Here is a 56,941-nt window from a genome sequence, read left to right as displayed (position 1 = left end):
TGAGCAGCCGGTGAAGGGTCAACGAAAACTCGGAGATCGCCTTGAGCGCCAGGTCGTTGGCCTTGTGCGCCAGCTTGAGGAGCGTGCCGAGCATGCAGTCGATGGCGTCCCGGTCGTTGCTGATCAGTTGCAGATGGCTGAGGCATTCTTCGGACTTGGCCAGGAGCGTTTCGGCTTCGACAAGAAATTCGGGGAACCGCTGCGCCCACTCTTTACGGTCGATCGGCATGCTTATCTCCGCAACGTCGTGTCGGATGAGCGAATGTCGTGTGTGCCGCCGATCATGCACCGTCGAGTGGCCGCACCCCGGTGCGCCCGGGCAGGGGCTGGGGACTTTGGGAGGGTGGTGAACCACTGACCTGCGATCGCACACAAAAGCCTGACTCCGTTCATGCAATGAGAATGGCGTCACATTAATGGCTATTGGATACTGCGAACATCAGGTTGGGCCTGATTGTTACTAGGGGATTCCCTTAGGCACGGGAACCTGGCGCGAAAATCGAGGTCGCGCCGGTGGGAGTTCAGCAGATGAAAACACGGGGCCAGTAAACCATGATGTTAATGTGACATCAATGCTTTGACGTGGCATTTTGCAGTCTTGCGGCCGGGGATCAAGATCCGGCCCGTGCAGCCGATAACCCCTTTTAGTGAATTCATCAGAACAAGCCCAGGAGTCATTGATGGCCGGCATTCTCGACACGGTAGACCAACGCACGCAACTGGTGGGTGAGAATCGCCTGGAAATTCTCATGTTTCGGCTGGCCGGGCGCCAACTGTTCGCGATCAACGTATTCAAGGTGCAGGAAGTCCTGCAACTGCCCAAGCTGACCCTGATGCCCCAGCGTCACCCGTTCGTCTGCGGCGTGGTCAACCTGCGCGGCCAGACTCTGCCGGTGATCGACCTGTCCCAGGCCATCGGCATGCGCCCGCTGGTGCCGGGCCCGAACAGCACCATCATCGTCACCGAATACAACCGTTCGGTGCAGGCGTTCCTGGTGGGCGGCGTGGACCGCATCGTCAACATGAACTGGGAAGCCATCCTGCCGCCGCCGACCAGCGCCGGCCGCCAGCATTACCTGACCGCGATCAGCAAGGTCGACGATCAACTGGTGGAAATCATCGACGTCGAAAAGGTGCTGGCCGAAATCGTGCCGTACAACGCCAAAGTGTCGCGGGACAAGCTTGACGATCCGGTGCTGGAGCGTGCCCGGGGCCGCGAAGTGCTGCTGGTGGACGACTCAAACGTCGCCCTGTCGCAGCTGCGCGACACCCTCGGCCAGCTGGGCGTGAAGATGCACATCGCCAGCGACGGCCTCAAGGCCCTGAACCTGCTCAAGTCCTGGGCCGACAGCGGCGCGAACATGACCGACAAACTGCTGATGGTCTTCACCGACGCGGAAATGCCGGAAATGGACGGCTACCGCCTGACCACCGAAATCCGCAACGACCCGCGCCTGCGTGGCCTGTATGTGGTGCTGCACACCTCGCTGTCCGGCAGCTTCAACGACTCGATGGTGAAGAAGGTGGGCTGCGACAACTTCCTCTCCAAGTTCCAGCCGGACAAGCTGGTCGACGTGGTGCGCCAACGGCTGATGCTCGACGAAGTGCCGGCCTGATCACGGGCGGGTTCTGCGTCGCCGCATTGGGGCTTTGATTCAACGGCCGGCTCGTATAGGGTGGCGTTCTTTACCCTCCAGGGAGTTGGCCATGCTGCGTCTGAGCGCGCTTTACCGTTACCCGTTGAAATCCGGCAAGGCCGAGGTCCTGCAAGGGATCGGCCTGGACAAGCTGGGGCTTGAAGGGGACCGACGCTGGATGCTGGTGGACGAGCCCAGCGGGCGTTTCCTCACCCAGCGCGCCGAAGCGAAGATGAGCCAGCTGTCGGCGCTGTGGAATCCCGCAGGCGGGCTGACCCTCAGCGCTGCGGGCCACGGGGCCATCGATGTCGCGGTGCCCGGCGACGCGGCCGAGCTGCGCGGCGTGACCATCTGGCGCGACACCCTGCGCGTGCCGGATGCCGGCGACGAGGCGGCCCGGTGGGTCAGCGACTTCATCGGCAAACCGACGCGGCTGGTGCAGGTGCCCCTGGATCGCGCCCGCATCACCCAGGCCGGTTACGGCAAGGATGATGACCAGGTGGCGTTCGCCGACGGCTTTCCGCTGTTGCTGATCGGTGAAGCGTCCTTGCAGCATTTGTCGCAAGAGGTCGGGCGTCCCCTGGAAATGCTGCGCTTTCGGCCCAACCTGGTGATCGAAGGCAGCGAGGCCTATGCCGAGGACGGCTGGAAGCGGATCCGCATCGGTGAGGTGGAGTTGCGCGTGGTCAAGTCCTGCTCCCGCTGCATTCTGACGACGATCGATCCCAAGACCGGCGAGCGCAGCGCCGACCGCGAACCGCTGGCGACCCTGCAGAAGACCCGCGCCCAGGCCGACGGCGCGATGTTCGGGCAGAACCTGGTGAACGACGGCAACGGCCGGCTGGAAGTCGGCATGCCGGTGGAGATCCTCGAGTAACCGGTTCCTGAACAAAAATGCCCGTGTCCTTGGACACGGGCATTTTTGTTTGTGGCGCGATCCGTCGGATCAGCCGCGGTATTCGCAGAGGTAAGCGGTGTCGACGGCCACTTTCAGCTGGAACTTGCTGTTGGCCGGTACATTGAACTGGCTGCCGGCGGCGAAGGTTTCCCACTCGTTGCTGTCCGGCAGCTTGACGGTCAGCGCACCCGACACCACGTGCATGATTTCGCGCTGGGCCGTGCCGAATTCGTACTCGCCCGGAGCCATGACGCCGATGGTCGCGGGGCCTTCAGCGGTGCCGAACGCGATCGATTTGACGGTGCCGTCGAAGTACTCGTTGACTTTGAACATGGGCGATTCCTCGAAAAGGGTCAAAAAGGGCCGGCCAGTATGCACAAGGCATCCGACGCCGTCATCTGTCTAAAGCGGCAGCACCAGCGGCAGCAAACGGGCGGTGTTGCGGGCGTCTTCCAGGGCCCGGTGCTGCTGGCCGCTGAACTGCAGGCCGGCCAGTTGCAGGGCGCCGTTGAGCCCCAGGGGCCGTTCCAGGCGCCGGGCCTTGGCGAAGCGCTGCTTGAGGTTCATGTGCGGCACCTGGCTCAGGGCGCTGTCGAGCTGCAGGCGCTGCCATTCCTGGAGCAGCTGCTTGCGGTCGTAGTCGCCCCAGCTGGCCCAGCCTTCCAGGCGCGTGCGGTGCTGGCCGAGCCAGCGTTCGAAGGCCGGCCAGACCTCGCTCAAGGTCTGCGCCGAATCGATGTTGGCCTGGGTGATGTGGGTGAGTTCGCGGCAGAACGGCGTCAGCAAGGGCCGGCGCAGCGGTTTGACGAAGCGCTGGAAGTGATCGCGCTCGCGGCCGGCGCGGTCGACCAGGGTGGCGCCGATCTCGATGATCTCCATTTCCGTAACCGGCCAGCCACCCTCGTCGGTGGTGGCTTCCAGATCAATGACCAGCCAATGGGGCATCGCAGGGTTCCTGATGTGTACGTTCCGATAGTTCAGAGCGTAGCCAAACCCTGCGGATGCGCCTGGCGACTCACTCGACCTGCAACAGAACCTGACGATTCTTCACCTGATCGCCGACCTTGACCTGCACCCGCTTGAGCACGCCGTCGATGCCGGCCTTGAGCGGGTGCTCCATTTTCATCGCCTCCAGCACCACCAGCAGTTGCCCCTTGCTGACCGGGCTGCCCTCGCTGACCAGCACGTCGACGATGGCGCCGTCCATGGGTGCCTTCAGCGTGCCGGAACCGACGCTGGTCTGACTGTCGATCACCGCATGAGTTCGATCCGCCAGGCACAGGCTGCCGGCGTCGGTGAACAGCCAGAGCCGCTCGTCCTCCAGGCGATAGGCATGGCGCTGGCGCAGGCCGTCGATCTGCAGCGTCACGTGGCGTTCGTCCTGTTCGACGAGTATCGCCTGGAGGCGGCGTCCGGGCGTCTCGACCTCAAACCGGCCGCCGGGGCCGGCCAGCAGTTGCACGTTCCAGGTCTGTTCCTCCAGGCCGAGCCGGTAGCCGACCGCCACGCCCGTGTTGTTGCGCCAGTCGGCCAGCGCCGGGCGATGCGCCTGGGCGCTGCGCCGATGGAACAGCACGGTGGCGATGGCCAGTTCCTCGGCGCCCGGCGTCTGCGGCCGCAGGCAGGGGTGATCGGTGAAATGCCGGGGGATGAACCCGGTGTCGAAACGGCCGTCGATGAACTGCGGGTGCTGCAGCAGGCCGGCCAGCAGGCGCTGGTTGCTGTGCACGCCGAGCAGCACACTGTCCTGCACCGCCCGCAGCAACTTGCGCCGCGCCTCTTCCCGCGTGGCGCCATGGGCGATCAGTTTGCCGAGCATCGGGTCGTAGAAGGGGCTGATGAGCCGGTTTTCCGTCAGGCCGTGATCGATGCGCGCACCGTGCCCCAGCGCCGGCTCCCAGGCCAGGACGCGTCCGGTCTGCGGCAGAAAGCCCTGTGCCGGGTCTTCGGCATACAGGCGCACCTCCATCGCATGGCCGTCGAGCCTGACCTGGTCCTGGGTCAGCGGCAGCGGCCGGCCCTCGGCGACCGCCAATTGCCAGGCCACCAGGTCTTGTCCGGTGATGAGTTCGGTCACCGGGTGCTCGACCTGCAACCGGGTGTTCATCTCCAGAAAGTAGAAGCGCCCCTGGGCGTCGAGCAGAAACTCCACGGTGCCGGCCCCCACGTAGTCGACGGCGCGTGCGGCCTTGATCGCCGCCGCGCCCATGGCTTCGCGCAGGGCCGGGGTCATCACCGGGCAAGGGGCTTCTTCGATGACCTTCTGATGGCGGCGCTGGACCGAGCAATCGCGTTCGCCCAGGTGGATCAGGTGGCCGTGGCGGTCACCGAACACTTGAAACTCGACGTGGCGCGGCTCCACCAGCGCCTGTTCCAGGATCAGCTCGTCGCTGCCGAAGGCGTTGAGCGCTTCGGAGCGGGCGGTGCGCAGTTGCGCGGGCAGCGCTTGCGCGTCCTCCACCAGGCGCATGCCGCGTCCGCCGCCGCCGGCGCTGGCCTTGATCATCAGCGGATAGCCGATGCGCTCGGCTTCGCGCAGCAGCGTGGCGTCGTCCTGTTCCGCGCCTTGGTAGCCGGCGACGCAGGGGACGCCGGCGGCGAGCATGGCGATTTTCGAGCGGCGCTTGCTGCCCATCAGTTCGATGGCGTCGGCGTCCGGGCCGATGAAGGTCAGGCCGGCCTGTTCGCAGGCCCGGGCGAAGTCGGCGTTCTCCGAAAGGAAGCCGTAGCCGGGATGCACCGCATCGGCGCCGCTGCGCCGGGCCGCGTCGAGGATCGCGGCGATGTTCAGGTAAGACTGCTGCACCGGCGCAGGACCGATGTGCACGGCCTGGTCGGCCATCTGCACATGCAGGGCGTCGGCGTCGGCGTCGCTGAACACCGCCACCGTGCGATAGCCGAGGGACTGGGCGGTGCGCTGGATCCGGCAGGCGATCTCGCCGCGGTTGGCGATCAGGATCTTGTGGAGGGCGGGCATGACGGTTTTCCCTGGAATGTCGCGTTGGAAGGGCGGGCCTCATCGCAAGCAGGCGCGCTCCCACATGGGTTTGCGGTGCAGGTCGGCACGGCGGGAGCGTGGTTCAAGTCGCCCACTTCGGCTTGCGCTTTTGCAGGAAGGCCAGCGTGCCTTCGGTGCCTTCGGCGCCGGTCACCGCCTCGCTGAACCATTGCGCCGCTTCGTCCAGCAGTTCGGCGCCAGGTTGCCCGGCGCTGGCCAGCAATAGTTTTTTGGTCATGGCGTTCGCTTCCGGAGCGCAGCACAGGACATGCTCGAGCACTTCATCCAGGCGCTCGGCCAGGGCTTGCGGATCCTGCTCGACGAAGTGCACCAGCCCCATGCGCCGGGCCTGGTGGCCGTCGAAGCGGGCGGCGGTCAGGGCCAGGCGCCGGGTTTCGGTGAGGCCGATGCGCTGCACCACGAACGGTGCGATCTGCGCCGGCAGCAGGCCGAGGCTGGTTTCCGGCAGGCCGAACTGGGCCTGATGGTCGGCCATGGCGATGTCGCTGACGCAAGCCAGGCCGAAACCGCCGCCCAGCACGGCGCCTTGCAGGACGGTGATCAGCACTTGCGGCACGTGCTGCGCCTCTTGCAGCAGGGCGCCGAACGCACGGTTCAGGTCGCGGTAGGCTTGGCCGCCTTGTGCGCGGGCGTTGGCCATGTCCTTGATGTCGCCGCCGGCGCAGAAATGGCCGCCGGCGCCGCTGAGCACGATCGCCCGCACGCTGCGGTCGTCCCGCACCGCCGCCAGTGCGGCGCGCAGTTCGGCGACCATCTGCAGGCTCATGGCATTGCGGCTGTCGGGGCGGTTGAGGGTGATGTGCAGCACGCCGTTGTGCGGCTCCAGCAGCAGCGTCGCGCAATCGGGCAGGGCGCTCATGGGCGTTTCCCCGGCAGGATGCCCATCAGCTTGCAGATGATCCCCAGCATGATCTCGTCGGCGCCGCCGCCGATCGACACCAGCCGCACGTCGCGGTAGGCGCGGGCCACCGGGTTGTCCCACATGTAGCCCATGCCGCCCCAGTACTGCAGGCAGCTGTCGCTGACCTCGCGCCCGAGGCGCCCGGCCTTGAGCTTGGCCATCGACGCCAGGCGGGTGACGTCCTGACCTTTCACGTACTGTTCGGTGGCCTGGTAGACCAGTGCCCGCAGGCATTCGATTTCGGTCTGCAGCTCAGCGAGGCGGAAGTGGATCACCTGGTTGTCGATCAGCGCGTTGCCGAAGGTCTTGCGTTCCTTGCAGTACTCGATGGTGCTGTCGACGCAATACTCCAGCCCCTTGATCATGTTCGCCGCGCCGAACAGGCGTTCTTCCTGGAACTGCAGCATCTGCATCATGAACCCGGCGCCTTCGTGGCCGATGCGGTTGCGCTGCGGCACGCGCACGTCGTCGAAGAACACCTGGGCGGTCTCCGAGCTGCGCATGCCGAGCTTGTCCAGGTGCGGGCTGAGGCTGATGCCGGGCGTGTCCATCGGCACCATGATCAGGGATTTGTTGACGTGGGGCTTGTCGTCCGAGGTGTTGGCCAGCAGGCAGATGAAATCGGCGCTCGGCGAGTTGGTGATCCACATCTTGCTGCCGTTGATCACGTAGTCGTCGCCGTCCTTGCGGGCGGTGGTCTTGAGCCCGGCGACGTCGGAGCCGGCGCCGACCTCCGAGACGCCGATGCAGCCCACCTGTTCGCCGCTGATGGCCGGGCGCAGGAACTGCTCGCGCAGCTCATCGGAGCCGAAGCGGGCCAGGGCCGGGGTGCACATGTCGGTCTGCACGCCGATGGACATCGGGATGCCGCCGCAATGGATGGTGCCGAACTCTTCGGCGGCGACGATCGAATAGCTGTAGTCCAGCCCCATGCCGCCGAACTTCTCCGGCTTGGAGATGCCCAGCAGGCCCAGCTCGCCGGCCTTGCGGAAGATCTCGTGGATCGGGAAGCGTCCGGCCCTTTCCCATTCCTCGACGTGGGGGTTGATCTCGTGTTCGACGAACTGGCGCACGGTGCGGCGCAGGGCTTCGTGTTCCGGGGTGAAGATCATTGTTGTTGTTCTCCTCAGGATCCGTTGGGGGTCAGAACCGGCTGACGCCGAAGCTGTTGGGCTGCAACGTGCGCAGATCGGCCTCGTGGCAGATGTCCAGCAGGTAGCCGAGCAGGATGCGGGTGTCGCGGGGGTCGATCAGGCCGTCGTCCCACAGGTTGGCGCTGCCGTAGAGGGCGGTGGACTGGCTGTCGAGTTTCTGCGCGGTGGCCTGTTCGAGCATGTCGAGCATTTTCGGGTCGGGCTCCAGACCGTCCTTGAGCTGCCGGGCTTCGGTGACGATGCGCAGCACCTTGCCGGCCTGGGCGCCGCCCATCACGGCGGTGCGGCTGTTGGGCCAGGCGAAGATGAAGCGCGGGTCGAGGCCGCGCCCGCACATCGCGTAGTTGCCGGCGCCGTAGGAGCCGCCGACGACCAGGGTCAGCTTCGGCACCCGCGCGTTGGCCACCGCCTGGATCAGCTTGGAACCGTGCTTGATCACCCCGCGCTGTTCCGACTCGGTGCCGACCATGAAGCCGGTGGTGTTGTGGAAGAACAGCAACGGCGTGCGGCTCTGGTCGCACAGTTGAATGAACTGCGCCGCCTTGCTTGCGCCGTCCGGGGTGATCGGGCCGTTGTTGCCGATGAAGCCGCAGGCCCGGCCCTGGATCTTCAGGTGGCCACAGACCGTTTGCGAGTCGAACTCGCCCTTGAATTCCAGGAAGCGCGATTCGTCGGCGATCCGCGCAATGATCTCGCGCACGTCATAGGGCTTCTTCGGGTCGTCCGGGATCAGCCCGAGCAGTTCGTCGATGGGGTAGAGCGGTTCCTTGTACGGCGGCGCGGGCCGCCACGGCAGGTGTTCGTTCCAGTTCAGCAGGCTGACGATCTCGCGCACCTGACGGATGCCGTCGGCGTCGTTTTCCGCCAGGTATTCGGCGGTGCCCGCCACCTGCGCGTGCATTTCGGCGCCGCCCAGTTCTTCGTCCGTGGCCACTTCGCCGGTGGCCGCCTTGAGCAGCGGAGGGCCGGCGAGAAACAGCTTGGCCTTGCCCCGCACCACCACCACGTAATCCGACAGCCCCGGCTGGTAGGCGCCGCCGGCGGTGGCCGAGCCGTGCACCACGGTGATCTGCGGCAGGCCCATGGCCGACATCCGCGCCTGGTTGGCGAAGCTGCGCGCGCCTTCGACGAAAATCTCCGCCGCATAGTTGAGGTTGGCGCCGCCGCTTTCGGCGAGGGTGATCACCGGCAGTTTGTTTTCCTGGGCGATCTGTTGCAGGCGCAGGGATTTCTTCAGGCCGGAAGGGGAGATGGTGCCGCCCTTGATCGCGCTGTTGTTGGCCACCACCAGCACCCGCACGCCGGACACCTGGCCGATCCCGGCGATCAGGCCGCCGCCGGCGGCGCTGCCGTCCTTGTCGTCATGCAGCTTGTAGCCGGCCAGGCTGGCCAGTTCGAGGAACGGCGAGCCGGGGTCGAGCAGCAGGTTGAGGCGTTCGCGGGGCAGCAACTGGCCGCGCTTGTCGAATTTCGGCTTGGCTTCGGCGGCCTTGTCCAGCAGGTTGCGTTCGAGCTGCTGCACGTGCTCGACGGCGGCCAGCATCGCGGCGCGGTTGCGGGCGAAGGCTTCGCTGTGGGGATCGAGAAGGGACTGAATGGACGGCATGGCTTATTCCTTGTCCTTGAGCACGTCGGGCAGGTAGGCGCGGTGGAAGCCGTTGAACGGTTCGCTGTGGCTTGCCTTGTGCAGCGGCCAGGCGCGGTTGCCGAGGCTGGCGGCGCCGTCGATGCGCACGGTGCTGCCGCTGATGAACGCGGCGGCCGGGCTCAACAGGAACACGATCGCTGCGCTGACCTCTGATTCGGTGCCGATGCGTTTGAGCGGCACGTGCTCGCGCAGGGTCGGGATCACGGCCTTGAACGCGCCTTCATAGGTGTCCATGCCGCTGGAGGCGATCCAGCCCGGCGCCACGGCGTTGACCCGCACGCCGGCGCAGCCCCATTCGAAGGCGGCAGTCTTGGTGAAGTTCTCCATGCCCGAGCGCGCAGCGCCCGAGTGACCCATGCCGGGCATGCCGCCCCACATGTCGGCGAGCATGTTGACGATGCTGCCGCCGTGCTTGCCCATCGACTGGTTGAACACTTCCCGGGCCATCAGGAAACCGCCGACCAGGTTGGTGCGCAGCACGGTCTCGAAGCCTTTCTGATTGATCGAGGCCAGCGGCGACGGGTACTGGCCGCCGGCGTTGTTGACCAGGCCGTGGATCGGCCCGTGCTCGCGGATGATTTCGCCGACCGTTGCCTTCACGGCTTCTTCGTCGCGGATGTCGCAGGCTTTCCAGTGTGCGCGGCCGCCGTCCTCGGTGATTTCGGCGGCGACCTTCTGCAGCTTCTCGGGCTTGCGGCCGATCAGCAGCACCGTGGCCCCGAGGGCGGCCAGCTCATGGGCCGTGCAGCGGCCGATGCCGCTGCCGCCGCCGGTGACGATGACCGTCTGGCCGTCGAACAGCCCGGCGTTGAATATCGATCGGTAAGCCATGGCGCCATCCTTTTATTCGAATTGTTCGGCGATGCTTCGCGGCACCGGGATCTGGATCTCCAGCAGTTGCTGGGCGAAGGCCTTGCCTTGCGGGTCGATCCGCAGGCTGGCCACACCGCCGCCGCCCAGGGCGTTCTCCAGCAGAAAGTTCAGGCTGTGGGTGCCAGGCAGGTACCAGCGTTCGACCCGCCCGTGGATCGGGTCGAGGACATGGCCCATCCAGTCCACCACCACCGCCGGGGTCAGCGCTTCGGCGATCCACGGCAGGTATTCGGGGCGGCGCGGCATCACGCCGATGTTGCTGTGGTCGCCCTTGTCGCCGGAGCGCGCCACGGCCAGTTTCACCAGCGGCACGCTGGCGTCGGCGCGGCCCTGGGGCTTGGGCGGTTCGTGGGGCACGGGCAGGTCGCCGCTGCTGAAGGTGTCCGGGGGTGGCAACGCGCAGGGATGGCGTTCGCCGGCGATGTCGACCTGCAGGGTGCAGGCGTCCTTGTCGATCAGGAACGAGAACAGCCGGATCAGCGGATACACCGTCGGCCGTCCGCCGACGATGCCGGTCAGCCCCGGCGCCATGCCGGTGGCGGCCTGGGCGATTTCCCGGGAGAACAGCACCAGCGCCTGCTTGTTCGGGTGGCGCACCGCGAGCTTGATCACCACTTCGCGGCTGTCGCGGCGCCGGCCGTGGGGGCCGTAGGTGGCTTCGCTGCCCAGCAATTCGACGTTGACTTCGCTGTAGGGGCCCCAGCCGCGCTGCTCCAGCATCTGCGCGGTCTTGCCGATGATCGCCTGGCTGACCCGCCGCGCCTTGTCCACCGCATCGAGGCCGGCGATCAGGCAACTGGCGGTGCAGCGGAAACCGTCCGGATACGTCGCGCTGACCTTGTACTTGCCGCTGGGCGGCAGGCCTTTGGCGCCGTGCACGCGGACGGCGTTCTTGCCTTGCTGCTGGAGTTTGACCTGGGTGAAGTCGCAGATCACATCGGGCAGCAGATAGGCCTGCGGATCGCCGATCTCGTACAGCATCTGCTCGCCCACGGTCAGCGGCGTCACCAGCCCGCCGGAGCCTTCGGGCTTGCTGACGGTGAACTGGCCGTCGGCGCCGACTTCGACGATCGGAAAGCCGATGTGCTCGTAGTCCGGCACCTCGCGCCAGTCGGTGAAGTTGCCGCCGGTGCACTGGGCGCCGCATTCGATGATGTGCCCGGCCAGGGCGGCCTGGGCCAGCCGGTCGTAGTCGTGCCACGACCAGCCGAAGCCGTGCACCAGCGCCGCGCTGACCACGGCGCTGTCGACCACCCGCCCGGTGATGACGATGTCGGCGCCCAGGCGCAGGGCCTCGACGATGCCCGGCGCGCCGAGGTAGGCGTTGGTCGAGACGCACAGGGGCGGCAGCGGGGCGCCGCTGAACATCTCGGTGATGCCTTGGGTGCCGAGCCCCTTGAACTGCGGTTGCAGGTCATCGCCCAGCAGCACGGCGATCTTCAGGTCCACGCCGGCCCGGTCGCAGGCGGCCTGCAGCGCGGCGGCGCACGCGGTGGGGTTGACCCCGCCGGCATTGCTGATGACGCGGATGCGCTGCTGCGCCAACTGCGGCAACAGCGGAGTGAGGATGTCGATGAAGTCGCCGGCGAAGCCGGCTTGGGGGTCTTTCAGGCGGGCGCCGGCCATGATGGACATGGTGATTTCGGCCAGGTAGTCGAACACCAGGTAGTCCAGGCGTCCGCCCTTGACCAGTTGCTCGGCGGCGGTCGAGGTGTCGCCCCAGAAGGCGCTGGCGCATCCGATGCGGATAGCGGTGGGCACGGTTGGCATCGTTGTCTCCGACTCAGGAACCTGCGACAGAAGTGCGTCGAGGCTACCAAGCAAGCGCTTGGTTTGTAAACAGTGGAATCATCTTCCGCCCAAGCGCTTGCTTGGGCGCGGCCGGCGGCTTAAATTGCCCGCGCAACCCTGCGTTTCCCGGCGCAGCAGACTGATCGACTGTAGGAGAGAACGGGTGGACGAGCAAAAAGCCCTGGGGGTCATGCGTGAACTGGTCGACGCAGGCCAGTTGACCGACCCGGACAGCGCCCGCGGCAAGCTGCTGCAAGTGGCGGCCCACCTGTTTCGCAACAAAGGCTACGAACGCACCACCGTGCGCGACCTGGCCGGTGCCGTGGGCATCCAGTCGGGCAGCATCTTCCATCACTTCAAGAGCAAGGACGAGATCCTGCGGGCGGTGATGGAAGAGACCATCCGCTACAACACCGCCCTGATGCGCGCCTCGCTGGCCGAGGCCGGCAACGTGCGCGAACGGGTGCTGGCGCTGATCCGCTGCGAACTCCAGTCCATCATGGGCGGCAGCGGCGAGGCCATGGCGGTGCTGGTCTATGAATGGCGTTCGCTGTCGGACGAAGGCCAGGCGCGGGTGCTGGCCCTGCGCGACATCTACGAGGCCCTCTGGCTGCAGGTGCTGGGCGAAGCCAAGGCGGCCGGGTTCATCCGCGGCGATGTGTTCGTGACCCGACGTTTTCTCACGGGGGCGTTGTCGTGGACCACTACCTGGTTCCGCGAAGGCGGCGGCCTGAGCCTGGATCAGTTGGCCGAAGAGGCCTTGATCCTGGTGCTCGAAGAGCGCTGAGCGCTTTCTATGGGGCCGGGAAACTGGCTAACTGGGCGAAAACGCCTAGTTTGAATGCAGGGAACGTTTCTTTTTCGGGGAGTGGGGTGATTTGAAGTCTTTGCCAGTTCGCAAGGCCGCCGGGTTTCTGCTCGCAGCGCTCGCGTGTTCGGTGCTGCCGGTTGAGGCGGCGCAATTGGTGCGGGTGGGCGCTGCGCACTTTCCGCCGTACACCATCCGCCCGGAGAACGGGGCCGACACCGGCCTGCTGCCGCAACTGGTCGAGGCGCTGAACCGCTTGCAGGGCGACTATCAGTTTGTCCTGGTGCCGACGTCGATTCCCCGGCGCTTCGGCGATTTCGAGCAAGGCCGGATCGACATGGCCATCTTCGAGAACCCCGAGTGGGGCTGGAAGGACATTCCCCACACCAGCGTCGACATGGGCCTGGAGGACGCCGAGATATTCGTCGCCCAGCAGGCGCCCGGGCGGCAGCAAAGCTACTTCGCCGACCTCGGCGGCAAGCGTTTGGCGCTGTACAGCGGCTACCACTACGAATTCGCCAACTTCAATGCCGACCCCAAGTACCTGGCGCAGAACTACAACGCCACGCTGACCTACTCCCACGACAGCAACCTGCTGATGGTGCTGCGCGGGCGCGCCGACATCGCGCTGGTCACCCGTTCCTACCTGAGCGATTACCTGCTGCGCAACGAGAAGGTGCGCGGCGAGCTGCTGGTGTCGCAGCGCATCGACCAGATCTACCACCACTACGCCATCCTGCGACCGGTGGCGCCGATCACCGGTGAGACCTTCGGCAAGCTGCTGCAAGGGCTGCGCGACAACGGGCAGATGCTGAAGATCTTCGATCCGTACAAGATCGCCGTGGTGCCGGTGCCTCACCCCTGACCCGCAGGTTTTTGCCTGCAGCCTAAATTTCCTGCCCCGGCTCACGTCCCATCGTTGAACTGTCGACGATTACCGTGAGCCCGACCCATGTCCAATCTGAATGATCTGGTTGCCTTGGCCTTGCCTTCGGGCAGCCAATTGATAGCCGATGCCACCGAAAGCCGTCTGAGCCTGAGCCTGGACGGACAACCCTTGATCCGCCTGCGCGTCGACATCGAGCTGCAGGGGCCGATCCGGATCGATGAGCGCTTTGCGCTGCCGCTGGGGCAAGCGTTGTGGGCGGCCTGCTATTGGCTGTTCGCCCGTGACCCGGCACGCCGGCAACTGGTCTGGCAACTGGAGCAGCCGCCGACCGAGGCCTTGCTCAGCGGCCTGCTGGTGGCCACCGAGACCGCCGGCGAATACCGCTGCGAACGCACGCTGTTCTGGCAATTGCCGCAGCCCTGGCTGGGGGCATCGATGACCGGCAGCTACCCGCAGCAGATGGTCATCAGCCAAGGCAAGCGCCATCCGCTTCGTCCGCCCAAGCCCCGCGGCGAGGTGTACCGGCGTTTCGATGCGCGCCTGGGCGCGTGGATTTCCTTGCGCACCGTGGAGATCGAACAGGATCTGGCGCGTTTCAACCGTTGGCAGAACAGCCCGCGGGTGGCCAGCTTCTGGCAGGAGGAGGGCACGCTCGAACAGCACCGCGAGTACCTGACCAAACTCGATGCCGATCCGCACACCCTGACCCTGATCGGTTGCTTCGACGATCAGCCGTTCGCCTATTTCGAGGCCTATTGGGCCAAGGAAGACCGGATCGCTCCTTTCTACGATGCGGACAACTACGACCGCGGCATCCACATGCTGGTCGGCGAGGAAAACCACCGCGGGCCGCACAAGGTGGCGAGCTGGCTGTCGGCGCTGGTGCATTACCTGTTCCTGGACGATCCGCGCACCCAGCGGGTGGTCGCCGAGCCGCGTGCCGACAACGCGAAGATGATCGGCCACATGCACAACCAGTGCTTCCACTGCGAAAAGGAATTCGATTTCCCGCACAAGCGCGCGGCGCTGATGATTCTGGGGCGTGAGCGGTTCTTCGACCGGTGTTCGTTGGCGTGAGGGGCGGGCCCGGGATTCCCGGGCCTGGTTTTGCCGCTGCCGCAGGTGAGCGAAATCCCTGCGCAAGCAACGGCTGGCGATGGCGTTTTCGGTGACGCCATCGCCGGCAGGCTGGCTCCCGCAGGGATCTTGATTGAAGGCAGATCGGCGGCCGGTGCAGCGATGCCTGGCCGCAGGCTTTCGCGGGCAGGCTTGTTCGGTCAGCCGCGGGCAGCCATGGCGGGACGGCTGCCCGACACTTTGCGACAGTGCACCAGGGCGTCGCGGATCATGAAGTTGACCAGGGTCGGCGATACGCCCAGTTCCTTGGCGATGTCCTTCTGCGGCACGCCGTGCAGGCGGTACATCTCGAAGGCGTAGCGGGTGCGGCTGGGCAGCTCGGTCAGCGCATCGGCAATGTTTTCGAGGGTCGAGAAGTTGATGTGCGAGGTTTCCGGCGAAGCGCCCTGGATGACCACGTTCAGTCCTTCCTCTTCGGGGCCGGCGTACTTCTGCTCCAGCGCTTGCTTGCGGTAGTGGTCGATGGCCAGGTTGCGCACGATCTGGAACAGATAACTCAATTGCGCCTTGATCGACGACGTGATCGGCGGCGCCGACTGCAGTCGGAAGAACGCATCCTGCACCACATCTTCGGCACGTGACCGGCAGCCGGTGATTCGGGCTGCAATCTTGACCAGGATCAGTCGGTTGTCGACGAAGGCCTGAAGTAGCGGTGAATCGCACCTGCTTGTGGATACTTGTTCCGTCATGGAAATCACCTTGCTGCCAATAGGTTAGTGGGACGCCTGGGGATGGGGCCGTCCTACACATCGAGCGACAAATTATGTTGAATGATAATGATTGTCAATTGAGAAAGAGAACTAATGATCCATGACGGTGCAAACCGAGAACTGCGACACACCGCCGCAGCGGTTGCCCCTCTCCCGGCCCCGTTGGGGGTTCCAGCCTGCCGACTAATTATTTCAAGACGTCATCCGTTCTCATTGGTGAATGGTTCCGGGCACGCAGCCCCGGCCACACAGCATTCCCATGCCTTGCGCGGTCGGCACAGACCGCGCCCTGCACGCCCTCGCCGGGCGTGACGCAGAACCCGATTCCACTAGCAAGCCGAATTCAGGCAGGAAACCTCATGACCGACGCGTTCGAACTCCCCAGCACCCTGGTCCAAGCCCTTCAGCGCCGGGCGGCCCTGACGCCGGACCGGCTGGCCTTGCGCTTTCTCGCCGAATCCCAGGAACAGGCCGTGGTGCTCAGCTATGCCGAACTCGACCGGCGTGCGCGCACGATCGCCGCGGCGCTGCAGGCCGAGGCCGGGTTCGGCGAGCGTGCGGTGCTGTTGTTTCCCAGCGGCCCGGATTACGTCGCGGCGTTCTTCGGCTGCCTGTATGCCGGCGTCATCGCCGTGCCGGCCTATCCGCCGGAGTCTGCCAAGCGCCATCACCAGGAACGCCTGCTGTCGATCATCGCCGACGCCGAGCCGCGCCTGCTGCTGACCAGCGCCGGCCTGCGCGACGCCTTGCAGCAGATCGAAGGCGCGCCGCCGCTGCTGTGCGTCGACACCCTCGACGACGCGCTGGCCGAACGCTGGGTCGAGCCGGCGTTGCCTGGCGACCACATCGCCTTCCTGCAATACACCTCCGGCTCCACCGCGCTGCCCAAGGGCGTGCAGGTCAGCCACGGCAACCTGGTGGCCAACGAATTGCTGATCCGCCACGGCTTCGGCATCGACGTGAACCCGGACGATGTGATCGTCAGCTGGCTGCCGCTGTACCACGACATGGGCCTGATCGGCGGCCTGCTGCAGCCGATCTTCAGCGGCGTGCCGTGCATCCTGATGTCGCCGGCGTATTTCCTCGGCCGTCCGCTGCGCTGGCTCGAAGCGATCAGCCAATACGGCGGCACCATCAGCGGCGGCCCGGACTTCGCCTACCGGCTGTGCAGCGAGCGGGTCAGCGAATCGGCGCTTGAGCGTCTCGACCTGAGCCGCTGGCGCGTGGCGTACTCCGGCTCCGAGCCGATCCGCCTCGACACCCTGGAGCGTTTTGCCGAGAAATTCACCGCCTGCGGCTTCAGCGAGGACAGCTTCATGGCGTCCTACGGCTTGGCCGAAGCGACCCTGTTCGTCGCCGGCACGCCGCGCGGCCAGGGCATTCCGGCCCTGCGCGTGGACGACGCGGCACTGGCGCAGAACCGCGCCGAAGCGGGAGAGGGCAGCCCGGTGATGAGCTGCGGCATCAGCCAGCCGCAGCACGCGGTGCTGATCGTCGATCCGGTCACCCTGCAAGAGCTGGCCGACAACACCGTCGGCGAAGTCTGGGCGGCCGGGCCGAGCATCGCCCACGGCTACTGGCGCAACCCCGAGGCCACCGCCAAGACCTTCGTCCAGCACGCCGGCCAGACCTGGCTGCGCACCGGCGACCTGGGCTTTTTCCGCGAGGGTGAGCTGTTCATCACCGGCCGCCTGAAAGACATGCTGATCGTGCGCGGCCACAACCTGTACCCGCAGGACATCGAGAAGACCGTCGAGAACGAAGTGGAAGTGGTGCGCAAGGGCCGCGTGGCGGCGTTCGCGGTCACCCGGAACGGCGAGGAGGGCATCGGCATCGCGGCGGAGATCAGCCGCAGCGTACAGAAAATCCTGCCGCCGGAGGCGCTGATCAAAGCGATCCGCCAGGCCGTGGCCGAGGCCTATCAGGAAGCGCCGAGCGTGGTGGTGCTGCTCAATCCGGGCGCATTGCCGAAGACCTCCAGCGGCAAGCTGCAACGCTCGGCGTGCCGTAACCGCTTGGCCGACGGCAGCCTCGACAGCTACGCGGTGTTCCCGTCCGCGACCGCAGAAGGTCAGGCACCGGTTGCCTCGGCCTCTGAACTTGAGGCGCGCATCGGCCAGATCTGGGCCGAACACTTGAATGTCAAACAGGTCAACGCCGACGACCATTTCTTCCTGCTCGGCGGCAACTCCATCGCCGCCGCCCAGGTGATCGCCAAGGTGCGCGAAGCGCTGGGCCTGGAGCTCAACCTGCGCCTGCTGTTCGAAGCCCCGACCCTGAGCGCGTTCGCCGTTGCCGTGGCGCAGCAGCAACAGGACGGCGGCAGCGCCCAGGGCGAAATCACCGCGTTGCCGCCTCACGAAGCGTTGCCGCAGTCCTTGGCGCAGAACCGTCTGTGGATCACCTGGCAACTCGACCCGCACAGCAGCGCCTACAACATTCCCGGCGGCCTGCGCCTGCGCGGCGAACTCGATGAGGACGCCCTGAGCGCCAGCTTCCAGCAACTGGTCGAGCGCCACGAATCCCTGCGCACCCGCTTCTTCGAGCGCGACGGCGTGGCCCTGCAGCAGGTGCTGCCTGCCGGCGGGTTCGAGCTGCAGCGGATCGACCTCAGCGACCTGCCGGGCGCCGAGCGCGAGGCCCGTGCGCAGCAGATCCGCGAAGACGAGGCGTGCACCCAGTTCGACCTGGAGAAGGGCCCGCTGCTGTGGGTGACCCTGATCCGCCTCGACGATGAAGACCACCTACTGCTGGTGACGCTGCACCACATCATCGCCGACGGCTGGTCGCTGAACGTGCTGATCGACGAGTTCTCGCGCCTGTACGCCGCCGCGTCCCAAGGCCAGCGGGCGGAGCTGGCGCCGCTGCCGACCCGCTACGCCGACTACGGCAGCTGGCAGCGCCAGTGGCTGGCCCAGGGCGAAGGCGAGCGGCAACTGGCCTACTGGAAAGCGCAGTTGGGAGACGAGCAACCGACCCTGGAGCTGGCCACCGACCACCCGCGCTCGGCCCGTCAGGCCGGCAGCGCCGCCCGCCATACCGTGCGGCTGAGCGTCAGCCTCAGCGAGGCGGTGCGCAACGCCGCACAGGCTCAGGCGGCGACACCGTTCATGCTGTTGCTGTCGGCGTTCCAGAGTCTGCTGCACCGCTACAGCGGCCAGCGCGACATCCGCATCGGCGTGCCCAACGCCAACCGTCCGCGCCTGGAGACCCAAGGCCTGATCGGCTTCTTCATCAACACCCAGGTGCTGCGCGCCGAAGTGGAGCCGCGCCTGCCGTTCAGCGAACTGCTGGCCCGCACCCGTGAGGCCGCGCTCGGCGCCCAGGGCCACCAGGACCTGCCGTTCGAGCAACTGCTCGAAGCCTTCCCCAAGGCCCGCGAGCAAGGCCTGTTCCAGGTCATGTTCAACCATCAGCAACGCGACCTGAGCGCACTCAAGCGCCTGCCGGGCCTGCTCGCCGAAGAGCTGCCGTGGCACAGCCGCGAGGCCAAGTTCGACCTGCAGCTGCACAGCGAGGAAGACCGCAACGGGCGTCTGACCCTGTCGTTCGACTACGCCGATGAACTGTTCGACCTCGCCACCGTCGAGCGCCTGGCGGAGCATTTCACCCGCCTGCTGGCCGATGCCTGCGAGCGCCCGCAAGCGGCCATCGGCGACCTGCAACTGCTGACGGCCCACGAACTGTCGCGCCAGGATGAGTGGAGCAGCGCGCCGTGCGCCGCCGCGCAGCAATGGCTGCCGGAGCTGCTCAACGAGCAGGTGCGGCAAACCCCGGAACGCACCGCGCTGGTGTGGGACGGCGGCAGTCTCGACCTCGCCGAGCTGCACGCCCGCGCCAACCGCCTGGCCCATTACCTGCGCGACAAGGGCGTCGGCCCGGACGTCTGCGTGGCCATCGCCGCCGAACGTTCGCCGCAACTGCTGATCGGCTTGCTTGCGATCATCAAGGCCGGCGGAGCCTACGTACCGCTGGATCCGGACTACCCCGCCGAACGCCTAGCCTACATGCTGGCCGACAGCGGCGTCGGGCTGCTGCTGACCCAGGCCGCGTTGCTCGACCGCCTGCCGGCCTGCGACGGCGTCAGCGTCATCGCCATGGACAGCCTGCACCTGGACACTTGGCCGAGCCAGGCGCCGGGCCTGCACCTGCACGGCGACAACCTTGCTTACGTGATCTACACCTCCGGCTCCACCGGCCAGCCCAAAGGCGTGGGCAACACCCATGCCGCCCTGGCCGAGCGTCTGCAATGGATGCAGGCCTCTTATCAGCTGAACGACAGCGATGTGCTGATGCAGAAGGCGCCGATCAGTTTCGACGTGTCGGTGTGGGAATGCTTCTGGCCGCTGATCACCGGCGCGCGCCTGCTGATCGCCGGCCCCGGCGAGCACCGCGATCCGCACCGCATCGCCGCACTGGTGCAGCAGTACGGCGTGACCACGCTGCACTTCGTGCCGCCGCTGCTGTCGCTGTTCATCGACGAACCCCTGAGCGCCGAATGCACCAGCCTGCGCCGGGTGTTCTCCGGCGGCGAAGCGCTGCCGGCGGAACTGCGCAACCGCGTGCTGGCGCAACTGCCGGCTGCGCAACTGCACAACCGCTACGGCCCGACCGAAACCGCCATCAACGTCACCCACTGGCAGTGCAGCGAGGCCGACGGCGAGCGTTCGCCGATCGGCCGCCCGCTGGGCAACGTGATCTGCCGGGTGCTCGACAGCGACCTCAACCCGGTGCCGGCCGGGGTGCCGGGTGAGCTGTGCATCAGCGGCATCGGCCTGGCCCGCGGTTACCTCGGGCGGCCGGCGCTGACCGCCGAACGTTTCGTGACCGATCCGGTGGGCGAGCCGGGCGCGCGCCTGTACCGCACCGGCGACCGGGCACGCTGGACGAACGACGGCGTGATCGAATACCTCGGCCGCCTCGATCAGCAGGTCAAACTGCGGGGCTTCCGGGTCGAGCCGCAAGAGATCGAAGCGCGCCTGCTGGCGCAGGACGGCGTCGCCCAGGCTGCCGTGCTGGTGCGCGACACCGCCGCCGGCCCGCAACTGATCGGCTACTTCACCGCCGGCGATGCCAGCGAGGACCAGGAGGCGCAAATCGCCCGCCTGAAAACCGCCCTCGCCGCCGAACTGCCGGAATACATGGTGCCGGCGCAACTGATGCGCCTGGACGAAATGCCGCTGAGCCCCAGCGGCAAGCTCGACCGCCGTGCCTTGCCCGAGCCGCAGTGGCAGGTGCGCGAGCACGTCGAACCGGTCAGCGAACTGGAACGCCAGATCGCCGCGATCTGGCGAGAGGTGCTGGGCCTGTCGCAGGTCGGCCTGCGCGACGATTTCTTCGCCCTCGGCGGTCATTCGCTGCTGGCCACCCAAATCATTTCCCGCACCCGCCAGGCCTGCGACGTCGAACTGCCGCTGCGGGCGCTGTTCGAGCACAGCGAGCTCGGCGGTTTCGCCGAGCAGATCCGCCTGATCCAGGCCAGCGGCCGCACCAACAAGCAGCCGCCGATCGAGAAGGTCGACCGCAGCCGGCCGGTGCCGCTGTCCTATTCGCAGCAGCGCATGTGGTTCCTCTGGCAGATGGAGCCGGACAGCCCGGCGTACAACGTCGGCGGCATGGCGCGCCTGCGCGGGGTGCTGGATGTCGGGCGCTTCGAAGCGGCGCTGCAAGCGCTGATCCTGCGTCACGAAACCCTGCGCACCACGTTCCCGAGCGTCGATGGCGTGGCCCGTCAGCAGGTGCATGCCGAAACCGGCCTGCGTATGGACTGGAAGGATTTCTCCAAGCACCCGGCCGAAGTCCGCGAGCAGAAAGTCCAGCAACTGGCCGATGAAGAGGCGCACCGGCCGTTCGACCTGGAAACCGGTCCGCTGCTGCGCGCCTGCCTGGTCAAGACCGCCGAGCAGGAGCACTACTTCGTCCTGACCCTGCACCACATCGTCACCGAAGGCTGGGCGATGGACATCTTCGCCCGGGAACTCAGCGCGCTGTACGAAGCGTTCGTCGACGACCGCGACTCGCCGCTGGAACCGCTGCCGGTGCAGTACCTCGACTACAGCGTCTGGCAGCGCCAGTGGCTGGAGTCCGGCGAACGCCAGCGTCAGCTCGACTACTGGACCGCGCAGTTGGGCCGCGAACACCCGCTGCTGGAACTGCCGGGCGACCGTCCGCGGCCGCCGGTGCAGAGCCACCGGGGCGAACTGTTCCGCTTCGACCTGAGCGATGACCTGGCCGCCCGCGTGCGCGCCTTCAACGCGCAGAACGGCCTGACCCTGTTCATGACCATGACCGCCGCGCTGGCCACCTTGCTCTACCGCTACAGCGGCCAGACCGACCTGCGTATCGGTGCACCGGTGGCCAACCGCATCCGCCCGGAAAGCGAAGGGCTGATCGGCGCATTCCTCAACACCCAGGTGCTGCGCTGCCAGCTCGACGGGCGGATGACGGTGGCCGAGCTGTTCGACCATGTGCGCCACACCGTGATCGAAGGCCAGTCCCATCAGGATCTGCCGTTCGACCATCTGGTGGAAGCGTTGCAGCCACCGCGCAGCGCCGCCTACAACCCGCTGTTCCAGGTGATGTGCAACGTGCAGCGCTGGGAATTCCAGCAGACCCGCACCCTGGCCGGCATGACCGTCGAGTACCTGGTCAACGACGCACGGGCGACCAAATTCGACCTCAACCTGGAAGTCACCGACCTCGACCACCGTCTGGGCTGCTGCCTCACCTACAGCACCGACCTGTTCGATGAGCCGACCATCGCCCGCATGGCCGGGCATTGGCGCAACCTGCTGGAGGCGCTGATCGCCGACCCGCAGCGGCCCCTCAGCGAACTGCCGCTGCTGGACGCGCCGGAGCGCCAGCGCCTGCTCGACAGCCTCGGCGTCGAGGCCGGCGAGCATCGTCTCGACCAGTGCATCCATCACCTGTTCGCCGAGCAGGCGCTGGCGCGCAAAGACGCGCCGGCCCTGACCTTCGCCGGGCAGACCCTGAGCTACGCCGAGCTCGACGCCCGCGCCAACCGCCTGGCCTGGGCGCTGCGCGAGCGCGGCGTCGGCCCGCAGGTGCGGGTCGGCCTGGCGCTTGAGCGGTCGCTGGAGATGGTCATTGGCCTGCTGGCGATCCTCAAGGCCGGCGGCGCCTATGTGCCGCTGGATCCGGAATACCCGCTCGACCGCCTGCATTACATGATCGAGGACAGCGGCGTCGGCCTGCTGCTCAGCGACCGGGCGATGTTCGCCGCCCTGGGCGAGCTGCCGCCGAACGTGGCGCGCTGGTGCCTGGAGGACGACAGCGCCGCGCTGGCCGGCCAGCCGTCCGGCGAGCTGCCGTTCATCAGCCTGCCGCAGCATCAGGCGTACCTGATCTACACCTCGGGCTCCACCGGCAAGCCGAAAGGCGTGGTGGTGTCCCACGGCGAGATCGCCATGCATTGCCAGGCCGTGATCGAACGCTTCGGCATGCGCCCGGACGATTGCGAGTTGCACTTCTATTCGATCAACTTCGACGCCGCCACCGAGCGTCTGCTGGTGCCGCTGCTCAGTGGCGCCCACGTGGTGCTGCGTGCCCAAGGGCAATGGGACGCCGAGGAAATCTGCGGCCTGATCCGCGCGCACCGCATCAGCATCCTCGGCTTCACCCCAAGCTACGGCAGCCAGTTGGCGCAGTGGCTGGCGACGCAAAGCCAGACTTTGCCGGTGCGGATGATCATCACCGGCGGCGAAGCGCTGACCGGCGAGCACCTGCAACGGATCCGCGCCGCGTTCAAGCCGAGCGTGTTCTTCAACGCCTACGGCCCCACCGAAACCGTGGTCATGCCGCTGGCGAGCCTGGCGCCGGAGATGCTGGAGGAGGGCGCCGGCAGCGTGCCGATCGGCAGCGTGATCGGCGACCGCGTCGCCTACATCCTCGACGCCGACCTGGCGCTGGTGCCGCAAGGCGCGACGGGCGAGCTGTACGTCGGCGGCGCCGGCCTGGCCGTGGGTTATCACGAGCGGGCGGGCATCACGTCCGAACGCTTCGTGGCGGATCCGTTCGCCGCCGACGGCGGGCGCATGTACCGCACCGGCGACCTGGTGCGCCAGGGCGCCGACGGTCTGGTGGAGTACATGGGCCGGATCGACCATCAGGTGAAGATCCGCGGCTTCCGCATCGAACTGGGGGAAATCGAAACCCGTCTGTTGGACCACGAGGCGATCCGCGAAGCCGTGGTGCTGGCGCTGGACGCGCCGAGCGGCAAGCAACTGCTCGGCTACCTCGTCACCGACGTGGCTGAACGGGACGAGACGCATCAGGCCGCGCTGCGCGAAGCGCTCAAGGCGCACCTCAAGGCACAACTGCCGGACTACATGGTACCGACCCACCTGATCCTGCTGGCCAGCATGCCGCTGACCGCCAACGGCAAGCTCGACCGCCGCGCCTTGCCGGCACCGGACCCTGCGCTCAACCGCCAGGACTACGTGGCGCCGAGCAACGAGCTGGAGCAGACCCTGGCGCAGATCTGGTGCGAGGTTCTGAACGTTGCGCAGGTCGGCCTCAACGACAACTTCTTCGAACTGGGTGGGGACTCGATCCTGTCGATCCAGGTGGTCAGCCGTGCGCGGCAGCAGGGCATCCATTTCAGCCCGCGCGACCTGTTCCAGCACCAGACGGTGCAGACCCTGGCCGCTGTGGCCAGCCGCAGCGAAACCGTGACCGCCGAGCAAGGGCTGGTGACGGGCGAATCGCGCCTGACGCCGATCCAGCATTGGTTCTTCGACACGGAAATCACCGAGCGCCAGCACTGGAACCAGGCGTTGCTGCTGGCACCTGCCACCGCGCTGGAACCCCATCGCCTGGAGCAGGCGCTGCTGGCGGTGATCGAACAGCACGACGCCCTGCGCCTGCGCTTCACCGAAGCCCATGGCGAATGGCAGGCGAACCATCAACCGCTGACCGAGGCTGCCGTGCTGTGGCAAGTGCGCGTGCCGTCCATGGACAAGTGCGCCTCGCTGTTCGCCGACGCCCAGCGCAGCCTCGACCTGGAACACGGGCCGCTGCTGCGTGCGGTGCTGGTCGATGGGCCGGAAGGCCAGCAGCGTCTGTTCATCGCCATCCACCACCTGGTGGTCGATGGGGTGTCATGGCGCGTGCTGCTCGACGACCTGCAGACCGTGTACCGCCAGCTCGATGCCGGGCAGTCGGTGAACCTGCCGGCCAAGACCAGCGCCTTCAAGGACTGGGCGGCGCGTCTGCAGGCCTACGCCGGCAGCGAATCCCTGCGTGAGGAACTGGGCTGGTGGCAAGCGCAACTGGCAGGTCCTGTGGCCGGGCTGCCGTGCGAGAACCCCGAGGGCGGGCGCCAGAACCGTCACGGGCAAACCGTCAATGTGCAACTGGATGCCGAGCGCACCCGGCAGTTGCTGCAACAGGCGCCGAGCGCCTACCGCACCCAGGTCAACGACCTGCTGCTGACCGCGCTGGCCCGCGTGCTGTGCCGCTGGAGCGACCAGCCGTCGGCGCTCGTCCAACTGGAAGGCCACGGCCGCGAAACCCTGTTCGACGACATCGACCTGACCCGCACCGTCGGCTGGTTCACCAGTGCTTACCCGTTGCGCCTGACCCCGCACGGCATCGAAGAGGCGGCCGGCCAGGGCGCGTCGATCAAGGCGATCAAAGAGCAATTGCGTGCGGTTCCGCACAAGGGCCTGGGCTATGGCGTGCTGCGCTACCTGGCCGACGGCACCAGCCGCGACAGCATGGCGGCGCTGCCGAACGCGCCGGTCACCTTCAACTACCTCGGCCAGCTCGACCAGACCCTGGGCAACGACGCGCTGTTCCGTCCGGTGGACGAACCGGTCGGCGCCGCCCACGATCCGCAGGCCCCGCTGCCGAACGAGCTGAGCGTCGACGGCCAGGTGTCCGGCGGCGAGTTGCAGATGCGCTGGACCTTCAGCGCCGAGCGCTACGATCCGCAGACCATCCAGGATCTGGCCGATGCTTACATCGGCGAGCTGCAGAGCCTGATCGGCCACTGCCTGCAAGACGGCGCGGGCGGCCTGACGCCGTCCGACTTCCCGCTGGCGCAGCTGACCCAGGCCCAGCTCGACGCGTTGCCGGTGCCGGCGGCGCAGATCGAAGACGTGTACCCGCTGACCCCGATGCAGGAGGGCATGCTGCTGCACACCCTGCTCGAACCGGGCACCGGCCTGTACTACATGCAGGACCGCTACCGCATCAACAGCGAGCTCGACCCCGAGCGCTTCGCCCAGGCGTGGCAAGCGGTGGCGGCCCGTCACGAAGCCTTGCGCGCGTCGTTCTGCTGGAACGTCGGCGAAGACATGCTGCAGGTGATCCACACCCCGGGCCGCACGCCGATCGAGTACCTGGACTGGAGCGCGGTCGCCGACGCCGAGCAGGAGCCGAAACTCCAGGCGCTGCTCAAGGCCGAGCGCGAGGCCGGGTTCGATCTGCTCAACCAGGCACCGTTCCACCTGCGCCTGATCAAGGTCGGCGCGGCGCGCTACTGGTTCATGATGAGCAACCACCACATCCTGATCGATGCCTGGTGCCGCTCGCTGCTGATGAACGATTTCTTCGAGATCTACACCGCCCTCGGTGAAGGCCGCGAGGCGCAACTGGCCGTGCCGCCGCGCTACCGCGACTACATCGGCTGGCTGCAGCGCCAGAGCCTGGCCGAAGCGCGCCAGTGGTGGCAGCAGAACCTGCAAGGGTTCGAGCGCACCACGCCGATCCCGAGCGACCGGCCGTTCCTGCGTGAGCACGCCGGCGAGAGCGGCGGCATGATCGTCGGCGACCGCTACACCCGTCTCGATGTGCAGGACGGCGCGCGTCTGCGCGAACTGGCCCAGGCCCATCAGCTGACCGTCAACACCTTCGCCCAGGCGGCGTGGGCGCTGGTGCTGCGCCGCCTGAGCGGCGACCGTGACGTGCTGTTCGGCGTCACCGTGGCCGGCCGCCCGGTGGAGATGCCGCAGATGCAGCGTACCGTGGGGCTGTTCATCAACAGCATCGCGCTGCGGGTGCAGATCCCGGCGGACGACCAGCGCTGCGGCGTGCGCCAGTGGCTCAATGGCCTGCTCGACAGCAATATGCAGCTGCGCGAGTACGAATACCTGCCGCTGGTGAACATCCAGGAGCAGAGCGAACTGCCCAAGGGCCAGCCGCTGTTCGACAGCCTGTTCGTGTTCGAGAACGCCCCGGTGGAGGTCTCGGTGCTGGATCGGGCGCAGAGCCTCAACGCCACCTCGGACTCGGGCCGCACCCACACCAACTTCCCGCTGACGGCGGTGTGCTACCCGGGCGACGACCTCGGCCTGCACCTGTCCTACGACCAGCGCTACTTCGACGAATTGACGGTCGAGCGCATGCTCGGCGAGTTCAAGCGCCTGCTGCTGGCGCTGGTGGACGGCTTCCATGGCGACATGGCCGACCTGCCGCTGCTGGGCGCCGACGAGCAGGACTTCCTGCTGCACGGCTGCAACCGGAGCGGCCACGACTATCCGCTGGAGACGAGCTACGTCGAACTGTTCGAAGCGCAGGTGGCGGCGCACCCACAGCGCATCGCCGCCAGTTGCCTCGACCAGCGCCAGAGCTACGCCGACCTGAACCTGCGCGCCAACCGTCTCGGCCACGCGCTGGTCGCGGCCGGGGTGCGGATGGATCAACCGGTGGCGCTGCTGGCCGAGCGTAGCCTCGACCTGCTGGGCATGATCATCGGCAGCTTCAAGGCCGGCGCCGGCTACCTGCCGCTGGATCCGGGCCTGCCGAGCCAGCGCCTGAGCCGCATCATCGAACTGAGCCGCACGCCGGTGCTGGTGTGCAGCGAGGCGTGCCGCGAACAGGCCCAAGCCTTGCTCGATGAGTCCGGCTGCGCCAACCGTCCGCGTCTGCTGGTGTGGGAAGAGGTTCAGGCCGGCGCGCAAGCGTCGTCCGACCCAGGCATCTACAGCGGCCCGGACAACCTGGCCTACGTGATCTACACATCGGGCTCCACCGGCCTGCCCAAAGGCGTGATGGTCGAGCAGCGCGGCATGCTCAACAACCAGTTGAGCAAGGTGCCGTACCTGAACCTGAGCGACGCCGACGTGATCGCCCAGACCGCCTCGCAGAGTTTCGACATTTCGGTCTGGCAGTTCCTCGCCGCGCCGCTGTTCGGCGCGCGGGTGGACATCGTGCCGAACACCATCGCCCACGATCCGCAAGGCTTGCTGGTGCACGTGCAGCAGCAGGGCATCACCGTGCTGGAAAGCGTGCCGTCGCTGATCCAGGGCATGCTTGCCTCGGACCGCCTGAGCCTGGACGGCCTGCGCTGGATGCTGCCGACCGGCGAGGCGATGCCGCCGGAGCTGGCGCACCAATGGCTGCTGCGTTACCCGGACATCGGTCTGGTGAACGCCTACGGTCCTGCGGAATGTTCGGACGACGTGGCGTTCTTCCGGGTCGACCTGGCCTCGACCCGCGGCAGTTACCTGCCGATCGGCACGCCGACCGACAATAACCTGCTGTACCTGCTCGACGGTGCGCTGGACCTGGTGCCGTTGGGTGCCGTGGGCGAGCTGTGCGTGGCGGGCACCGGGGTCGGCCGTGGTTACGTCAGCGATCCGCTGCGCACCGCACCGGTGTTCGTGCCGAACCCGTTCGGTGCGCCGGGCGAGCGGCTGTACCGCACCGGTGACCTGGCCCGCCGTCGCAGCGACGGTGTGCTGGAGTACGTCGGCCGGGTCGACCATCAAGTGAAGATCCGCGGCTACCGGATCGAACTGGGCGAGATCGAGGCGCGTCTGCACGAGCAGCCGGAAGTCCGCGACGGCGCGGTCGGCGTGCAGGAGGGCGCCAACGGCAAGCACCTGGTCGGTTATCTGGTGGCGGCCGATTCGGCCCTCAGCCCGGCCGAACGGCTGGAGCGGATCAAGCAGCGCCTGCGCGCCGAATTGCCGGAGTACATGGTGCCGCTGCACTGGCTGTGGCTGGACCGCCTGCCGCTCAACGCCAACGGCAAGCTCGACCGCAAGGCCTTGCCGGCGTTGGAGATCGGCCAGTTGCAGAGCCAGGACTACCTGGCGCCGCGCAGCGAACTGGAGCAGACCCTGGCCGACATCTGGGCCGAGGTGCTGAAGGTGGAGAAGGTGGGCGTACGCGACAACTTCTTCGAGCTCGGCGGCCATTCGCTGCTGGCCACGCAGATCGCCTCGCGGGTGCAGAAGGCCCTGCAACGGGACGTGCCGCTGCGGGCGATGTTCGAGTGCAGCACGGTGGCGGAGCTGGCCGAGTACATCGAAGGACTGGTGGCCAACGACATCACCGCGGACAAGGCGGACCGGCTCAATGACCTGATGGCGGAACTGGAAGGGTTTTAATCGCCGGGGCCGCGCCGGCCCCATCGCCAGCAGGCTGGCTCCCACAGGGATCTTGGGTGAGTGCAGAAATGGCGGACACCGCAAAACCTGTGGGAGCTGCGGTGCGACGACTCGGCTTGCCAGCGATGAGGCCGACACATGCAGCCTCGGTGTTGGCAGGGCGACCGCCATTGCCAGCAGGTATTGTGGCCGTCCGCTAGGCCTGCGAACGACTGAGAATCCTGTGGGAGCCAGCCTGCTGGCGATGGCGTCTGCAAAACCACCGCAAAACCGTCTTGTACATTGCCGTACATTTCCAAGGTTGACGACAACGAACCGGCAGCTCAGTCTGCCGGTTCTCTTTTTCTCGCGGAGGTGATGGATGCCCTTTTTCACGGTGGACGGACAAGCGCTGCACTACACGGATCAAGGCTCGGGCCCGGCGCTGCTCCTGGCCGGCAGCTACCTGTGGGACGAGGCCATGTGGGCGCCGCAGATCGCCGCGCTGTCGCCGCACTACCGGGTGATCGCGTTGGACCTGTGGGGCCACGGCGAGTCCGGGCGCTTGCCCGAAGGCACCGCGTCGCTGGACGACATCGCCCGCCAGGCCCTGGCGCTGCTCGATCACCTGGACATCGACCGGGTCACCCTCGCCGGCCTGTCGGTGGGCGGCATGTGGGGCGTGCGCCTGGCGCTGTCGGCGCCGCAGCGGCTCAACGGCCTGGTGCTGATGGACACCTACGTCGGCGTCGAGCCGGAGCCGACCCGTCAGTACTACTTCTCCCTGTTCAAGCAGATCGAAGAGAGCGGCGCGATTTCCGAGCAACTGCTGGACATCGTCGTGCCGATCTTCTTCCGCCCGGGCATCGACAAGGCGTCGGCGCTGTACCAGGACTTTCGCGCGAAACTGGCGGGCTACTCGCCGCAGCGCCTGCGCGAAAGCATCGTGCCGATGGGGCGCATCACCTTCGGGCGGGATGATCTGCTGCCGCGTCTGGGGGAACTGGATGCAGCGACCACGCTGGTGGTGTGCGGCGACCAGGACAAACCGCGTCCGCCGACGGAGGCACAGGAAATGGCGGAGCTGATCGGCTGCCCGTGCGTGCTGGTGCCGGAGGCGGGGCACATCTCCAATCTGGAGAACCCGGCGTTCGTGACCGAGGTGCTGTTCACGTTCCTGAGCGAGCGCAACCGCTAGGCCCGGTTTCGTGCCGCAGCCAAAACCTGTAGGAGCTTGCCTGCAAGCGATGAGGCCGGCACAGCCAGCATCACCGTCGCCTGACCCACCGCCATCGCCAGCAGGCTGGCTCCCACAAGGAATCTCGGATGTATGCGGAATCTGCGGCCGCCTCCAGAACCTGTGGGAGCGGGCTTGCCCGCGATGAGGCCGGTACAGCCGACATCTTTATCGCCTGACCCACCGCCATAGCCAGCAGGCCGGCTTCCACAGGGAATCTCGGATGTCTGCAGAACCTGTCGCCGCCAAACCTGTGGGAGCTGGCTTGCCAGCGATGAGGCCGGCACAGCCAGCATCACCGTTGCCTGACCCACCGCCATCGCCAGCAGGCTGGCTCCCACAGGAAGTCTCGGGTGAATGCAGAGCCTGCGTTCACCGCAGAACAATATGTGAACGGCGCTGCCTGCAAAAGCCGGCGTTACTTGGGCCCCAGGATCTTCGCCAGTTTGTCCGGCGCCGGCGCCCCTTGCTGTTGCTGCAGCTCGCCCTTGTCGTCCATGTAGAAGATCGCCGGGGTGGCCTGCAGCTCCAGCTCGTCCATCAGTTGCATGTTCGCCTCCAGCTTGGCCTGCACCGCCGCCGGGACGTCCTTCATTGCCTTGAGCGAGCTGCCCTTGCCGGCCTTCTCGTGGTCTTCCAGGGCCTTGGCCGGATCCTTGGCCGCCAGCAATGCGGCGGACTTGCCCGGGCTGTCCTCGCGGATGATGCCGACCATGATGTGGCGCAGCTGCACCTTGCCGGCCTTGACCCAGGGACGGGCCTGCTCCCAGAACATGTTGCAGTACGGGCAGTTCGGATCGCTGAACAGGTACACGGTGCGCGGGGCGTCCTTGTTGCCGTCCTGAATCCAGTTGCTCGCCTCGAACTTGCCCCAGATCTCCTTGGCCATCGGCGCGTAGACCAGCTTCTGCAGCGGCTCGCTGCTCAGGTCGTTGCCGTCGGCGTCGTACAGGTTGCCCAGCAGCACGTGCTTGCCGTCGGGCGTCAGGTACAGCGCCATGCCACGGTTCTGGTACTGCGCCGCATAGCCGCGCAGGCCGTCCGGGGCGTCGAAGCGGCCGACGATCTTCGCGCCCTTGGCTTCGATCTTCTTGATCGCGTCGGGCAGTTCTTCAGCGGCCTGCACGGACGGCAGATGCAGCAGGGCAGCGCCCAGGGTCAGCGTCAGCAGGTGGCGGAGGCGGGGCATGGCAGTTTCCTTGCAGAGGTGGCCGGTGCGGCGTTCGGGTTCGAATCGGGGGTGTCGAAGTTTTCCAGGGCGCGGGCCAGGCTGGCGTTCGACAGTTCGCCCAGGTGGCTGCCCAGCAGGCGCCCGTCCGGACTGTAGAACAAGGTGGTCGGCAAGGCCATGGAACCCACGGCCTGGCCCAGGCGCCCGCTGCGGTCGAACAGGACGTTGTTCAGGCTCAGGCCCTGGGTCTCAAGAAAGGTGGCCACGCTCTGCATGCTCTCGGCCTGGTTGACGAACAGGAACGTCAGATCCGGGCGCTGCTGCTGGGCGTTCTCCAGCACCGGCATTTCCCGCCGGCACGGCGGGCACCAGGTGGCCCACAGGTTGATCACCAGCGGCCCGCCCCGGTAGTCGGTCAGTTCCACGGTTTCCCCGGCGGCGTTGCGCAGGGTGATCTGCGGCAGGCGCGTGCCTTGTTCATAGATGCCCAGCGCCAAGGTCGCCAGCAGCCAGAAGCCCACGCCGCTCGCCACGCCGAAGCCCAGCGGGCGGCGCAGGCCCGGCCGGCGCCAGCCGCGGTACAGGGCGGCGAGCAGCAGCGCGATCACCCCCGGCCAGGCGAGGAAGCCGCCGTCGCGCAGGTCGATGATCTGCCAGGGATCGCTGCGGTAATGGCCCCAGTACACGGCCACGAACGCGATGCGCGCCGCCAGCAGGCCGAGCAGGAACAGGCTGAACAGCGCCGACTCGGGATTGTCCCCGCCACGCTTGGCCACCCGCCAGCCGACGAACGTCGCCAGCGCCAATGCACTGATCAGCAGCAGGTGGTTGAGCGCGATGGCAAAGGTGCCGAGGGTGAAGGTCAGCATTAACGGGCGTCTCGGGTGATGGTCCAGTGTTGCAGGAAGGCGTCGGCGCTCACTTCGCCGGTGATGCGCCGGCTGCGCCGCTCTTCGCCGTCGGCGCCGATCCACACGAAACTCGGCGGTCCCGGCACTTTGTAGCGGCCGAGCAGTTCGCGGCTGGCGGCATTGTCGGCGGTGACGTCGATCCGGAGCAAGCGCACGTCGCTCAACGCCTGCATCACCCGGGCCTGGCCGAACACCTGCTTCTCCATGACCTTGCACGACACGCACCAGTCCGCGTAGTAGTCGAGCATCACCCACTGGCCCCGGGCCTTTGCCGCATCCAGCTCACGGGCCAGGGCGGCGGGATCCTTGATGGTGGTGAAGGCGTCGTGGCTGTCGGGGGCCGCTGCACCGTCGCGTCCGGCGCTGTAGACCTGCAACGGCCGGTACGGATCGTCGCTGCCGCCGGCCGCGCCGACCACCAGCAGGCTGCCCCACAGGCCCAACAGCAGCGAACCGGCGCCGAACACATGGGCGACGCGGCCGAAGCCTTCGGACTGTTTCCAGGCGCTGTACGCGGCGATCAGCAGCAGGGCGCCGCACAGGCCCAGCCACAGCACGGGATCCAGCACCGGACGCAGCATCAGCAGCGCGGTGGCCAGGAACAGGAAACCGAACACGCCTTTGAGCAGGTTCATCCAGGCGCCGGGCTTGGGCAGGAAGCGATTGCCCACCGTCACCAGCACCAGCAGCGGCACACCGATGCCGATGCCCAGGGCGAACAGGATCAGCCCGCCGTGCACGGCGTTGCCGCTCTGGGCGATGTAGAGCAGGGCGCCGGCCAGCGGTGCGGTCATGCACGGGCCGACCAGCAGGCCGGACAACGCCCCCAGCACCCCGGCACCGATCAGGCTGCCGCCGGTGCGGCTGCGCGAGGCGTGCTCCAGCCGGTCGCGCAACGCCACCGGCAACTGCAGCTCGAAGAACCCGAACATCGGCAGCGCCAGCACCACGAAAATCGCCGCGAAGGCCCCCAGCAGCCAGGGGTTCTGCAACCACGCCTGCAGGTTCGCGCCCAGCGAGGCCGCCACCACGCCCATCGCCGCGTAGACCAGCGCCATGCAGATCACATAACTGCCGGCCAGGGCAAAACCGCGTCGCGGGGTGGCGCCGCTGCCGACGATCATGCCCGCCAGGATCGGCAGCATCGGCAGCGAGCACGGGGTGAATGCCAGCAACAGCCCGAGGCCGAAGAACACCAGCAGGCTCCAGCCCAGCGCCCGCTGCTGCAGGCCGCTGGCCAGGGCCTGATCCGGCGCCTCGGTGCCCGTGGCCGCAGTCGCCTGACCGCCGAGGTCGATGATCCGGGTCTGTGGCGGATAGCACAGGCCGGCGTCGGCGCAGCCCTGATAGCTGACCTTGATCTGGCCGCTGGCGTCGGCCGGGATCTTCAGCTCCAGGCCCTGGCGGTACACCGGTTGCTCACCGAAAAACTCGTCGCTGTGGGACTCGCCCTCGGGCAGGGCCGGTTGCCGGTCGGTGCTCAGGCCATCCAATTTCAGACGTTTCTGATACAGGTAATAGCCGTCGGTGATCTGCCAGAACAGCTGGGTTTCGCCGGATTCCAAGCGTTCGGACGTCAGCACGAACGCCTTGTCGACCGGCAGGAACTCGGGCTTGGCGTCGAACGGATTGTTGCCGGCCTGGGCCAGCGTGGAGATCAGCAACGCAAAAAAGAGAAAGAAATGACGCATGGAGGAGCCTTGTCCCTGTGCAATTGAGGTGCACAGTGGCGCGCGGCGATTAACCGATGATTAACCGCCGCGCCCTTGTCGGTGCGGCGTTCGGGGCATAATGTCGGCTTAATCGGCCGGCGGCCTAATCTGCCTTTTTCTACGGGATCCACCATGCACGTACTGGTTTGCGAAGACGACGAGTTGATCGCCAGCGGCATCGTCGCGGGGCTGACGGCCCAAGGCCTGACCGTCGAGCACGTCAACACCGCCTCCAAGGCGCGGGCGATGCTCAAGGTCGCGGAATTCGACGTGATGGTGCTGGATCTCGGCCTGCCCGACGAAGACGGCCTCAAGCTGTTGCAGCAGTTGCGCCAGCAGGGCCTGGAGATTCCGGTGCTGATCCTCACCGCGCGGGACTCGGTCACCGACCGGGTCGACGGCCTGCAGGCCGGCGCCGACGATTACCTGCTCAAGCCTTTCGACCTGCGCGAACTGTTCGCCCGCCTGCAGACCCTGTTGCGGCGGGTGGCGGGGCGCAGCGTCAATCTGATCGAGCACGGTGCGCTGACCTACGACCCGAGCAGCCGCGAAACCACCCTCGCAGGGCGGCCGGTGGACCTGTCGCGGCGCGAGCAGTCGCTGTTGCAGGCCCTGCTGCACAACCGCGGCCGGGTGCTGTCGACCGAGCAGTTGAAGGACAGCGTCTACGGGTTCAACGACGAGCTGGAAAGCAACGCGCTCAACGTGCACATCCACCACCTGCGCAGCAAACTGGGCAAAGGCATCGTGGAAACCGTGCGCGGCCTGGGCTACCGCCTGGGCCCGGCCGACGGCGGAGATTCCGACAAGTGATGAGCCTGCGCCTGCGCCTGAGCCTGACCCTCGGCGCCGCCTTCGCGCTGATCTGGGCCCTGGCCGCCGCCTGGATGCTCAGCGACCTGCGCAACCAGATGATGTTCTCTCTCGACCAGCGCCTGGTGGCGTCGGCGCGGATGGTCGCGGGGCTGCTGGAGCAATTGCCGGCGTTGCCGGGCAAGGGCGAGGGCACCCATTTCAGCGCCGAGCAACTGAACATCCCCGGCGGCATGGCCTGCCAGGTCAGTTCGTTGCGCGGCGAGATCCTCGCCCGCAGCCACAACAACCCGGAACAGGCGCTGGAAGCGCAAAAAATGGGCTTCCACGACCAGATGATCGACGGCGCGCCGTGGCGCACCTTCACCCTGGCCCGGGGCGATGTGCGGATCACCACGGCGGACCGGGTGATCGAGCGCGAGGCCCTGAACATGTCGATCCTGCTGGCGGCCTCGGTGCCGGTGGGCGTGGCGTTGCTGGGCTGCCTGTGCCTGCTGTGGCTGGGGATCGGCCAGGGGCTGACGCCGCTCAACCGCCTGCGCGAAGCCTTGATGCGGCGCAACGCCGATTCGCTGGAGCCGTTGCAGATCCAGGCCTTCCCCAGCGAACTGAAACCGCTGCTCGAAACCCAGAACCAGCTGTTCCTGCGCATCGGCAAGACCATCGAGCGCGAACGCCGCCTGACCGGCGACGCCGCCCATGAGCTGCGCAGCCCGCTGACGGCGATCAAGACCCACCTGCAAGTGGCGCGCATGACCGACGGCAGCGCCCGCGACCAGTCATTGGCCCGGGCCGAGGAGGGCGCCGACCGGCTGCACCGCACCCTGGAGCAACTGCTGTTGCTGGCCCGGGTGGAGGGCAGTCTGTCGTTCGATGACGGCGTGCAGTGCAGCGCCGAGCAAGTGGCGAAACTGGCGATCCAGGATTCGGCCAGCGACCAGCGCCAGCGGATCCGGCTGCACTTGCCGGAGCGGTTGTCGGCCGCGCCGCTGCAGATGCCGGCGGTGCTGTCCATCGCGGCCCTGCGCAACCTGCTCGACAATGCCCTGCGCCACACCCCGGCGGACGGGCCGGTGGAGCTGAGCCTGGAAACCAGCGGCAACCGCGTGCGTTTCGTGGTGCGCGACCACGGCCCCGGCATCGCCTCGGACGACCTTCAGCACCTGACCCAGCGCTTCTGGCGCAACGGCCAGAGCACCGGCTGCGGCCTGGGGCTGGCGATCGTCCAGGCGATTGTCCAGCGCTGCGCCTGCACCCTGCATTTCGACAGCCGCTCCGACGGCCTGCGCGTCGAGCTGACCATGCCGCTGCAACCGGCTTGAACCAGGCACCTTTGCGGTGCCTTGACCGACGTCATCGCCAGCAGGCTGGCTCCCGCATGGTGTTGCGCCGGGCACATCAAATGTAACGCCTGCACATTGGCGATGCGCCCGCCGCACCGCTATCGTCCTGCTCAGCCTGACTCAACGGACTGAGGAAACCGCGACATGGACGCTTCCATCTACATCTGCCCGGCCACCTTGCGCGATGCCGGCGTGATCAGCCGCATCGTCGAGCGCTCGATCCGGGTCGGTTGCGCCCTCGACCACCGCAACGACGCGCAACTGGTCGACCACTGGATCCGTCGGCAATCGCCCGAGCACATCCGCGCCTGGCTGGCCGATCCCGAGCACTACCTGAACATCGCACTGTTGCAGGACAAGCCGGTCGGGGGCGGCATGGCGGCGGCCTGCGGCGATGTCACCCTGTGCCACGTGCAGCCGGAGTGGTTCCGCCGTGGGGCCGGGCGGGCGCTGATGGGGGATCTCGAAGGCTGGCTGCGGATCCGCGGCACGCCCCGCGCGACACTGCGCAGCACCCGCGCGGGTGAAGCCTTCTACCGGCGCCTGGGCTATTGCGAGTCGGCGCCGCGCCAGCTCCACCACGGCGTGCAGGCGCTGCCGATGCACAAACGGTTGCCGTTGTCGGCCTGACCGGCGATCAAGGGTGTAAATCCTCGACGCGCTTAAGCGTTTCCAGAACAGGAAAACCTGCATGTGCGCTCCATGACCGGAACGCGCACCTGCGTGGTGTGCAGTTTTGGTCACTATCCATAGCGCATTGAGGGGTCGAGAGATGTCAGTCGCCACCAGCCAAATCGAAACATCGCCGGCCGAAACCGGCCACGAACCGGCGGAAACGCTGTACCAGTTCAACGAGTCGCCGCTGCTGGCCCGCCAGAGCCGCCAGGAGTCCAACGCCCGCAGTTACCCGCGGCGCATTCCGCTGGCGCTCAAGCGCGCCAAGGGCCTGTATGTCGAAGACGTCGAAGGCCGTCGCTTCATCGACTGCCTGGCCGGTGCCGGCACCCTGGCGCTGGGGCACAACCACCCGGTGGTGATCGAGGCGATCCAGCAGGTGCTGGCCGATGAGCTGCCGCTGCACACCCTCGACCTGACCACCCCGGTCAAGGACCGGTTCGTCCAGGACCTGTTCGGCCTGTTGCCGCAGGCATTGGCCGCGGAAGCGAAAATCCAGTTCTGCGGCCCGACCGGCACCGACGCCGTGGAAGCCGCGCTGAAACTGGTGCGCACCGCCACCGGGCGCAGCACCGTGCTGTCGTTCGCCGGCGGCTACCACGGCATGAGCCAGGGCGCGCTGAGCCTGATGGGCAGCCTGGGGCCGAAGCGGCCGCTGGGCGCGCTGCTCAGCAACGGCGTGCAGTTCATGCCGTTCCCGTACGACTACCGCTGCCCGTTCGGCCTCGGCGGCGCCGCCGGCGTGAACGCCAACCTCAGCTACCTGGAGAACCTGCTCAACGACCCCGAGGCCGGCGTGCAGTTGCCGGCGGCGGTGATCGTCGAGGCGGTGCAGGGCGAGGGCGGGGTGATCCCGGCGGACATCGAGTGGCTGCGCGGCCTGCGCCGCATCACCGAGAAGGCCGGCGTGGCGCTGATCGTCGACGAGATCCAGAGCGGTTTCGCCCGCACCGGCAAGATGTTCGCCTTCGAGCACGCCGGCATCGTGCCGGACGTGGTGGTGCTGTCCAAGGCCATCGGCGGCAGCCTGCCGCTGGCGGTGGTGGTCTACCGCGAATGGCTCGACAAATGGCAGCCGGGGGCCCACGCCGGTACGTTCCGCGGCAACCAGATGGCGATGGCCGCCGGCTCTGCGGTGATGCGTTTCCTGGTCGAGCACAAGGTCTGCGAGCATGCCGCCGCCATGGGCGAGCGTCTGAGCGAGCATTTGCGCCTGCTGCAGCGGGACTTCCCGCAGCTGGGCGACATCCGCGGCCGCGGCCTGATGCTCGGGGTCGAACTGGTCGATCCGCAGGGGGCGCCGGACGCCTTGGGCCACCCGCCGGCCTTCGCCCGCCTGGCGCCGCTGGTGCAGCGCGAATGCCTCAAGCGCGGCCTGATCCTGGAACTGGGCGGCCGCCATGGCGCGGTGGTGCGGTTCCTGCCGCCGCTGGTGATCACCGCAGCGGAAATCGACCGCGTCGCCGGGATCTTTGGCCGTGCCTTGGCCGCCGCGACCGCGGACCTGTAAATTTTTCGCCGCGCCGAACGTTCCTTCTACATACCCGGCTGCACCGTTCGTGCAGCCCACCCTTACAGCGATGGAGACACAGCATGACGTCAGTATTCGACCGCGAGGACATCCTCTTTCAGGTCGTGGTCAACCACGAAGAGCAGTACTCGATCTGGCCGGACTACAAGGCCGTGCCGCAAGGCTGGCGCACCGTGGGCAAAAGCGGCATGAAGAAAGAGTGCCTGGCCTACATCGAAGAGGTCTGGACCGACATGCGTCCGCTGAGCCTGCGCCAGAAGATGGAAGCGCAAGCGGCTGCCCAGTAAGCCGTCGGCCAAAGAAAAACCCGCTGGACCGGTGACGGTCAGCGGGTTTTTTCTTGCCTGCGGTTTTTGTCAGGAGCGGTTGGGCCTCATCGCCAGCAGGCTGGCTCCCACAAAGGTCAGGCGCCGGCAATCCCTGTGGGAGCCAGCCTGCTGGCGATGAACGATGACACGGTTGCGGATGAGGTTACGTGCCGCTCAAGCCCTTGAGCAGCAGATCCACATTGCCCTCCAGCTCGGCCACCGGATCCGCCCCGTCGGTGCCCAGCACCACCAAGCGGCTGCCCGCGTCGGCAATCGCCGCCTTCAGCGCCGGGGAAGGCTCGCGGTGATGCAGCACCACCGCCACGTCGTTGTCCTTCAGGGTGGCGGTGAGCCGTTTCAGGTCCTCCGGCGTCCACTCGGCGTCCGGCCGTGCATCCTGGCCGGCCAGCTCCAGGTTGAGGCTGCCGATCAGATACCCGAAATGGTCGCTCAGGCTCATCACGCTCAGGTTATCGGCGCTCGCCAGCCGCGCCTCGGTGTCGGCGTTGAGCTTGAGCAGACGCTGTTTCAGCGCCGCCAGGTTGGCTTCGATCTTCGGCTTGTCCTGCGGCGCCAGGCGTACCAGGTCCGCCGCCATCACATCGGCCATGCGCCCCATGTTGTTGCCCGCCAGCCACGGTTGGCTGTTCAGGCCGTCGACCTTGAGGCCCGGCTGCACGGCGATGCCGGGCAGGGCGCCGTCCACGGGCCGGGCGGCGTCGACCTCGACGATGCGGATGTTGCTGCGCCGGGCCATCGGGTACAGCGGATCATCGGCCCACAACGAGCGCACGCCGATCACCGCATCGGCGCCGGTCGCCAGCTTGCTCAGCGCCGGGGCGCCGCGACCGCTGAAGTAGGCGGTCTGGCGGCTGCCCGGCAGGTTGGCCGGTGCCGCGCGTTCCAGGCTGACGGCCGTGCCTTTGAGCAGCGTTTCGCCCAGGCCGTAGGTGATCGGCAGCGAGGCCAGCACCCGCAGCGGCCCGGTGCCGTCGGCGGCCATGACGGAGGTGGAGACCGCGCCGCACAGGGCGAGGGCCAGGGTCAGTCGTCGCAATGCAAAAGTCATTTATCCGAGGTTCCCTTTCAGGCTGGGGACGACGCCGCGCGCGACGGCGGCGAGGGCGAAGGCGAGGCCGGCGACCAGGATGATCGCGGCGCCGGACGGCACCGGCAGGTCGAACACGATGGGCGCCAGGATCCCGCACAGGGTGCTCACGGTGGCGATCAGCACCGAGCACCAGAAGAAGCCCTTGAGCGACTGGCTCAGCAGGCGCGCGGCCGCGGCCGGGATCACCAGCAGGGCGCCGACCAGGATCGCGCCGATGACCTTCACCGCCGCGACGGTGATCAGCGTCACCAGGATCACGAACAGGTAGTCCAGCGCCTTGACCGCCACCCCGCGCACCGCCGCCAGTTGCGGGTTGAAGCTGGCGAGCATGATCCGGTTGTACAGCGGCAGGGCCAGGGCCATCACCAGCGCACCGACGATGGCCAGCACCAGCAGGTCGTTGCCGTTGACCGTCAGCACCGAGCCGAACAGGACGTTCTCCAGGATGTGCACGTTGATCTTGCCGGCCAGGATCAGCAGCAGGCTGGCGCCGAGGGCCAGGGACACCGACAGGAACACGCCGATCAGGGTGTCCGGCGCCAGGCCGGTGCGGTTGCGCAGGTAATTGAGCAGGATGCCGAACAGCAGGCAGTAGCCGAACAGGCTGCCGTAAGGGCCGGTGTAGGGCTCGCCGAGCAGGATGCCGATGGCCACGCCGGTCAACGCGGCGTGGCCGACCGCTTCGGAGAAGAACGCAAAGCGCTTGACCACAACCAAGGTGCCGAGGCCGCCCAGCACCGGGCCGATCAGCAGGCCGGCGAGCAAGGCATTGACCACAAAACCATAGGCCAGCGCCTCGGGCAGATAACCGGAGGAGGCCCAGCCTTGGACCATCAGCCGAAAGGCTTCGTAACTCATTGCGCAGCGCTCCGTGGGTGGGTCGAGAACAGGGTCAGCAGGCGTTCCGGGGTCAGGGCCTGTTGCGGCGGGGCGTCGAACAGCACCCGGCGGCTGAGGCCGGTGACGTGATCGGCCAGACGGCCGACCGCTTCCAGGTCGTGCTCGATCCACAGCACGGTGATGCCGGCGGCGCGCCAGTCGCCGAGCAGGCGTTCGAACACCTGGATCCCGGCTTCGTCCAGCGCCGACATCGGCTCGTCGAGCACCAGCAGTTGCGGCGCCGGGATCAGGCCCTGGGCCAGCAGCACCCGTTGGCGTTCGCCGCCGGACAGCGCGCCCATCCGGCGCTTGCGCTTGTCCTGCATGCCGACCCGTTCCAGCGCATCGCCGATGGCCCCGGCGTAGTGCCGGCTCAGGCCGAGGAACGCCGGACGGCGCTGGCACATGGCTGCCATGAAGTCATCGACGGTCATCGGCAGGCCCCGGTCGAACTCCAGCGCCTGCGGCACGTAGCCGATGGTGCCGGGCTCGCCGGGCCACTGCAGGGTGAGCCGGCCCTGGTGGGGCATCTGGCCGAGCAGGGTCTTGATCAGCGAACTCTTGCCGCCGCCGTTGGGGCCGACCAGCGCGTGCACGCTGCCGGGCCGCACCGTGAAGGTGACGTTGTCCAGGATCGTCGTGCGCCCGAGCGTCAGGTTCACTTCGTTGAAATCCAGGGTCGGCCCCAGTGCGAGCGGGGTTGCCCGCGAAAACGCCGGATCGGCCGGCATCATCGCAGGATGACTCACCGCCTTCGCGGGCACGCCCGCTCCCACAGGGGATTCGATGTCTGTCGAACTCATGCGCCGGACTCCTGGATCGCCCGCACCACGGTGTTGAGGTTGCCGGCCATTTCTTTTTCGTACTTGTCGGCGGCGTATTCGCCGTAGGAAATGTGCGACAGCGGATAGAGCTTCACGCCGGATTCGCGCTGGATGGTGTCGACATAGGTGGAAGGGAAGTCCATCTCGGAGAAGATCACCTTCACGTCCAGTTCGCGCAGCTGGTCGATGGTCTTCTTCAACTGGCTCGGGCTCGGCTCGATGCCGTGGGCCGGTTCGACCACGGCGGTGACCTCCAGGCCGAATTCGCGCAGCAGGTAGTCGTAGGCCGCATGCACCGTGGCCACCCGCAGTTCGGCGTTGGGCGCCTGGGTCAGCTTGGCCAGGGCGTCGGCGCGCATCTGCCGCAGGCGCTTGCCGTAGGCGCGGGCGTTCTGGGTGTAGGCCTTGGCGTTGTCCGGGTCGAGCTTGCCCAGTTCCCGGGCGATGTTGTTGACCTGGGCGATGGAGGCGCTGACCGACAGGAACGTGTGCGGGTTGACCACCTTGCCGGCGCCGCGTGCGGCGACGCCGGTGGCGGCCAGCAGCGGCACGTTTTCGTTGGCTTCGATGGTCTTGATGTCCGGGGTTTCGCTGGCGGCGATCATGCGGTCGGCGAAGTCGTCATGGCCCACGCCGTTGAGCACGATCACGTCCAGCCCGCTGATGCGCTTGATGTCTTCGGCTCGGGGTTCGTAGGCATGCGGGTTGAAGCCGGCGGGAATCAGCGGCACCACGTCGGCCTTGTCGCCGACGATGTTGGCCACATAGCTGTAGTACGGGTGCAGGGTGATGCCGATGCGCAGGCGCTTGGCCGGGTCGGCGCTGGCCAGTGGGCTCAGCAGGCAGGCGCACAGGCCGGCCAGGAGCAGGCGCAGGAAGGGGCGGCGGGCAGAGGAAATGGACATGGGCAAGCGGTCTTCCGTGGAATGGAGGCGGGAGGTCAATGGCGATGCTCGCGGGTCACCCCGGCATCGTATTGCGCGACGATCTGTTTCCAGCCGGCGGCCGATAGGGCATCGTCGGAAAGATCCGTCGGCACCCCGGCGTCGGCCTGGCGGGTAAGCCAGATGTCGGGCGGGGCGTGCCCGTCGGCGTCCGTGCGCATCAGGAACGAACCGGCCACGGCAGGCGCCTGGCTTTGGCCGTAGTAGGTCGAGTCGGCCAGCAACTGCCATGCGTGACCGCCGCGGCTGACGGAGCTGGCGTCCTGGGCGAACGGCGCGAAGCCTTCGTCGGCCAGGGCCTGCGGTGTCGGCAGGGCCTGTTGTTCTTCGCGCAGCAGGCGGATTTCGTCGAGGGTGACCCGCAGGTCGGCGTAGAGGCCCTGCTCGGCGGCATTGAGGTCGCGGCGGGCATCCAGCTGATGGCCGGAAACCGGCTCGGGCTCGTGGGAGACGCCGCGCCAGGCCACCACGGAACCGGCGAGCGCCAGGATCAGCAGGCACAACAGCAGCACGTTGAGGGTTTCATGGCCGGCGCCGGCCGGGCGGACGGTTTGGGTGGTGGGTGTGGTCATGGGCTTTCGATGTCCGCCTGGTCGATTTCGACGACGTGGCCGGGGCCGGCGTCGAACAGCACGTAGAACTCGGCACCGGGCTTCTTGAAGGTCAAGGTCGAGTCGGCGCCGAGCTTGCCCGGCAGCAGGATGGTTTCGTCATAGCCGATCACGTCGAGGGTCACCCCCGGCGCTCCGCTGCCGTCGGAGAAGCCACCGGTGCATTTGATCTGTTCGGCGTCGATGGCCTTGCACTCGCACATCGGGTTGTGGGCCAGGGCGCCGGCGCTGAAGACGGCACCGAGCGCCAGCAGCGCGGCGCTCAGGCACCGGCGTGGGCGGAAAGGACGTGGGGCGCGGCTCATGGTTTGGCTCCTTGTTTGTTCAGCCAGGCGAGAGTGGCGGGGGAGGCCTGGCTCAGCGGAATCGAGGCCTGGTGCATGCTGCCGTCCCAGCCTTCCATGGTGATCCACAGTTCGGCGTCGGCGCGGGTCTTGTCCGGCACCGGCAGTTGGGTGCCCATGCGGTACGGCGTACCGAAGAAGATCGAGCCGGCGGCGCGCAGGCTGCGGGGCTTGCCGATGCGCAGGTAAGTGGCCTTGACCTGATCGACGCAGGCGCTGCACAGGGCGGCGTTGAAGCCTTTGAGGTAGCCGGCCGGGCCGTCGGAGCGCGGGGCCTCGTCGCGCAGCTCGGCCAGGCGCAGGCTCCAGGGGCCGACCTGGATCTGCCCGATCTCCCGCTCGCCCAGGCCGCTGTCGCCGCGGAACAGCGCGGCGTCGGCGAAGTACTTGGGCATGAAGCCCAGCGGAATCAGGAGCAGCAGGACATTGATGTGGAAACGCCACTTGTGCCAGAACAGGCTCAGCCGGGAAGGCTGCGGTGCAGGTGTGGATCGGCTCACAGGCTGGCCTCCGACGGTTCATGGCGCGGGGCCGGTTGTGCCTTGACGCGCTGCTGCTCGTGCTCGCGCTTGAGCGCATTGGCGGTGGCCAGGGCCGTGCGTTTGGTCCAGATCAGCAGCCCGCTCAGCACCATCATGCTCAGCAGCAGGCCGAAGAAGAACCAGATCAGCTTGATCCACAGCCCGCCGAAGTCGCCGGTGTGCAGCGGGCGCATGGATTCGGTGACGAACTCAAGCGAGGTGCGGTCGGACAGCAGGCGCGTGGCCGCCACGTCGCCGCTGTAGGGGTTGAGCGTGGCGCTCTGGAACATCAGCGGGTACCAGCCGCGCCCGCCGATGTCGAGGTGGGCGTAGGCGTTGCCCGGCAGGCTGACGAAGCTGGCTTCCAGGCCGGGGATTCTCTCCCGGGCGATTTCGACGGCGCGGTCCAGGCTGATCCGTGGCGGCGGCGTGCCGTCACCGGACATCGGCACGGCTTCGCGGGCCATGGCCGGGATGATCGGTTCGCTGGAGATGGAGATCTGGTTGTCCGACAGCAGCGCCTGGATCAGGAACCAGGTGCCGGTGATGGAGATCACCGCGATGAACCAGATCGACCAGATGCCGCTCAGGCGATGGAAGTCGCCCCAGAAGATCCGTGCGCCGTGCCTGAAGCGCAGGGTCGGGCGCAGGAAGCCTTTCCAGAACCGTTTGTACACCACAAGCCCGGTCACCAGCGAAGCCAGCATCGGCAGGCCGAGGAACGACACCAGGTACCAGCCCCAGCTGAAGCCGTTGGTGAACGGCACCAGCCACCAGCCGTGCAGCGCCCGGGTGAAGGCCTTGAAGTTGAAGTCCGGCGCCGTGCCCTGGATGGCGCCGGTGTACGGGTTGACGTACACCGTCTGCACACGACCGTCGGGGTAGCTGACGTCGACGTCGAGGGCAAAGTGCGATTCGTCCGGACGGTTGATGCTTTGCACCACGGTCTGCGGTTCGGCTTTCTTGATGGCGGCGAGGATCTGGTCGTAGCTGAGCCGCGTTGCGTCGTCGGACGGCTGGCTGGCGCGCATCTGGGGGTTGGCCAGCCAGACGATTTCCTGGCTGACCACCGCCAGGGTGCCGGTGACGCAGACGATCAGGACAAAGAACCAGATCGGCAAGGCCAGCCAGCTATGCACCAGGAACCACAGTTTCGAGCGGGATTTCTTCGACATGATTGAACGTCTTGATTCAGTGGGAGGAGCGGCTGCTACGGGCTTCGCAGCAGGGGCGTCCCTGGAGGGCGCGGTCGAGGCGTTCGCCCGGGCGACCGGCCCGCATCTCTATAAGACGGATGAGCGAGGAAATTCCCGATGGGTGATATGAAAGTAAATGTTTCGCACTTCGCCGAAGCGGCATCCGCACTGTGGGAGCGAGCCTGCTCGCGATTGCCTCAAGTCAGTCGACAGCTTCATTGACGGACATACAGCAATCGCGAGCAGGCTCGCTCCTACAGGCATTCGGCAAGGAGGTCGTTCAGCCTTGCTTGAACCTCTCAATGGCCCGCTGACGGATCTGCTCTTCGGTCAGGTCTTCCTTGCGCGAGGCCAGGAACCACAGATGCCCGTAAGGATCTCGCAAGGAGCCGCTGCGGTCGCCGTAGAACTGATCCTTGACGTCCTCCACGGAGGTCGCACCGGCATCGATCGCCCGCCGGAACGACTTGTCGACGTCGGTCACATATAGATGCAGACCGACCGACACGAACTGCTCCGGACTGCTGAACGGCCCCTCTTCGCACGGGGTGCCGAGCATGATCGCGCTGTCGCCGATGCGCAGTTCGGCATGGCCGATGTTGCCGTCGGGCATGGCCAGGCGCATGACTTCGGTGGCGCCGAAGGCTTTCTTGTAGAAGTCGATGGCCTCGGCGGCTTTCTTGATGCCGAGATACGGGGTAATGCTGTGATACCCCTCAGGAATGGGTTTGACGCTCATGACGTTCTCCCTGTTCTTTCTTGTGGACGGTCAGTCTTCACCGGATGTCCGGTCGGTCAACTATAGGTCCGTGCCGGCGCCGCAGACCGGGCCGCCGACAAAGGGTCGGCGGTCATTCGGCATCGCTCGCCGACGGCGGGAAGTGCGGCCCCGGCCCCTGTTCCCCGAGCACGTCCCCGTAGTTGCGCAGCGGGCAGGCTTCCATCGACAGGCACCCGCAGCCGATGCAGCCGTTGAGGCGGTCGCGCAACAGCATCAGTTGCCCGATCCGCTCGTCCAGTTCGCGGCGCCATTGCTCCGACAGCCGTTTCCAGTCCGACGCCGTCGGCGCCCGGTTGTCCGGGAGGTTCCTCAGGGCTTCGCCGATTTCCGCCAGCGGAATGCCCAGGCGCTGCGCCACCTTGATCAACGCCACGCGCCGCAGCACTTCCCTCGGATAGCGGCGTTGGTTACCGGCATTGCGCTGGCTTTTGATCAACCCCTTGGATTCGTAAAAGTGCAGGGCCGTGACCGCCACGCCGCTGCGGGCCGCGACTTCGCCGACAGTCAGTTGCTTGTGCAGGGTGTCTGCGGTGACCATTTGAAGTTTGCCTCTTGACCTTTACTTAACTAGAGGTTTTAACCTGCACGCCTTCGAATCGCAAGATTCGCCTGACAGACGAGTGGGGACGTTATGCACGCGCCGAAAAACAGCAGCTTCACCCAATTGATCGAATTCGAGATCGACCCCGGACAACAACCTGCGCTGGTCGCCGCGTTGGCATTGCAGACCGAGCGTCTGGCCGAACGCTACGCCGGGTTCGTCAGCGCCAGCGTCCAGGCCAGCGACGACGGCCGGCGGGTGCTGGGCTTTCTGCAATGGCGCTCGCGCGAGGCCGGCGAGGCGGCGTTTCGCAGCTTCGAAAACGGCGAACAGGATTTCTGGCACCTGATCCGCACCCATCGGGCGCGCACCGTGACCTTCGGTTCGTTCCAGGTGTTGAGCAGCATTGCCCGCAGCCATGACGAAGGGCTGCATTGTCAGCTGGTCGGATAGATCGGCAGCCGGATCAAGCGTTTCGGGGGCGGTGCGGTGTGGGAAGGATCAGTCGCGGCACTGCCCGACTGATCTTGCGTACGTGCTTGAGGGACTCACCGTCAAACCTGATAGCCACTATTGAGCGCGTTGATTTCTGCGCACGCGTGCCCGGGCGTAGCCTTTGTCCATCGACAAACACCTTTCGCCAGGACGCTCCCGATGAACCGCTTACTGACTGTTTCCCTGATGCTCGCCGTCTCCGTGCTCGCCGGTTGCGCCAGCCACGTGTCGCCCGAGCTGCGCCCCTACACGGCGGAAGAAACCCGCGAACTGGCCCTCGAAGCGCTGAACCGCCGCGGCCTGTCCTTCGACGAGTACCACGCGAAGAAAGCCGAACTGCTCGGCCAGCCACAGAGGACTGTCGGCTTCGACAGCCATGGCGAAATGAGCGCTGAACGGGCCGTACAGCTTCACGGTCGTCCAAGCTGATCGATAACTGTACTGCTCGAAGTTTCACCCAACTGTCCATGGGCTGGCGCGGTGCCGTGCGATAGGGTCAACACCTGAATGACCCTCACGGAATGCCTGCCATGACCCTCTCGCTCGATCTGCTGCTGGGCTTCGCCCTGTTTGCCCTTGTCACCTCGATCACGCCGGGGCCGAACAACACCATGCTGTTGGCGTCGGGGGTGAATTTCGGCTTCAACCGCACCATCCCTCACATGCTCGGCATCACCTGCGGCTTCTTCGTGCTTGTCGTGGCGGTGGGGTTCGGCCTGGGCGCGGTGTTTCAGCGCTATCCCTTGCTGTACACGATCCTGCGGTATGTCGGCGCGGCCTACTTGCTGTACCTGGCGTGGAAAATCGCCCGCTCCGGCCCGGTCGGCGACAGCGGCGACGGCGAAGGCAAGCCGATCAGCTACCTGGGGGCGGCGGCGTTCCAGTGGGTCAACCCCAAGGCGTGGATCATGGCCATCGGCGCCATCAGCACCTACACGCCGATGCAAGGCTACTTCACCAACGTGCTGGTGATTGCCGCCGTGTTCGCCATCATCAACCTGCCGAGCGTCGGCGTGTGGGCGGCCTGCGGCACCTTGTTGCGCAACGTGCTCAAGGATCGCCGCTGGCTGCGGGCGTTCAACTGGGGGATGGCGGCGCTGCTGGTGATTTCGCTGTACCCGCTGCTGCTGGAAAGCTTTGCCTGACGCATCGCTTCAACCGCCGGCCCGATGCCTGTTAAGCTCGGCTTCAGGAGCGTTCCTACGCACTCTTAAATGAAGTTGTTCTTCTTTAACGGCATCCGATCAGGTAATGATGACGCTCTCTAACCGCGGCGCGGCCCACAAGGCTGCGCCTTGCCGTTTGCAGACACGAGCCTCCTGACCCCGGAACACGCTCTGCGAGTTTTTCTATGAACCAACGTCCGCTGTATTTCGATTACGCCGCTACCACCCCGGTGGACGAGCGGGTCATCCAGGTGATGATCGAGTGTCTGGGTTTCGACGGCAATTTCGGCAACCCGGCCTCCAGCTCCCATGCCTTCGGCCGGCAGGCCCGGCACACGGTCGAGCAGGCGCGCCTGCAGGTCGCCGAACTGGTCGGGGCCCAGGCCGGGCAGATCGTCTGGACCTCCGGCGCCACCGAATCCAACAACCTGGCCCTCAAGGGTGTGGTCCAGGCCCGGGGCGTGCCCGGCGGGCACATCATCACCAGCCAGATCGAACACAAGGCCATCCTCGACACCGCACGGCAACTGCAGGACGCCGGCATCGCCGTGACCTACCTGGTGCCGGACGCCGACGGCCTGATCACCCCGCAGGCGGTCAGCGAAGCGATGCGCGACGACACCTTTCTAGTGTCGCTGATGCTGGTCAACAACGAGCTGGGCACCGTCAACGACATCCCGGCCATCGGCGAGGTGGTGCGCGGCCGCGAGGCGCTGTTCCATGTCGATGCGGCGCAGGGCGCCGGCAAGGTCGCCATCGACCTGGCGCAATGGCCGGTGGATCTGATGTCCTTCTCGGCGCACAAGCTGTACGGCCCCAAGGGCATCGGCGCGCTGTACGTCGGCCCGCGCGCGCAGCAGCGTCTGCAGGCGCAGATCCACGGCGGCGGGCATGAAGGCGGCTTGCGCTCCGGCACCCTGGCGACCCACCAGATCGCGGCGATGGGCGCCGCCTTCGCCCTGGCGGCGCAGGTGTTCGATGAAGAGAAAAACACCATCGCTGCGCTGCGCGAGCGCCTGCTCGAACAGGTGCTGAGCCTGCCCGGCGTGCGCCTCAACGGCAGCCCGCAGCGGCGCATCCCGCACACCCTGAGCCTGACCTTCGGCGAAGGCGAGTTCAACGCCGCGACCCTGAGCCATTCGCTCGCGTTTTCCGCGACCTCGGCCTGCAACTCGGCGAGCAACACCCCGTCCCACGTGCTGTTGGCGTTGGGGCATGACGCACGCCTGGCGGGCCGCACCATCCGCCTGAGCCTCGGCCGCTTCACCACGGCCGACGACATCGACCGGGCCGTGCAACTGATCAAGGGCGCCTGCACCGGCGCTCCGGCGTTCTGGGCGACAGGACTTTCATAAAGGTGCCGGACATAACCGGCACCGGACAATAACGACGAAGTGGTTAGCAGGAGACATGATGAGTACCCAGACTTTGACCGACGGATCGGTTCCCCAGCGCCTGGCGCACACCCGTGAACTGATGCGCCGCGAAGGCATCCATGCGTTGCTGGTGCCGTCGGCCGACCCGCACTTGTCAGAGTACCTGCCGGGCTACTGGCAGGGCCGGCAATGGCTGTCGGGGTTCCACGGTTCGGTCGGTACGCTGATCGTCACCACGGACTTCGCCGGCGTCTGGGCCGACAGCCGTTATTGGGAACAGGCGACCCAAGAGCTCAACGGCAGCGGCATCGAACTGGTCAAGCTGCAGCCGGGCCAGCCGGGACCGTTGGACTGGCTGGCCGAACAGACGCCGGAAGGCGGCGTGGTGGCGGTCGATGGCGCGGTGATGGCGGTGGCGTCGGCACGGACCCTGGGCAGCAAGCTCGAGGCCCGCGGCGCCCGTCTGCGCACCGACATCGACCTGCTGGATGAAGTCTGGAGCGACCGTCCGCAACTGCCCGACGCACCGGTCTATCAGCACCTGTCGCCGCAGGCCACCGTCAGCCGTGGCGAGAAGCTCGCCCGACTGCGCGAAACCCTCAAGGAGCGCGGGGCCGATTGGCATTTCATCGCCACCCTCGACGACATCGCCTGGCTGTTCAACCTGCGCGGCGGCGATGTGTCGTTCAACCCGGTGTTCATCTCCTTTGCCTTGATCAGCCAGCAGCAGGCAACGCTGTTCGTGGCCCTGGGCAAGGTCGACGCCAACCTGCGCGCCGTGCTGGAACAGGACGGCGTGACCCTGCGCGATTACAGCGAAGTCGCCGATGCCTTGCGCGCGGTGCCGGACGGGGCGAGCCTGCTGGTGGATCCGGCGCGGGTCACCAGCGGTCTGCTGGGCAATCTCGACGGCGGTGTGACACTGGTCGAAGGCCTCAATCCGACCACGCTGGCCAAATCGCAGAAGAGCCAGGCCGATGCCGAACACATCCGCCGTGCCATGGAGCAGGACGGCGCGGCGCTGTGCGAATTCTTCGCCTGGCTGGAATCCGCCTGGGGCCGCGAGCGCATCACCGAGCTGACCATCGACGAGAAACTGACCGCCGCCCGTGCGCGTCGTCCGGACTACGTGTCGCTGAGCTTCAACACCATCGCGGCGTTCAACGCCAACGGTGCCATGCCGCACTACCACGCCACCGAGCAAGCGCATGCGGTGATCGAGGGCGACGGCCTGCTGCTGATCGACTCCGGCGGCCAGTACCTGGGCGGCACCACCGACATCACCCGGATGGTGCCGGTCGGTACGCCGAACGCCGAGCAGAAGCGTGATTGCACCCGGGTGCTCAAAGGCGTGATCGCGTTGTCGCGGGCCCACTTCCCCAAAGGCATCCAGTCGCCGCTGCTCGACGCCATCGCCCGGGCGCCGATCTGGGCCGACAACGTGGAGTACGGTCATGGCACCGGCCATGGCGTCGGTTACTTCCTCAACGTCCATGAAGGCCCGCAGGTGATCGCCTACCAGGCGGCGCCGGCACCGCAGACCGCCATGCAACCGGGGATGATCACCTCCATCGAACCGGGCACCTACCGTCCGGGACGCTGGGGCGTGCGCATCGAGAACCTGGCGATGAACGTCGAAGCAGGCAGCAGCGAGTTCGGCGAATTCCTCAAGTTCGAAACCCTGACCCTGTGCCCGATCGACACCCGCTGCCTGGAGCCGTCCTTGCTGACCGAGGACGAAAAACAGTGGTTCAACGCCTACCACGCCCAAGTGCGCAAGCGCCTGAGCCCGCTGCTCGACGGCGCGGCGCTGGCCTGGCTGAACGCCCGCACTGCGGCTATCTGATCGGCGTCAACTCGGGCGCTGTCGCCAGCGCCTGAGCCATGAAGTCGACGAATGCGTGGATCCTGGCGGACTGGCGACGGTTCGCCGGGAACACCGCGTGCATCGGCAGCGGTTGTGTGCGGTAGTCCTGCAACAGGGCGACCACCCGGCCCGCCTTCAAGTCTTCGCTGAACAGCCAGACCGGCGACAGCGCAATCCCCAACCCACCCAGCACCATTTCACGGATGGCCTCTGAGTTGTTGCTCTGGGCGTTTCCCTGGATGCGCACCTCGTGGCGCTGTCCGTCCCTTTCGTAAGTCCACAGGTTCTGGCTGCTGAGCAGGTTGAATTGCAGGCAGTTGTGCCGGCGCAGATCGGCGGGCGCAAGCGGTGCGGGATGTCGCTCCAGATAAGCCGGCGCGGCGACCGTGATGCGGTGGGTAAGGCCGATGGGGCGGGCGATCATGCCGCTGTCGCTCAATGCGCCGATTCTCAGGCTGACGTCCAGGCCTTCGCTGACCAGATCCTGGTTCTGGTCACTGAGTTGCAGATCGATCTGCACCTGCGGGTAGTGTTCCAGAAACGCCGCCAGACGCGGCGCGATCTGCAAGCGGCCGAAGCTGACGGACGAGCCGATCCGCAAGGGGCCCGCAACGGTTTCCCGGCCGGACTGAAAGCTGTGCTCGGCAGCATCCACCGCCGCCAGGATGGTTCGGCATTCGTTGTAGTAGCGCTGGCCTTCATCGGTCAGCGACAGCTTGCGCGTGCTGCGGGCGATCAGCTTGCCGCCGAGCTGGCGCTCGAGCGCGCGCAGGACTTTGCTGATGGTCGGCTGTGTGGTCTGCAGCTCACGGGCCACGGCGGAAAAACTGCCGCGTTCGATGACCCGGACGAAAATCGACATCGCGTGGAGTTTGTCCATGGGAAGCAGCGCTCATTCATGCTGTATTGGCATGGTTACTATAACGATACGGCGTCTTATCGGCATGGATTGGTTGCGAGAGGATGATTCCACTCTCTTTCAGACAGGAAATGCCGAAATGACTGACTCAATGCACATGCGCGCGCTGATGGTTGAAACCCCAAACGGTTCGCTACGCTTGGTTTCGCTGCAACGTCCCACGCCACGTCCGGGAGAAGTGCTGGTGCGGATCAAGGCCAGCGGCGTGAATCCGTTGGACCTGAAAGTCCGTGCGGGCCAAGCCGCCCATGCCCGGCAGGCGCTGCCGGCGGTGTTGGGCATCGACCTTGCCGGTGTGGTCGAGGCGGTAGGCGAAGGCGTTCTCGGCTGGGTGCCGGGTGACGAGGTGTATGCGATGGCCACGGGGATTGGTGGCGCCCAGGGCTCGTTGGCCGACTATGCAGCAGTGGACGCGCGACTGCTGGCACGCAAGCCCTCGAACCTGTCCATGCGTGAGGCGGCCGGTTTGCCGTTGGTGGTCATTACGGCGTGGGAGGGGCTGGTGGATCGCGCTCATGTGCGCGCCGGGCAAAAAGTGCTGATCCATGGGGGAGCAGGCGGGGTCGGGCATGTGGCCATTCAGCTGGCGCGGGCCTTCGGGGCGGATGTGTTCGCCACAGGTTCTGCCGGGCAGCGGTCAATCATCGAAGGGTTCGGCGCGACATTCATCGACCGACAAACCCCGGTGGAAAGTTATGTGAACGAACACACGGCGGGGGAGGGCTTTGACATCGTCTATGACACGGTGGGCGGCGAAGCGCTGGACGCCGCCTTCAAGGCCGCGCGGGTGTATCACGGGCATGTGCTGAGTTGCCTGGGATGGGGGCAGCACAGCCTGGCGCCGCTTTCGTTCCGGGGCGCAACCTATTCCGGCGTATTCACCCTGCTGCCGCTGTTGACCGGCCACGGACGTGAACATCACGGGGACATCCTGCGGCAGGTTGCGCAAATGATCGAAGCGGGGCGTCTGCGGCCGATGGTCGACCCTCGTCGGTTCACCCTGGAAACCGCCGAAGACGCCCACGGGGTGCTCGCATCGAAAGCGGCCCGTGGACGCTTGGTGATCGAACTCTAACGCAAGGCCTCTGTGACAAAGTCCAGCCGGTCCTGACCGAAGAACAGCTGGTTGCCGATGAACATGCTCGGGGCACCGAACACACCTCGCTTGACGGCGGTTTCAGTGTTGTCCTTGAGGGCAGCCTTCACGGCCTCGTCGTTGGTCAGTGCCAGCACATCCTCCGGGTTGAAACCGTGCTCGGTCAGCACGGCCGCCACCGTTGCGGGTTCGTCGAGGCAACGGCCCTCGACCCAGAGGGCGTTGAACAGGCAATCGACGAACGCTTGGAACCGCTCCGGATGGCGCAATTGCATGCCGGTGACGGCGCGCATCAGGATCAACGTGTTGATCGGGAAGTGAGGGTTGAACTTCAGCGCAACGCCGTAACGTCGGGCATAACGGTCCAGATCCTCGAACATGTAGCGTCCCTTGGCCGGAATCGTGGCCGGGGAGGCGTTGCCGGTGGCCTTGAATACGCCGCCCAGCAGCATCGGGATGTAAACCAGTTGGCTGCCGGTTTCGGCGCAGATCTTCGGCAACTGCGTGTAGGCCAGATAAGTGGCGGGGCTGCCGAGGTCGAAGTAGAACTCCACGGTTTTGCTCATGGGTGCGGCACTCCTGATTGTTGTTATGGACGTTACCAGCGTTCGCTCCAGGGGCGCAGATCCAGCTCGAATGTCCAGGCGTCCCGGGGCTGGCTGTGCAGATACCAGTAATTTTCGGCAATGTGCTCGGGGTCGAGGATCCCGTCCTGTTCCTTGGTTGCGTATTTCTCGGGGAAGTTGTCGCGGATGAAGTCGGTGCCGATGGCGCCGTCCACCACGACGTGGGCGACATGGATGTTCAAGGGGCCCAGTTCTCGGGCCATGCTTTGCGCCAAGGCCCGGATGCCGTGCTTGGCGCCCGCGAACGCGGCAAAGCCGGCGGCGCCGCGCAGGCCGGCGGTGGCGCCGGTGAATAGGATAGTGCCCCGGCGGCGGGTGACCATGCGTTTGGCCACCTCCCGGGCATTGAGGAAACCCGAGAAACAGGCCATTTCCCAGATCTTGAAATACTTGCGTGCGGTTTCGTCGAGGATGCTGCACGGCACATTGGCGCCGATGTTGAAGACAAACGCTTCAATCGGGCCCAGACGGGTCTCGATGTCCTCGACCAATGCGATCACGTCTTCTTCCTTGCGCGCATCGCAGGCAAAGCCATGGGCTTGGCCGCCTTCGGCGTGGATGGCTTCCACCAAAGGTTGCAGCTTGTCGGCGCTGCGGCGGGTGACGCAGGCCACGAACCCTTCCTTGGCGAAGCGCCTGGCAATCGCGCCGCCGGTGGCATCGCCTGCGCCGACGACCAATACGACCTTCTTGTTGTTCATGGGTATCCCCTTTATTAAACGATCGTTAAGTGAACGAACGTTATGCTAGGATCCTGGCAGCGTCAAGGCAGTCAATCGCGGAGTACGAAAATGCGTTATTCAGCCGGTCACAAGCTCGAAACCAAGGAAAAGCTGCTGCACAGCAGTGCGTTGTCGGCGAAAAGGTCTGGCTTTTCCACGGTGGGCGTCGACGGTCTGATGAAGGCGATCGGACTGAGCGGCGCGGCGTTCTACAGCCATTTCTCATCCAAGGACGCGCTGTTCGCGGCCATTGTCGAGCGTGAGCTCGGGCAAAGTCTCGAGCGGTTGGGCGGGCAGGGTACGCAGGATCGCAAGCGGCTTGAGCGTTGCCTGAAGCAGTATCTGAGCATGGCTCATGTCGAACAGCCTGAGTCCGGCTGTGCGATACCGGCATTGGGCGCGGAGATCGCGCGTTCCGAGAGCGGGGTGCGTGAGCAGGCCGAGCTGTGGATCGGCAGGCTTCAGCAGAGTTGGGCGCAGACGTTGGGAAGCGAGAGCCTGGCCTGGGCGATTCTGTCGCAATGCGTGGGCGCATTGGTGGTTGCGCGGATGCTGGCCAGCACGGACATGCAGAAGAAAGTGCTGGGCGCCAGTCATGAGGAAATCAGTCGGCGAATCGCAGCTCAATTCGCGGAGTAGGTGCCCGCTTACTTGCAGATGACGATCATGCTGCGGCTGGTATAGCCGGCGGGATTGAGGCCGAAGGGATAGTCACCGGGCTCTTCCACGGCATCCCCTGATTTTGCGATCACCTTGTAGCCTTTGGGAGCGCAGGCGTTGGCGGCGCTGGCGTAGCACTTGTCCCAGGAGGACGAGAGTCCGGAACAGTTTATGTGCAGGCCTTTCTTGCCATGCTTGACCTGGGTTTTCGTGGTGGCTGCACAACCCGCGATTGCGAGTACGGCGATCAGTATCAAAATCTGTTTCATTAACGTCCTTAATCGCGGCGCCGAGTCTGGTGCTCGATTCTGCCTGCATTCGCTCACGTTTGAAGCGTTGTGCCGTCCCTGTCTGAAAAATCCATGCCTGGCATTGGGTTACGCGCTTTAACATGGCCTAAATGCGCGCCAAATGCCAGACCTTCGTCAAATCCTGTCTCAATCTGCCGCAACGGCAGGCTTGGCTGTGCTGCCCATGGTCATGGTCGCACCGACGGAGGCCAGGATAATGCACAGAATCGCCATCCATTGTGACAACGACAGGTACTCCTGCAGGAAGAGCAGGCCGGACAACGCGCCGAACGCGGGCTCGATGCTCATCAGGGTGCCGAACGTACGGGCAGGCATGCGGGTGAGGGCAACCATCTCCAGGGTGTAGGGAAGGGCTGTGGACAGGATGGCCACGCCGATCGCCACCGGAATCAGAGAGGGGGTCAGCAGTGCTGTCCCGGCGTGGATGATTCCGATGGGGGCGACGAACAGTGCGGCGATCATGACGCCCAGCGCGGCGGTCGTCACGCCGTTGTCGGCACCGGCCTTCTGGCCGAAGAGGATGTACAGCGCCCAGCAGACGCCGGCGCCCAGGGCGTACCCGGCACCGATCAGATCGATGCCGGCCGTTGTCGCCCCGGTCGGGATCAGCAGCAGAAGTCCGGCGGCGGCCAGTGCGATCCAGAGAAAGTCGATGGCCCGGCGGGAAGCATAGATGGCGACGGCCAGCGGGCCGGTGAACTCCAAGGCGACGGCGATGCCGAGCGGTACGGTGCGTAGCGACATATAGAAGAGGAAATTCATGCCCCCCAATGCCATGCCGTAAACAATGACGGTGCGTAGGGATTGGGCCGTCAGCTTCACTCGCCAGGGACGCAGCAGCAGAACCATGATGACGCTGGCGAAAATCAGGCGCAGGGTGGTGGTGCCCTGAGCGCCGACCACGGGGAACATGCTTTTGGCGAGAGAGGCGCCGGACTGGATCGAAGCCATGGCTATGAGCAGCAGGCCGACCGGAAAGAGAATCGAGGCAAGGCTGCGGGAGTGGTCGTTCATCGCTGGGCAGTGTCCGAGTTGAAGATAGGCTTGGGTTGCGCAATATAGTGCGCATTCGCCGTGTGGGCGTCTATATGCAGCGCGGCCTTTTTAAGAATGTTGATAGAAAAGAGAAATTAACGGTTGACGGTAGATTTCAGTTCTCTATAATTTGCCCCACTTCCGGCGCAGTCGAAACGGAAAACTCCTTGAGATTCAACGAGTTACGAAGTTTTCGGCAGCGGATCGCTTCAGTTCAGCGAAGCCCGGAGGGAGTCGAAGAGGGTGGTGATGTTTGGCCCTTTCGGCGTTTCGATCATCCCGGTCGAAGGCGGAGAAAAGAGGTGTTGACAGCGGCGTGCAACGCTGTAGAATTCGCCTCCCGCTGACGAGAGATCGAAAGCGCAAGTGGTTGAAGTTGAAAAAGAAATTTTGAAAACTTCTGAAAACAACCG

At 66.3% G+C, this 56,941-nt stretch carries 47 protein-coding genes and 1 pseudogene (1 of these 48 cut by a window edge); 19 read left to right on the top strand and 29 right to left on the bottom strand.

Annotated features, from left to right (window positions below):
• A protein-coding gene (locus CAG33_RS21390; RefSeq protein WP_085640454.1) for a hypothetical protein crosses the window boundary here: on the bottom strand, window positions 1–229 show its start. It extends 254 nt beyond the left edge of the window; the window shows 229 of its 483 coding nt (coding positions 1–229); it begins with the start codon at window positions 227–229; its stop codon lies beyond the left edge, outside the window.
• 451 nt (window positions 230–680) lie between these two features.
• Between CAG33_RS21390 and CAG33_RS21385 the strand changes: the two genes are divergently transcribed.
• Window positions 681–1,616 carry a chemotaxis protein CheV gene (locus CAG33_RS21385; RefSeq protein ID WP_085577939.1) on the top strand — a complete coding sequence of 312 codons (936 nt, stop codon included), beginning with the start codon at window positions 681–683 and terminating at the stop codon, window positions 1,614–1,616.
• A gap of 91 nt (window positions 1,617–1,707) precedes the next feature.
• Window positions 1,708–2,514 (top strand): MOSC domain-containing protein, encoded by an 807-nt coding sequence (locus tag CAG33_RS21380; RefSeq protein WP_085629850.1) that lies wholly within the window; start codon window positions 1,708–1,710, stop codon window positions 2,512–2,514.
• Between the two features lie 69 nt (window positions 2,515–2,583).
• Here the strand turns inward: CAG33_RS21380 and CAG33_RS21375 are convergent, their stop codons facing one another.
• From CAG33_RS21375 to CAG33_RS21340, 8 genes are all read right to left on the bottom strand, one after another.
• Window positions 2,584–2,868, bottom strand: coding sequence for a pyrimidine/purine nucleoside phosphorylase (locus tag CAG33_RS21375; protein WP_085577937.1), 285 nt, complete (start codon window positions 2,866–2,868; stop codon window positions 2,584–2,586).
• 69 nt (window positions 2,869–2,937) lie between these two features.
• The gene (locus CAG33_RS21370; protein WP_085577936.1) at window positions 2,938–3,480 is read right to left on the bottom strand and encodes an exonuclease domain-containing protein; all 543 of its coding nucleotides are present in this window, start codon (window positions 3,478–3,480) and stop codon (window positions 2,938–2,940) included.
• Between the two features lie 70 nt (window positions 3,481–3,550).
• Window positions 3,551–5,512, bottom strand: coding sequence for an acetyl/propionyl/methylcrotonyl-CoA carboxylase subunit alpha (locus tag CAG33_RS21365; RefSeq protein ID WP_085640451.1), 1,962 nt, complete (start codon window positions 5,510–5,512; stop codon window positions 3,551–3,553).
• A 103-nt stretch (window positions 5,513–5,615) separates the two neighbouring features.
• Window positions 5,616–6,413: an enoyl-CoA hydratase/isomerase family protein gene (locus CAG33_RS21360; protein ID WP_085629854.1), complete on the bottom strand. Its 798-nt coding sequence runs from the start codon at window positions 6,411–6,413 to the stop codon at window positions 5,616–5,618.
• Window positions 6,410–7,567, bottom strand: a complete 1,158-nt coding sequence (atuD, locus tag CAG33_RS21355; RefSeq protein WP_085640448.1) for a citronellyl-CoA dehydrogenase — start codon at window positions 7,565–7,567, stop codon at window positions 6,410–6,412. Before atuD ends, CAG33_RS21360 begins: the two co-directional genes overlap by 4 nt.
• Window positions 7,568–7,598: 31 nt before the next feature.
• Entirely contained in the window at window positions 7,599–9,215 is a 1,617-nt protein-coding gene (atuC, locus tag CAG33_RS21350) for a geranyl-CoA carboxylase subunit beta (RefSeq protein ID WP_085577932.1), read from the bottom strand.
• Between the two features lie 3 nt (window positions 9,216–9,218).
• On the bottom strand, window positions 9,219–10,088 hold the full coding sequence (locus tag CAG33_RS21345; RefSeq protein ID WP_085629858.1) for an SDR family oxidoreductase: 870 nt from the start codon (window positions 10,086–10,088) through the stop codon (window positions 9,219–9,221).
• Window positions 10,089–10,100: 12 nt separating this feature from the next.
• Entirely contained in the window at window positions 10,101–11,900 is a 1,800-nt protein-coding gene (locus tag CAG33_RS21340) for an acyclic terpene utilization AtuA family protein (RefSeq protein ID WP_371857689.1), read from the bottom strand.
• A gap of 184 nt (window positions 11,901–12,084) precedes the next feature.
• On the opposite strand from CAG33_RS21340, the gene CAG33_RS21335 reads away from it, so the two are divergent.
• The 3 genes from CAG33_RS21335 (at window position 12,085) to CAG33_RS21325 (ending at window position 14,695) form a co-directional block, all read left to right on the top strand.
• Complete coding sequence (locus CAG33_RS21335) at window positions 12,085–12,708, top strand: TetR/AcrR family transcriptional regulator (RefSeq protein WP_085577930.1); 624 nt, start codon at window positions 12,085–12,087, stop codon at window positions 12,706–12,708.
• 91 nt (window positions 12,709–12,799) lie between these two features.
• The gene (locus CAG33_RS21330; RefSeq protein WP_085577929.1) at window positions 12,800–13,594 is read left to right on the top strand and encodes an ABC transporter substrate-binding protein; all 795 of its coding nucleotides are present in this window, start codon (window positions 12,800–12,802) and stop codon (window positions 13,592–13,594) included.
• A gap of 87 nt (window positions 13,595–13,681) precedes the next feature.
• Entirely contained in the window at window positions 13,682–14,695 is a 1,014-nt protein-coding gene (locus tag CAG33_RS21325) for a GNAT family N-acetyltransferase (RefSeq protein ID WP_085577928.1), read from the top strand.
• Window positions 14,696–14,895: 200 nt separating this feature from the next.
• Here CAG33_RS21325 and CAG33_RS21320 read toward each other — a convergent pair whose 3' ends face one another.
• Complete coding sequence (locus tag CAG33_RS21320; RefSeq protein ID WP_085577927.1) at window positions 14,896–15,444, bottom strand: RNA polymerase factor sigma-70; 549 nt, start codon at window positions 15,442–15,444, stop codon at window positions 14,896–14,898.
• Between the two features lie 380 nt (window positions 15,445–15,824).
• Between CAG33_RS21320 and CAG33_RS21315 the strand changes: the two genes are divergently transcribed.
• Window positions 15,825–28,823, top strand: a complete 12,999-nt coding sequence (locus tag CAG33_RS21315) for a non-ribosomal peptide synthetase (protein ID WP_085640446.1) — start codon at window positions 15,825–15,827, stop codon at window positions 28,821–28,823.
• 361 nt (window positions 28,824–29,184) lie between these two features.
• A complete protein-coding gene (locus tag CAG33_RS21310) occupies window positions 29,185–30,000 on the top strand; it encodes an alpha/beta fold hydrolase (protein WP_085577925.1) in 816 nt (271 codons plus the stop codon).
• A gap of 457 nt (window positions 30,001–30,457) precedes the next feature.
• Here CAG33_RS21310 and dsbG read toward each other — a convergent pair whose 3' ends face one another.
• Genes dsbG through dsbD form a run of 3 tightly spaced genes read right to left on the bottom strand, consistent with a single transcriptional unit; the run spans window position 30,458 to window position 33,812 of the window.
• A complete protein-coding gene (gene dsbG / locus CAG33_RS21305) occupies window positions 30,458–31,228 on the bottom strand; it encodes a thiol:disulfide interchange protein DsbG (protein ID WP_085577924.1) in 771 nt (256 codons plus the stop codon).
• Window positions 31,204–32,079, bottom strand: a complete 876-nt coding sequence (locus CAG33_RS21300; protein ID WP_085577923.1) for a TlpA disulfide reductase family protein — start codon at window positions 32,077–32,079, stop codon at window positions 31,204–31,206. Before CAG33_RS21300 ends, dsbG begins: the two co-directional genes overlap by 25 nt.
• Entirely contained in the window at window positions 32,079–33,812 is a 1,734-nt protein-coding gene (gene dsbD / locus CAG33_RS21295; RefSeq protein ID WP_085640444.1) for a protein-disulfide reductase DsbD, read from the bottom strand. Before dsbD ends, CAG33_RS21300 begins: the two co-directional genes overlap by 1 nt.
• A 153-nt stretch (window positions 33,813–33,965) precedes the next feature.
• On the opposite strand from dsbD, the gene CAG33_RS21290 reads away from it, so the two are divergent.
• The 5 genes from CAG33_RS21290 (at window position 33,966) to CAG33_RS21270 (ending at window position 38,482) form a co-directional block, all read left to right on the top strand.
• Window positions 33,966–34,646 carry a response regulator gene (locus CAG33_RS21290; RefSeq protein ID WP_085577921.1) on the top strand — a complete coding sequence of 227 codons (681 nt, stop codon included), beginning with the start codon at window positions 33,966–33,968 and terminating at the stop codon, window positions 34,644–34,646.
• Complete coding sequence (locus CAG33_RS21285) at window positions 34,646–35,968, top strand: ATP-binding protein (protein WP_085640442.1); 1,323 nt, start codon at window positions 34,646–34,648, stop codon at window positions 35,966–35,968. The genes CAG33_RS21290 and CAG33_RS21285 overlap by 1 nt, the downstream gene beginning before the upstream one ends.
• Window positions 35,969–36,133: 165 nt before the next feature.
• The gene (locus CAG33_RS21280; RefSeq protein ID WP_085640440.1) at window positions 36,134–36,619 is read left to right on the top strand and encodes a GNAT family N-acetyltransferase; all 486 of its coding nucleotides are present in this window, start codon (window positions 36,134–36,136) and stop codon (window positions 36,617–36,619) included.
• A 142-nt stretch (window positions 36,620–36,761) separates the two neighbouring features.
• Window positions 36,762–38,174 (top strand): aspartate aminotransferase family protein, encoded by a 1,413-nt coding sequence (locus CAG33_RS21275; protein WP_085629871.1) that lies wholly within the window; start codon window positions 36,762–36,764, stop codon window positions 38,172–38,174.
• A gap of 83 nt (window positions 38,175–38,257) precedes the next feature.
• On the top strand, window positions 38,258–38,482 hold the full coding sequence (locus CAG33_RS21270) for an MbtH family protein (protein WP_085577917.1): 225 nt from the start codon (window positions 38,258–38,260) through the stop codon (window positions 38,480–38,482).
• A 184-nt stretch (window positions 38,483–38,666) separates the two neighbouring features.
• Here CAG33_RS21270 and CAG33_RS21265 read toward each other — a convergent pair whose 3' ends face one another.
• From CAG33_RS21265 to soxR, 10 genes are all read right to left on the bottom strand, one after another.
• Complete coding sequence (locus CAG33_RS21265) at window positions 38,667–39,572, bottom strand: metal ABC transporter solute-binding protein, Zn/Mn family (protein ID WP_085629873.1); 906 nt, start codon at window positions 39,570–39,572, stop codon at window positions 38,667–38,669.
• Window positions 39,573–40,472: a metal ABC transporter permease gene (locus CAG33_RS21260; protein ID WP_085577915.1), complete on the bottom strand. Its 900-nt coding sequence runs from the start codon at window positions 40,470–40,472 to the stop codon at window positions 39,573–39,575.
• A complete protein-coding gene (locus tag CAG33_RS21255; RefSeq protein WP_170930053.1) occupies window positions 40,469–41,224 on the bottom strand; it encodes a metal ABC transporter ATP-binding protein in 756 nt (251 codons plus the stop codon). The genes CAG33_RS21260 and CAG33_RS21255 overlap by 4 nt, the downstream gene beginning before the upstream one ends.
• A 68-nt stretch (window positions 41,225–41,292) precedes the next feature.
• The gene (locus tag CAG33_RS21250) at window positions 41,293–42,222 is read right to left on the bottom strand and encodes a metal ABC transporter substrate-binding protein (protein ID WP_085640437.1); all 930 of its coding nucleotides are present in this window, start codon (window positions 42,220–42,222) and stop codon (window positions 41,293–41,295) included.
• A gap of 35 nt (window positions 42,223–42,257) precedes the next feature.
• Window positions 42,258–42,833, bottom strand: coding sequence for a DUF6162 family protein (locus CAG33_RS21245; protein ID WP_085640435.1), 576 nt, complete (start codon window positions 42,831–42,833; stop codon window positions 42,258–42,260).
• The gene (locus tag CAG33_RS21240; RefSeq protein ID WP_085577911.1) at window positions 42,830–43,177 is read right to left on the bottom strand and encodes a hypothetical protein; all 348 of its coding nucleotides are present in this window, start codon (window positions 43,175–43,177) and stop codon (window positions 42,830–42,832) included. The genes CAG33_RS21245 and CAG33_RS21240 overlap by 4 nt, the downstream gene beginning before the upstream one ends.
• The gene (locus CAG33_RS21235) at window positions 43,174–43,716 is read right to left on the bottom strand and encodes a thiamine pyrophosphate-binding protein (RefSeq protein WP_085577910.1); all 543 of its coding nucleotides are present in this window, start codon (window positions 43,714–43,716) and stop codon (window positions 43,174–43,176) included. Before CAG33_RS21235 ends, CAG33_RS21240 begins: the two co-directional genes overlap by 4 nt.
• Window positions 43,713–44,912 (bottom strand): PepSY domain-containing protein, encoded by a 1,200-nt coding sequence (locus tag CAG33_RS21230; protein ID WP_085640433.1) that lies wholly within the window; start codon window positions 44,910–44,912, stop codon window positions 43,713–43,715. The genes CAG33_RS21235 and CAG33_RS21230 overlap by 4 nt, the downstream gene beginning before the upstream one ends.
• A 301-nt stretch (window positions 44,913–45,213) precedes the next feature.
• Window positions 45,214–45,672 (bottom strand): VOC family protein, encoded by a 459-nt coding sequence (locus tag CAG33_RS21225; protein ID WP_085577908.1) that lies wholly within the window; start codon window positions 45,670–45,672, stop codon window positions 45,214–45,216.
• Between the two features lie 112 nt (window positions 45,673–45,784).
• Window positions 45,785–46,252: a redox-sensitive transcriptional activator SoxR gene (soxR, locus tag CAG33_RS21220; RefSeq protein WP_085640431.1), complete on the bottom strand. Its 468-nt coding sequence runs from the start codon at window positions 46,250–46,252 to the stop codon at window positions 45,785–45,787.
• Window positions 46,253–46,345: 93 nt separating this feature from the next.
• Here soxR and CAG33_RS21215 point away from each other — a divergent pair, with 93 nt between their 5' ends.
• From CAG33_RS21215 to CAG33_RS21195, 5 genes are all read left to right on the top strand, one after another.
• Window positions 46,346–46,708 (top strand): antibiotic biosynthesis monooxygenase, encoded by a 363-nt coding sequence (locus CAG33_RS21215; protein WP_085577906.1) that lies wholly within the window; start codon window positions 46,346–46,348, stop codon window positions 46,706–46,708.
• 201 nt (window positions 46,709–46,909) lie between these two features.
• Window positions 46,910–47,179, top strand: a complete 270-nt coding sequence (locus CAG33_RS21210) for a hypothetical protein (RefSeq protein WP_085577905.1) — start codon at window positions 46,910–46,912, stop codon at window positions 47,177–47,179.
• 101 nt (window positions 47,180–47,280) lie between these two features.
• Window positions 47,281–47,895, top strand: a complete 615-nt coding sequence (locus tag CAG33_RS21205) for a LysE family translocator (RefSeq protein WP_085577904.1) — start codon at window positions 47,281–47,283, stop codon at window positions 47,893–47,895.
• 206 nt (window positions 47,896–48,101) lie between these two features.
• The gene (locus CAG33_RS21200) at window positions 48,102–49,271 is read left to right on the top strand and encodes a cysteine desulfurase family protein (RefSeq protein ID WP_085640429.1); all 1,170 of its coding nucleotides are present in this window, start codon (window positions 48,102–48,104) and stop codon (window positions 49,269–49,271) included.
• A gap of 58 nt (window positions 49,272–49,329) precedes the next feature.
• Window positions 49,330–51,138 carry an aminopeptidase P family protein gene (locus CAG33_RS21195; protein WP_085629885.1) on the top strand — a complete coding sequence of 603 codons (1,809 nt, stop codon included), beginning with the start codon at window positions 49,330–49,332 and terminating at the stop codon, window positions 51,136–51,138.
• On the opposite strand, the gene CAG33_RS21190 is transcribed toward CAG33_RS21195, so the two are convergent.
• Entirely contained in the window at window positions 51,131–52,039 is a 909-nt protein-coding gene (locus tag CAG33_RS21190) for a LysR family transcriptional regulator (protein WP_085640427.1), read from the bottom strand. The two genes, CAG33_RS21195 and CAG33_RS21190, sit on opposite strands and share 8 nt — an antisense overlap.
• Window positions 52,040–52,157: 118 nt before the next feature.
• Here CAG33_RS21190 and CAG33_RS21185 point away from each other — a divergent pair, with 118 nt between their 5' ends.
• Window positions 52,158–53,153 carry a zinc-dependent alcohol dehydrogenase family protein gene (locus tag CAG33_RS21185; protein WP_085629889.1) on the top strand — a complete coding sequence of 332 codons (996 nt, stop codon included), beginning with the start codon at window positions 52,158–52,160 and terminating at the stop codon, window positions 53,151–53,153.
• On the opposite strand, the gene CAG33_RS21180 is transcribed toward CAG33_RS21185, so the two are convergent.
• Both CAG33_RS21180 and CAG33_RS21175 read right to left on the bottom strand, forming a co-directional pair.
• Entirely contained in the window at window positions 53,150–53,740 is a 591-nt protein-coding gene (locus CAG33_RS21180; RefSeq protein ID WP_085577899.1) for a 2-hydroxychromene-2-carboxylate isomerase, read from the bottom strand. The two genes, CAG33_RS21185 and CAG33_RS21180, sit on opposite strands and share 4 nt — an antisense overlap.
• 32 nt (window positions 53,741–53,772) lie before the next feature.
• Window positions 53,773–54,501 (bottom strand): SDR family oxidoreductase, encoded by a 729-nt coding sequence (locus CAG33_RS21175; RefSeq protein WP_085640425.1) that lies wholly within the window; start codon window positions 54,499–54,501, stop codon window positions 53,773–53,775.
• Between the two features lie 90 nt (window positions 54,502–54,591).
• Between CAG33_RS21175 and CAG33_RS21170 the strand changes: the two genes are divergently transcribed.
• Window positions 54,592–55,161 (top strand): TetR/AcrR family transcriptional regulator, encoded by a 570-nt coding sequence (locus CAG33_RS21170; RefSeq protein ID WP_085577897.1) that lies wholly within the window; start codon window positions 54,592–54,594, stop codon window positions 55,159–55,161.
• An 8-nt stretch (window positions 55,162–55,169) separates the two neighbouring features.
• Here CAG33_RS21170 and CAG33_RS21165 read toward each other — a convergent pair whose 3' ends face one another.
• From CAG33_RS21165 to CAG33_RS28685, 3 genes and pseudogenes are all read right to left on the bottom strand, one after another.
• Window positions 55,170–55,451 (bottom strand): hypothetical protein, encoded by a 282-nt coding sequence (locus CAG33_RS21165; RefSeq protein WP_085577896.1) that lies wholly within the window; start codon window positions 55,449–55,451, stop codon window positions 55,170–55,172.
• A 168-nt stretch (window positions 55,452–55,619) separates the two neighbouring features.
• Window positions 55,620–56,507, bottom strand: a complete 888-nt coding sequence (rhtA, locus tag CAG33_RS21160; protein ID WP_085629891.1) for a threonine/homoserine exporter RhtA — start codon at window positions 56,505–56,507, stop codon at window positions 55,620–55,622.
• A 230-nt stretch (window positions 56,508–56,737) separates the two neighbouring features.
• Window positions 56,738–56,941, bottom strand: a pseudogene (locus CAG33_RS28685) (hypothetical protein); the annotation flags it as partial.

Origin of the sequence: Pseudomonas sp. B3(2017), from assembly GCF_002113595.1 — a bacterium.
Classification (GTDB): domain Bacteria; phylum Pseudomonadota; class Gammaproteobacteria; order Pseudomonadales; family Pseudomonadaceae; genus Aquipseudomonas; species Aquipseudomonas ekonensis.
The sequence above is the reverse complement of the archived record's forward strand: the minus strand, read 5'-3'. Positions and strand labels throughout refer to the sequence as shown.

Bases quoted from the DNA above. Each gene is read 5' to 3' on its own strand.
- CAG33_RS21230 (WP_085640433.1), bottom strand. From the start codon at position 44,912: ATGTCGAAGAAATCCCGCTCGAAACTGTGGTTCCTGGTGCATAGCTGG.
- CAG33_RS21360 (WP_085629854.1), bottom strand. From the start codon at position 6,413: ATGAGCGCCCTGCCCGATTGCGCGACGCTGCTGCTGGAGCCGCACAAC.
- atuC (WP_085577932.1), bottom strand. From the start codon at position 9,215: ATGCCGTCCATTCAGTCCCTTCTCGATCCCCACAGCGAAGCCTTCGCC.
- CAG33_RS21250 (WP_085640437.1), bottom strand. From the start codon at position 42,222: ATGTCCATTTCCTCTGCCCGCCGCCCCTTCCTGCGCCTGCTCCTGGCC.
- CAG33_RS21175 (WP_085640425.1), bottom strand. From the start codon at position 54,501: ATGAACAACAAGAAGGTCGTATTGGTCGTCGGCGCAGGCGATGCCACC.
- atuD (WP_085640448.1), bottom strand. From the start codon at position 7,567: ATGATCTTCACCCCGGAACACGAAGCCCTGCGCCGCACCGTGCGCCAG.
- CAG33_RS21325 (WP_085577928.1), top strand. From the start codon at position 13,682: ATGTCCAATCTGAATGATCTGGTTGCCTTGGCCTTGCCTTCGGGCAGC.
- CAG33_RS21195 (WP_085629885.1), top strand. From the start codon at position 49,330: ATGAGTACCCAGACTTTGACCGACGGATCGGTTCCCCAGCGCCTGGCG.
- CAG33_RS21260 (WP_085577915.1), bottom strand. From the start codon at position 40,472: ATGAGTTACGAAGCCTTTCGGCTGATGGTCCAAGGCTGGGCCTCCTCC.
- CAG33_RS21300 (WP_085577923.1), bottom strand. From the start codon at position 32,079: ATGCTGACCTTCACCCTCGGCACCTTTGCCATCGCGCTCAACCACCTG.
- CAG33_RS21245 (WP_085640435.1), bottom strand. From the start codon at position 42,833: ATGACCACACCCACCACCCAAACCGTCCGCCCGGCCGGCGCCGGCCAT.
- CAG33_RS21165 (WP_085577896.1), bottom strand. From the start codon at position 55,451: ATGAAACAGATTTTGATACTGATCGCCGTACTCGCAATCGCGGGTTGT.
- rhtA (WP_085629891.1), bottom strand. From the start codon at position 56,507: ATGAACGACCACTCCCGCAGCCTTGCCTCGATTCTCTTTCCGGTCGGC.
- CAG33_RS21190 (WP_085640427.1), bottom strand. From the start codon at position 52,039: ATGGACAAACTCCACGCGATGTCGATTTTCGTCCGGGTCATCGAACGC.
- CAG33_RS21265 (WP_085629873.1), bottom strand. From the start codon at position 39,572: ATGACTTTTGCATTGCGACGACTGACCCTGGCCCTCGCCCTGTGCGGC.
- soxR (WP_085640431.1), bottom strand. From the start codon at position 46,252: ATGGTCACCGCAGACACCCTGCACAAGCAACTGACTGTCGGCGAAGTC.
- CAG33_RS21310 (WP_085577925.1), top strand. From the start codon at position 29,185: ATGCCCTTTTTCACGGTGGACGGACAAGCGCTGCACTACACGGATCAA.
- CAG33_RS21285 (WP_085640442.1), top strand. From the start codon at position 34,646: ATGAGCCTGCGCCTGCGCCTGAGCCTGACCCTCGGCGCCGCCTTCGCG.
- CAG33_RS21385 (WP_085577939.1), top strand. From the start codon at position 681: ATGGCCGGCATTCTCGACACGGTAGACCAACGCACGCAACTGGTGGGT.
- CAG33_RS21340 (WP_371857689.1), bottom strand. From the start codon at position 11,900: ATGCCAACCGTGCCCACCGCTATCCGCATCGGATGCGCCAGCGCCTTC.
- CAG33_RS21170 (WP_085577897.1), top strand. From the start codon at position 54,592: ATGCGTTATTCAGCCGGTCACAAGCTCGAAACCAAGGAAAAGCTGCTG.
- CAG33_RS21320 (WP_085577927.1), bottom strand. From the start codon at position 15,444: ATGACGGAACAAGTATCCACAAGCAGGTGCGATTCACCGCTACTTCAG.
- CAG33_RS21380 (WP_085629850.1), top strand. From the start codon at position 1,708: ATGCTGCGTCTGAGCGCGCTTTACCGTTACCCGTTGAAATCCGGCAAG.
- CAG33_RS21375 (WP_085577937.1), bottom strand. From the start codon at position 2,868: ATGTTCAAAGTCAACGAGTACTTCGACGGCACCGTCAAATCGATCGCG.
- CAG33_RS21205 (WP_085577904.1), top strand. From the start codon at position 47,281: ATGACCCTCTCGCTCGATCTGCTGCTGGGCTTCGCCCTGTTTGCCCTT.
- CAG33_RS21185 (WP_085629889.1), top strand. From the start codon at position 52,158: ATGACTGACTCAATGCACATGCGCGCGCTGATGGTTGAAACCCCAAAC.
- CAG33_RS21255 (WP_170930053.1), bottom strand. From the start codon at position 41,224: ATGCCGGCCGATCCGGCGTTTTCGCGGGCAACCCCGCTCGCACTGGGG.
- CAG33_RS21345 (WP_085629858.1), bottom strand. From the start codon at position 10,088: ATGGCTTACCGATCGATATTCAACGCCGGGCTGTTCGACGGCCAGACG.
- CAG33_RS21210 (WP_085577905.1), top strand. From the start codon at position 46,910: ATGAACCGCTTACTGACTGTTTCCCTGATGCTCGCCGTCTCCGTGCTC.
- CAG33_RS21315 (WP_085640446.1), top strand. From the start codon at position 15,825: ATGACCGACGCGTTCGAACTCCCCAGCACCCTGGTCCAAGCCCTTCAG.
- CAG33_RS21225 (WP_085577908.1), bottom strand. From the start codon at position 45,672: ATGAGCGTCAAACCCATTCCTGAGGGGTATCACAGCATTACCCCGTAT.
- CAG33_RS21280 (WP_085640440.1), top strand. From the start codon at position 36,134: ATGGACGCTTCCATCTACATCTGCCCGGCCACCTTGCGCGATGCCGGC.
- CAG33_RS21270 (WP_085577917.1), top strand. From the start codon at position 38,258: ATGACGTCAGTATTCGACCGCGAGGACATCCTCTTTCAGGTCGTGGTC.
- CAG33_RS21180 (WP_085577899.1), bottom strand. From the start codon at position 53,740: ATGAGCAAAACCGTGGAGTTCTACTTCGACCTCGGCAGCCCCGCCACT.
- dsbG (WP_085577924.1), bottom strand. From the start codon at position 31,228: ATGCCCCGCCTCCGCCACCTGCTGACGCTGACCCTGGGCGCTGCCCTG.
- CAG33_RS21240 (WP_085577911.1), bottom strand. From the start codon at position 43,177: ATGAGCCGCGCCCCACGTCCTTTCCGCCCACGCCGGTGCCTGAGCGCC.
- CAG33_RS21200 (WP_085640429.1), top strand. From the start codon at position 48,102: ATGAACCAACGTCCGCTGTATTTCGATTACGCCGCTACCACCCCGGTG.
- CAG33_RS21215 (WP_085577906.1), top strand. From the start codon at position 46,346: ATGCACGCGCCGAAAAACAGCAGCTTCACCCAATTGATCGAATTCGAG.
- dsbD (WP_085640444.1), bottom strand. From the start codon at position 33,812: ATGCGTCATTTCTTTCTCTTTTTTGCGTTGCTGATCTCCACGCTGGCC.
- CAG33_RS21370 (WP_085577936.1), bottom strand. From the start codon at position 3,480: ATGCCCCATTGGCTGGTCATTGATCTGGAAGCCACCACCGACGAGGGT.
- CAG33_RS21290 (WP_085577921.1), top strand. From the start codon at position 33,966: ATGCACGTACTGGTTTGCGAAGACGACGAGTTGATCGCCAGCGGCATC.
- CAG33_RS21365 (WP_085640451.1), bottom strand. From the start codon at position 5,512: ATGCCCGCCCTCCACAAGATCCTGATCGCCAACCGCGGCGAGATCGCC.
- CAG33_RS21275 (WP_085629871.1), top strand. From the start codon at position 36,762: ATGTCAGTCGCCACCAGCCAAATCGAAACATCGCCGGCCGAAACCGGC.